The sequence below is a fragment of the Lysobacter sp. Root690 genome, from assembly GCF_001427785.1.
Taxonomy (GTDB): Bacteria; Pseudomonadota; Gammaproteobacteria; order Xanthomonadales; family Xanthomonadaceae; genus Lysobacter.
In genome coordinates this window covers 230,566-287,855 of the sequence record NZ_LMHM01000011.1, presented here as the reverse complement: position 1 = coordinate 287,855, position 57,290 = coordinate 230,566, and the positions used below count along the sequence as shown (strand labels likewise).

The window sequence follows — 57,290 nt, the reverse complement described above, 5'->3', positions numbered from 1 at the left end:
TTGCTGATCCTCGTCGAGATCGATCAGCTCGACCGCGCCGTCGACCCGCGGCACCAAAATCAGCCACGGATGGTTGGCATCGTCCATCAGCCGCAGTTCGCTGAGTTCGAATTGCGCCAGCGGATGGGTGTCGTCGGCGAGTTGCGGGTGCAGGTGCCAGGGGTTCATTTGAGCGCGTCCGCGAGAAAGGCGAGGGTGCGGGTCCAGGCCAGCGCGGCGCTGTCGGGCTCGTAGGCGCCGCCGACCTCGCGATTGAAGCCGTGGCTGGCTTCGTAGACATGGATCGGCGCGAGCGGCAGCGCCTGGCGATGCTGTTCGATCGCTTCGGGCGGGATGCTGCCGTCGTGGCGGCCGAAGTGGAACAGGATCGGCGCGCGCACCGGCGCGCGGAGGGGCTCGTCGAGAAACCGCAGCGTTTGCGCGCCGTAGTAGCTCACCGCCGGCAGGTCGAGCCGGGTATTGGCCAGGAACGCCAGCGATCCGCCCCAACAGAAGCCGACCGCGGCGGTGCGCAATCCTTCGCTTTGCAGCCGATGCGCCGCGGCGCCGACGATCTCGGTCGCGCGATCGAAGCCGACCTGATCGCGCAATTCGCGGCCGCGCGCATAGGCCGATTGTTCGTAGTCCAACTCCACGCCCGCTTCGACCGGATCGAACAGGGCAGGGGCCAGCGCGACGTAACCGGCCTGGGCGAAGCGCTCGGCGACATCGCGGATATGCGCGTTGACGCCGAAGATCTCCTGAATGACCACCACGCCGCCCAGCGGCACTCCGGTCGGGTCGGCGCGCCAGGCCTGGACGGGGCCGGCGGGGGTGTCGAGATCGATCCAGTGAGCCATCGGCTACTCCTCATGTGCGAAAAACCCGCGGCATTCACCCGCAAGGCAGGGTCAGTTTAGCCCCGGAGGCTATAATTCGCGCCCCCGGCCGCTTCGCCGGTCGCCGGCTCGCGTTTCGCGCCCGGATTCCCTTGTTCAGGTCTCTTCCCGCATGTCTTCCGCCAGCAGCGTCTCGCCAGCCAATCCCAAAGTCGGTTTCGTCAGCCTCGGTTGCCCGAAGGCCCTGGTCGATTCCGAGCGCATCCTCACCCAGTTGCGTGTCGAGGGCTACGACATCGTCCAGACCTACGACGATGCCGACGTGGTGGTGGTCAACACCTGCGGCTTCATCGATTCGGCGGTGACCGAATCGCTGGACGCGATCGGCGAGGCGATCGCCGAGAACGGCAAGGTCATCGTCACCGGTTGTCTGGGCAAGCGCTCGGAACTGATCCGCGAAGCGCACCCGGGCGTGCTGTCGATCAGCGGCCCGCAGGACTACGGCAGCGTGATGAGCGCGGTGCATGCGGTGTTGCCGCCCAAGCACGACCCGTTCATCGACCTGGTGCCGCGGCGTCTGGCCGACAACGATATCGGGATCAAGCTCACCCCGAAGCACTATGCGTATCTGAAGATTTCCGAAGGCTGTAACCACCGCTGCAGCTTCTGCATCATTCCGTCGATGCGCGGCGATCTGGTGTCGCGCCCGGTCGACCAAGTGTTGCGCGAAGCCGAAAAGCTCGCGATGGGCGGGGTCAAGGAACTGCTGGTGATCTCGCAGGACACCTCGGCCTACGGTGTCGACGTGAAGTACGCGCAGCACGAATGGCGCGGCAAGCCGTACCAGACCCGGATGAAGGCGTTGTGCGAAGGCTTGAGCGAACTGGGCATCTGGACGCGCCTGCATTACGTGTATCCGTACCCGCATGTCGACGACATCATTCCGTTGATGGCGCAGGGCAAGCTGCTGCCGTACCTGGACATCCCGTTCCAGCACGCCAGCCCGCGCGTGCTCAAGCTGATGAAGCGTCCCGGCGCGGTCGACAAGACCCTGGAACGCATCCAGCGCTGGCGCTCGATCGCCCCGGACATCGCGATCCGCAGCACCTTCATCGTCGGTTTCCCGGGTGAGACCGAGGACGAGTTCGAAGAGCTGCTGGATTTCCTCGACGAAGCCCAACTCGACCGAGTCGGCGCGTTCGCCTATTCGCCGGTCGACGGCGCCAAGGCCAACGATCTGCCCGATCCGATCGACGAGGACGTCAAGCAGGAGCGTCTGGCTCGTTTCATGGAGCGTCAGGCCGAGATCTCGGCGAACAAGCTCGAAGCCAAGATCGGCAGCGTGCAGCGTTGCATCGTCGACGCGCTCGACGGCGACCTGGCGATCGCGCGTTCGATGGCCGACGCGCCGGAGATCGACGGCCTGGTGCAGATCCAGAACGGCCTGGAAGCGCAGTTGCGGGTGGGGCAGTTCGTTGATGTCGAGATCATGGGCAGCGATGAGCATGATCTGTTTGGTGAGGCGGTGTTGGAGGATTGAGTCGGGGTAGGGCGATGTCGTAACGCCGCATGATGCCGGCCCGGTCGCATCAAAGGTGCGTGTACCGGCTGTTGGAGCGCCGCAAGTCGGGACCGCGGCATCTCGATTGCGTCGAGGCTTGCGCAATCGGTGCGAATTCGCGGCCGCAGCTTACGCAGCTCCTACAGAGGCTTCGGGATGGTACGGCGGTGGGGGCGAGGCGTGATCGCGTCATTGCGGCCGCGTCGAAATTTTTGCTAGCTGCAATCTCCCCCCCGATCGTCATTCCCGCGAAGGCGGGAATCCAGGGCCTTTCGTGCGAGAACGTTTGAAGTCGCTGGATTCCCGCCTTCGCGGGAATGACGAGCAAAAGCAAGAAGCACCAGCGGAAGCGTCGTCCTCAAACCCAAACCTCAAACCCGAACCTCAAATCCCTAATCCCTAATCCCTACGTCTCAAACCGCAACCCCAGCCGCATGCCCCGACGCCCAGGCCCACTGGAAGTTGTAGCCACCCAGCCAGCCGGTCACGTCGATCACCTCGCCGATGAAATACAGGCCCAGCACGCGCTTGGACATCATCGTGCTCGACGACACTTCGTCGGTGTCGACCCCGCCCAGAGTCACCTCGGCGGTGCGATAGCCTTCGGTGCCGCTGGCGACCAGCGGCCATGCGCTCAAGGTCGCCGCGAGCTGCTTGAGCTCCGGCGCGTTGTACTGCTTCATCGGCTTGTTGCTCAGCCACAGCTCGCACAGGCGCTGCGCGAAACGCTTCGGCATCGCGTCGCCAAGCACGGTCTTGAGCTCCGCCGCGGGCCGTTCGCGCTGCTGCGTCAGCAGCCAATCGATCGCATCGTGTCCGGGCAGCAGATCCAGGCGCAGATCGTCGCCGGGTTGCCAGTACGAGGAAATCTGCAGGATCGACGGGCCACTCACGCCGCGATGGGTGATCAGCAGCTGATTGCTGAAACTGCGCCCGTTGCAGCTCGCGGTGACCGGCAGCGCCACGCCGCTGAGATCCTGCAAACGTTCTTGATGCTTGCCGCTGAGAGTCAACGGCACCAATCCGGCGCGGGTCGGCAGCACGGTGTGGCCGTAGCTGCGCGCGAGTTCGTAACCGAAGCCGCTCGCGCCCATGCTCGGAATCGACAGGCCGCCGCTGGCGATTACCAGCGAGGCCGTGGACACCGCGCCCTGCGTGGTATGCACGCGAAAACCGCTATCGCCCTCGCCACCCACGATGCGCTCGATCGAACAGCCGGTGTTGATGCGCACGCCGGCCGCCATGCATTCGTCGACCAGCATCTTGACGATCAGCTTGGACGACTCGTCGCAGAACAACTGGCCGAGTTCTTTCTCGTGGTAGGCGATGCGATGGCGTTCGACCATCGCGATGAAATCCCACGGCGTGTAGCGCGCCAGCGCCGACTTGCAGAAATGCGGATTGGCCGACAGATAGTTCGCCGGGGTGGTGCCGGTGTTGGTGAAATTGCAGCGCCCGCCGCCCGACATCAGGATTTTCTTGCCGACCTTGTTGGCGTGCTCGATCACCAGCACGCGCCGGCCGCGCTGGCCGGCGGTCAAGGCGCACATCAGGCCGGCGGCGCCGCCGCCGACGATCACCGCGTCGAACGTTTCGGCCACTTCAGGCCGCCCGCGCGTCCGCGCTCTGACGCACCGTCGGGGTGAAGGTCAGGGCGAATTTGTCGTTGCTGAGCGCGACTTCTTCGTCGGCGATCTGGCAGTCCAGGCGGAAACTGCGCTCGACCATCGCCGCCATCGCCTCGACCGAGGCCGGGTCGATATCGATCACGGTGAGGTTCTTGAGCCGGCGCAGGATCGCGACGTTCTTGTCCCACCAAATGTTCGCCGCGTTGCCGCCGTAATTGACCACCACGACTTGCCGTGCGCGCCCGCAGGCCTTGCGGATCCGCGACTCGTCCGGCTGGCCGACGTCGATCCACAGCTCGATATCGCCGGTGTAATCGCGCAGGGCGATGTCCGGTTCGTCTTCGCTGCTCAGGCCGGGGCCGAATTCCAGGCGTTCGTGCGCGTTCAAGGCGAACGCGAGCATGCGCACCATCAGCCGCTGCGGGGTTTCCGACGGATGCTGGGCCAGGGTCAGCGGGTGCGCGGCGTAGTAATGCCGGTCCATGTCGCTGATTTGCAGTTCGATCTTGACGATGGTGGCATTGGGCGCCATGGGGATGCCTGCAGGAAAACAGCGCGCATTCTAGACTTTGCCGGCGCGCGCTGCCGGTTTGGACCGATTCGCGCCGATTTGCGCCGATTCGAGGCGAGCAGTCGCTAACTCGTTCAGTCCGGCGGGGCGGCCTGCGTTGCGGTTCGCAACGGCAACGACGAACCATCAGCGCCATCGCCGCTCCGGCAGCCGCATCCGCGCCGATCAGCCCTGGATTCACCGTGGCCGCGTTCGAGGCCGGCGCCGATCGGCGAAGATAGCCGCATGTCCGCTGCCGATCCCCAGCCCGCGTCGACCGCCGTGCCGCCGAGCCGCCTGCAATTGCCGCCCGGGCCCTGGACGAGCTTGCTCGACGGGCTGTGCGCGCGGTTTCCGGCGATCGATCGCGCGACCTGGCTCGATCGTTTCGCGCGCGGACGCGTCCACGATGCGCAAGGCCGGTCGCTGACGGCGGATACGGTGTATCGCGCCGGCATGGAGATCCTGTATTTCCGCGAGGTCGCGCGCGAGCCGGCGATCCCGTTCGCCGAGCGCGTGCTGTACCGCGACACGCGCCTGCTGGTGGTCGATAAGCCGCATTTCCTGCCGGTCGCACCGGCCGGCGCGTTCGTCAACGAAACGCTGCTGGGACGTTTGCAGCGGCAGTTCGGCGAGCCCGGGTTGGCGCCGCTGCACCGTCTCGATCGCGGCACCGCCGGCGTGGTGATGTTTTCGCGCGAGCCGGCCACGCGCGACGCCTATCAGGCGCTATTCCGCGAACGCCGCATTTTCAAACGTTACGAAGCGTTGGCCGCGCCGTTGCCCGAGTTGCGATTTCCGTTGCTGCATCGCTCGCGAATCGTGCCGGGCGAGCCGTTCTTCCTGATGCGCGAGGTCGAGGGCGAGGCCAACAGCGAAACCCGGATCGAAGTGATCGCGCGCGACGGGCCGCTGTGGCGGTATGGGCTGGAACCGGTGAGCGGGCGCAAGCACCAGTTGCGGGTGCATATGGCCTCGCTGGGCGCGGCGATCGCCAACGACGGGTTTTATCCGCTGGCGGCGCAGGTCGAGGACGATTTCACCCGGCCGTTGAAGTTGCTGGCGCGGTCGTTGCGGTTCGTCGATCCGCTTGATGGGGTGGAGCGGTGTTTCGTCAGCGGTTTCGAGCTTTGAGATTGAGCGCGATGGCGAAAGTTTCGTCGTGGTCGAGGTGGCACGGTCGGACCTGGAAGACCTCCCAACTGAAGGCTTTGCGGCTGGTATGCGCTATAAAGCATCGCGCTTAGTCCGCGAAGGCCGAGCTGAGCTTCAACCTCGATCGAAGCGCGATGCCATCGCAAGCCCGCGGCGCACGGCGATACCCGACTAAACCCATTCCCGCGAGGGCAGAGTGTAACGGCGCTGCGGCCGCCCGATCAGGTCGAGGAAGTTGTTGAACACCGCATCGGCGCGGGTCTGCATCGCCTGAATATGCTCGGCCGTCTGCGCGCGGATCACCCCCTCGCTGGTGTCGTGGCCGAGTTCGGCCAGTTCTTCGCGGTAGACCGGGTTGGCCAGCCAGCGTTCGATCAGCGGCACGTCCATTTCCAGATGGAACTGGAAACCGTAGGCGTTGTCGCCCCAGCGGAAGGCCTGCTGCTCGCAGCTGTCGGTGCAGGCCAGGTGCTGCGCGCCCTGCGGGATCTCGAAGCTGTAGCGATGCCACTGGAACACCGGCGCGGTTTGCGCGAGCGGCGCGAGCACCGGGTCGTCGCGGCCGGCGTCGGTGGTCCGCAGCGGGTACCAGCCGATCTCGGGGCGATGGTGCTTGCGCACCGGGGCGCCGAGCACGTGCGCGAGCAACTGCGCGCCCAGGCAGATGCCGAGCACCGGTTTGTCTTGCTGCAGCATGCGTTCGATCGCCAGCAGCTCGGTGCGCAGATGCGGTCGCGCGGCCTGATCCTCGACGTTCATCGGCCCGCCGAGCACGATCAGCCCGCGGTAGCGGTCGACATTGGGCTGAGCGTCGGGGTCGCGGTCGAAATTGGTGAAGCGAATGCGATGGCCGCGCCGCCGGATCAACGGATCCAGCGTACCCAGCGGTTCGGCGGCGACGTGTTGGAAGACCAGGATGCGGGACATGAGCGGCGGCGTTGCGGCTTGCGCTCACGACTATGCCAAACCGCGGCCTGTGTGTGGGGGCTGGGGCTTATGAATTTCGGTGTGTGGGCGCCGGTGACGATATAACGCGGCGACTCGACTCCCTCTCCCGCTTGCGGGGTGAGCGGATGCCGCATGCGAGCCATTGGCTCGCGCATCCGCGAACGCCCAAGCGCTGGTCGCTTGGGCCGGGGCGGGCTGGGGTGAGGGTGTACGTGGTGGCCACGAGGTCGCGCGGCCCTCATCCGGTCCTTCGGACCACCTTCTCCCGCGAGCGGGAGAAGGATTCATCATCGATCTCGAATCTCGAATCTCGAATCTCGAATCTCGAATCTCGAATCTCGAACCAGAATCAGCGCGGCTTGAACGGCTTCCTCGGCCCGGTGTGCGGACCGCGCGGGCCACCGGGGCCGCCCGGACGCGGGCCGCCGTGCGGCTTGTGCCCGCCCGGACGCGGCGCCCCCGGACCGGACGGACGGCGCGAGCGGCCGCCTTCGAGGTCGCCCGGCGCGGCACGCTGGATGCGCAGCGGATGGCCGGACACGCGCACCTTCTTGAGGTGCTCCATGAGTTCGCGCGGCATGCCCTCGGGCAGGTCGACCAGGGTGTAGTCGTCGCGGATGTCGATGCGGCCGATGTAGCGGCTTTCCAGGTCGGCTTCGTTGGCGATCGCGCCGACGATGTTGCCCGGTTGCACGCCGTGGCTGTGACCGACTTCGATGCGGAAGGTCTCCATGCCGACGTCGGACTCGCCGCGCGGCGCGCGCTCTTGCGGGCGTTCCTGCGAGCGCTCGTGCGAACGTTCCTGGCGCGGCGCCGGGGCTTCGTCGTCGAAGAATGCTTCGGCGGCGTTGGCCGGACGCGTGGCCGAGGGCGGGGTGTACTGACGTTCCTCATGGCGCGGCGTCGGCGCGGCGCGTTCGTATTCGCGTGGTGGCCGCGGCTCGGCGCGGCGCGCGTCCGGGCGCGGTGCGTCCTGACGGTAGTCCTGGCGATGCGCGCCGGAGTTCGAGGCGTTGTCGCGCTCGTTGAACTTGCGCGTGGCCTGGCCGCGATGTTCGCGCGGGCCGTCTCGTTCTTCGCGTGCGTACTTCGGCGGCGCCGGCGGCGGGGTCAGCAGCAGCGGGTTGTCGCCCTGCACCAGCTTGGCCAGGGCCGCGGCGATCTCGACCGCGGGCACGTTCTTCTCGCGCTCGTAGCGTTCGACCATGTCGCGGAACAGGCTCAGATCGCTGCTTTCCAGCGCGTCGCTGATCTTGCCGAGGAAGCGCGAAACGCGCTGCTCGTTGACCGTCTCCACGCTCGGCAGCTCCATCGGCTCGATCGGCTGACGGGTGGCGCGTTCGATCGCGCGCAGCATGCCGCGCTCGCGCGGAGTGACGAACAAGATCGCCTCGCCCTTGCGCCCGGCGCGACCGGTGCGGCCGATGCGGTGGACGTAGCTTTCGGTGTCGTAGGGAATGTCGTAGTTCAGCACGTGGCTGATGCGGTCCACGTCGAGGCCGCGCGCGGCGACGTCGGTGGCGACCAGCACGTCGATCTTGCCGTCCTTGAGGTTCTGGATGGTCTTCTCGCGCTGCTGCTGCTGCACGTCGCCGTTGATCGCGGCGGCGGAAATGCCCCGGGCCGACAGCTTCTCGGCCAGTTCGTCGGTGCCCAGCTTGGTGCGCGCGAACACGATCATCGCGTCGAAGGATTCGGCTTCCAGGATGCGGGTCAGCGCGTCGAGCTTATGCACGCCGCTGACCGACCAGTAACGCTGGCGGATGTTGGCGGCGGTGGTCGTGGTCGACTTGATCGCGATCTCGACCGGGTCTTTCAGATAAGTCTGGGCGATGCGTTTGATCTGCGACGGCATGGTCGCCGAGAACAACGCGACCTGGCGCGATTCCGGGGTCTTCTTGAGGACGTTCTCGACGTCGTCGATGAAGCCCATGCGCAGCATTTCGTCGGCTTCGTCGAGCACCAGGCAGCGCAGCTCGGACAGGTCCAGGGTGCCGCGGTCGAGGTGATCGATCACCCGGCCCGGGGTGCCGACGACCACATGCACGCCGCGCTTGAGCGCCTGCAGCTGCGGGTAGTAGCTCTGGCCGCCGTAGATCGGCAGCACGTGGAAGCCGGGCAGATGCACGGCGTACTTCTGGAACGCCTCGGCGACCTGGATCGCCAGTTCGCGGGTCGGCGCCAGCACCAGCGCCTGCGGCTTGAACTGCTTGGGATCGATCTGGGCCAAGATCGGCAGCGCGAACGCCGCGGTCTTGCCGGTGCCGGTCTGGGCCTGGCCGAGCACGTCGCGGCCTTCGAGCAGCGGAGGAATCGTCGCGGCCTGGATCGGCGAGGGCGACTCGTAGCCGACGTCGGCCAGCGCGCGCAGCAGCGGCGCGGACAGGGCGAGGTCGGTAAATTTCGGAGTGGCGGGGGAGTCGGTGGGGGTATTGGGCATGTCGGCGCTCATGACGAGGCTCCAGCAGCGCCGGCAGGGCCGGTCGGGAAGACCGACCAGTTTACTCGCATGCGTGTGGAGCGAAGGCTCTTGCAGGCGGGGGAGTTCAGGCAAACAGCGGAATCGGGCGGTGCATGGAGGCGATTTGGCTGGGTTTGGAACGATGGCGGACGCGGCCGCTGGGGCGTTATGCGCGCTCGATGACCGTCGTTGCGGCTGATTTCTTGCGCGCGGCGGGCGTGCCCGATTCGCGATAATCGGCAAAAAAACAGCTTGATTAATGCGACTGGCGCTGCGCTTTTCGGATGCCGCGAGGCCATGCCGGATCGGCCTGCCGCCGCCTGTTCATCACTTCAGGCATGCGCTCCTGCTCATCCCGCCGGCCTTTATGTGCCGGATCAGGCCGTTAAGCCTCGCTCCGTTTTCGTGCTTGCGCTGTTTGCACGATTATGCACAATTGCACTCAATCAAGAACGATTGAGCCCCGCCATGTCCGCCGAAGAACTGCTGCCGCAGCAGCGCCACCGCCTGATCCTTGAGCGATTGCTGGCCCAGGGCCGGGTGATCGCGGTCGATCTGGCGCGCGAACTGGAGGTCTCGCACGACACCATCCGCCGCGACCTGCGCGAAATGGCGGCCGCCGGCCAATGCCGGCGCGTCTACGGCGGCGCCTTGCCGCTGGCGCCGGACAACGGGCCGATCGCGCTGCGTCAAACCCAGGCCCCGGGCCGCAAGGCCGCGCTGGCGCGCGCCGCGGTCGGGCTGATCGAACGCGGGCAGGTGATCTTTCTCGACGCCGGTTCGACCAACATCGCCATCGCCCAGGCCTTGCCGCAGGGCTACGGCCTGACCGTGGCGACCAATGCGCCGGCGATCGCGGCCGTGCTGGCCCTGCGCGAGGACCTGCAGCTGATCGCGATCGGCGGACGGGTCGATGCGCGGATCGGCGCGAGCCTGGGCGCGGTCGCGATCCGCGATGCGCAGGCGATCCGCAGCGACCTGTATTTCGTCGGTGTCTGCGGCGCCGATGCGCAGGCCGGCATCAGCGCGCTCGATTACGAGGACGCGCAGTTCAAGCAGGCGGTCGCGGCGGCCAGCCGCGCGGTGGTGGCGGTGGCGGCTGAGGAAAAGCTCGGCACCGCCGCGCCGTTCGCGGTGGCAGCGGCCGAGGATCTGCATGCGCTGGTGATCGAGCACGGCGCCGATGCGGCGCAGGCGCGCGCGTTCGAGGGCCTGGGCGTGCGGGTGGTGCGGGCGGAGGCGGTGGCGTGAGGTCGCTGCGCGATCCAACCGCGTCGGGGCTGAAGTCGCTCGGCAAAAAATTGCGGCCGAGTCCTCTTCGCAAATTCCGGACTGAAGCCTTCTCCCGATAAACGACGGAACGGCTGAAGCGCTGTCGCAAGGATACGGCTTCGCACTTTCAACACGACGCAATTCGAATCCAGCGATTCGATCCGATATCGCGGCGTAGCAAACAACCGACGGCGCCCGCGGCGCTTCCACCCGATCCACAAATCTCTGCCCCCCGGAGTTCCGACCCCCATGAGCGAATCCGAGCCCCGCGCCGCCGTCCCCACGGCCGCCGCATCCGGCCCCACACCCAGTGACGCATCGCGGCGCGCGCCGATCGGCGCGGTCGAGCGCCTGTCGACCCGCATCGCCTTCTTCATCGCCGGGCTGGCGATGGCCGCGTGGGCGCCGTTGGTGCCTTACGCCAAGGCGCGTACCGGCGTCGACGACGGCACTCTGGGCCTGTTGCTGCTCGCGCTGGGCGCCGGTTCGCTGGTGACCATGCCGCTGACCGGCGCGATCGCCGGCCGCTACGGCTGCCGCCGGGTGATCCTGTTCGCTAGCGCGGTGGTGTGCGCGACCTTGCCGTTGCTCGCGCATTTCTCCGACGTGCAGTCGATGGCGCTGACCTTGTTCGTGTTCGGCGCGGCGATCGGCACCATCGACGTGGCGATCAACATCCAGGCGGTGATCGTCGAAAAAGCCAGCGGCCGCGCGTTGATGTCGGGCTTCCACGGCTTCTTCAGCGTCGGCGGCATCGCCGGCGCGGGCCTGGTCAGCGCGATGCTGTGGTGGCAGGTCACGCCGTTGAACGCGGCGCTGAGCGTGGCGGTGTTGCTCGCATTGTTGATGCTGTTCGGCGGACGCGGCCTGCTGCGCTATGGCGACGACAGCCACGGCGGCGGCTCGATGTTCGTGTTGCCGCACGGCATCGTGATCCTGCTTGGCGCGCTGTGTTTCATCGTGTTCCTGGCCGAGGGCGCGATGCTCGACTGGAGCGCGCTGCTGCTGGTGTCGCAGCGCGCGGTCGACGCCAGCGTGGCCGGCATCGGTTATGCGGTGTTCGCCGCGGCGATGACGATCGGCCGCTTCAACGGCGATCGCATCGTCCAGAGGTTCGGTCCGCGGCCGATTCTCGCAGTGGGCGGCGCTTGCGCGGCGGCCGGTTTTCTTCTTGCCGCGCTGGTGCCCTCCGCAACTGCGACCTTGATCGGCTTCGCCTTGGTGGGCTTTGGCTGTTCCAACATCGTGCCGGTGCTGTTCACCGCCGCCGGCAATCAGAAGGCGATGCCGTCGGGGCCGGCGATCTCGGCGATCAGCACCTTGGGTTATGCCGGCATCCTGACCGGCCCGGCAGGGATCGGCTGGATCGCCAAGATCAGCAGCCTGCCGCTGGCATTCGTGGTGTTGGGCCTGGCCTTGATCGCGGTCGCGGCGAGCGCGCGGATCGTCGCGGCGAAGCGCTGAGCTGGCGAGACGCGGCGCTCAGCGCGGGCGTCGCGCCAGCCAGCGATCGAGCTGCGCGGCGAAGGCTTGCCGGTCGCGCGCATGAAACGCCGGCGGGCCGCCGGTCTGGACGCCGGCGCCGCGCAGTTCGTCCATGAAGTTGCGCACCGACAAACGCTCGGCGATGTTGTCGCGGGTATACAGATCGCCGCGCGGGTTGAGCGCGACCGCGCCTTTTTCCAGCGCCAGCGAAGCCAGCGGAATGTCCTGGGTCACCACCAGATCGCCGGCCGCGAGCCGCTGCACGATTTCGTTGTCGGCCGAATCAAACCCGCCGAGCACCTGGATGGCGCGAATGAAACGCGACGGCGGTGTGCGCAGCCATTGATTCGCGACCAGGGTCAACGGCAGCTGCGCGCGTTCGGCGGCGCGGAACAGGATCTCCTTGATCACGACCGGGCAGGCGTCGGCGTCGACCCAGATCTGCGGTGGGGCGGTGGCGGTCATGAGGTGGCGAAGCCGGTTTTGTGCGGGCGAGGCCGGCAGTGTGAACGCGTTGGCCGGGCGCGTCATCCGCTGAAGTCTCTGGCTTCCCGTCGCGAGTCCAGCGCTGGAAACCTCATCCGATCCAGTCGTCGGCCCCGTGCGCGACCACGCCATGGCGTGCGCGGCGCAGGCGTTCGTTCCGCACTTGCGTCAGACCCGTTGCGGCCGAGGAGCCATCACGGCCGTTGTCGCGAATCCCCGTTACCATGCCGCATCGCCCACGCCGGACGCGTCTCATGATCAAGGTCCATCACCTCAATAATTCCCGCTCGCAGCGCGTGCTGTGGCTGCTGGAGGAACTGGAGCTGCCGTACGAGGTGATCCGCTACCAGCGCGATCCCAAGACCATGCTGGCGCCGAAGGAATTGCGCGCGATCCATCCGCTGGGCAAATCGCCGGTGGTCGAACTCGACGGCCAGGTGCTGGCCGAATCGGCGGCGATCATCGAAACCCTGACCGAACGCTACGACAGCGAGCACCGGGTGTCGCCACCGCTGCAGCCGCTGGAGGGCGAGGAGCGCATGCGTTATCGCTACTGGCTGCATTACGCCGAGGGCTCGGCGATGCCGCCGTTGCTGCTCAGTCTGGTGTTCTCGCGACTCAAGCAGGCGCCGATGCCGTTCTTCGTCAAGCCGGTGGCGCGCGGCATCGCCGACAAGGCGATGTCCTCGTTCGTCGGACCGCAGTTGAAGCTGCATCTGGATTACATCGAAAGCGAACTGGGCCAGCGCGCGTGGTTCGCCGGCGATCGCTTCACCGCGGCCGATATCCAGATGAGCTTTCCGGTCGAGGCGGCGATGGCGCGGGCGAAGGACGGCCAGCGTCCGCGCATGCAGGCCTTCGTCGAACGCATTCAGGCCCGGCCGGCCTACCAACGCGCGCTGGAGAAGGGCGGGCCGTATTCGTTGCTGAGCTGAGTCAGTTCAACTGAGGCCGTTTCGGCAGCGATCCATCCACGCGCGGCGACTTGGATTGCCGGGTTCGCGCACCCATTGAAGCGGTGCCGTCGCTTCGACGGGTTTCGCCATCGGCTTTCAGGTCAGCATGCACGCACTGCGATTCGACAACGCCTTCGTCCGCGAACTGCCCGGCGACCCGGACACCGGGCCGGGCACCCGTCAGGTGCATGGCGCCTTGTACTCGCGGGTCGAACCCACGCCGGTGCAGGCGCCGCGGGTGTTGGCGTACTCGGCCGAGATGGCCGCGACCCTCGACCTCGACGCCGATGACGTCGCCAGCGATACCTTCGCCGCGGTGTTCGGCGGCAATGCGCTGCTGGACGGAATGGAGCCGTACGCGGCCAATTACGGCGGCCACCAGTTCGGCCAATGGGCCGGGCAACTCGGCGACGGCCGCGCGATCTCGCTCGGCGAAACTGTCAACGCGGCCGGCGAGCGCTGGGAACTGCAGCTCAAGGGCGCCGGCCCGACCCCGTATTCGCGCAGCGCCGACGGCCGCGCGGTGCTGCGTTCGTCGGTGCGCGAGTTCCTGTGCAGCGAAGCCATGCATCACCTCGGCGTGCCGACCACGCGCGCGTTGAGCCTGGTCGGCACCGGCGAGTCGGTGGTCCGCGACATGTTCTACGACGGCCATCCGCAGGCCGAACCCGGCGCGATCGTGTGCCGGGTCGCGCCGTCGTTCATCCGCTTCGGCAATTTCGAACTGCCGGCCTCGCGCGGCGAAAACGAGGTGTTGCGGCAATTGCTCGATTTCTGCATCCGTCGCGATTTTCCGCATCTTTCGGGCGAAGGCGAGGCGTTGTACGCGCGCTGGTTCACCGAGGTCTGCGAACGCACCGCGGTATTGATGGCGCATTGGCAGCGGGTCGGCTTCGTGCATGGGGTGATGAACACGGACAACTTGTCCATCCTCGGCCTGACCATCGACTACGGTCCGTATGGCTGGGTAGACAACTACGATCCGGACTGGACGCCTAACACTACCGACGCCGGCCGTCGCCGCTATCGCTTCGGTCAGCAGCCGCAGGTTGCGTACTGGAATTTGAGTCGTCTGGCCGGGGCTTTGTCGCCGTTGATCGCGGTCGAATTGCTGCAGGACGGGCTGCGCCGTTTCGTCGAGGCTTACAACGAGGCCGAGCGCGACAGCATCGCGCGCAAGCTCGGCATGCGCGAATGCAGCGACGCCGATGTCGCGCTGATGCAGGAATTGCGCGAGTGGCTGCAGGCGCATGAGGTCGATATGACGATCTTCTTCCGTGCGTTGGCCGCGGTCGAGGTCGAGCACGTGGCGCCCGATCCGGGCGTGTTCGCCGATGCGTATTACGACCCGGACAAGGCCGGCGCGGGCGAGTCGGCGTTGCGCGCGTGGCTCGCGCGGTACGCCGCGCGTGTACGCGAGGATGCGATGCCGGCGGCGCAGCGGGTCGAACGCATGAACGCGGCGAACCCGCGTTATGTGCTGCGCAATTATCTGGCCCAGCAGGCGATCGACCGGGCCGAGCGGGGCGATTTCGACGGCATCACCGAGTTGCTGGATGTGATGCGCCGGCCTTATCAGGATCAACCCGGGCGCGAGGCGTTCGCGGCGAAGCGGCCGGATTGGGCGCGGGAGAAGGCGGGGTGTTCGATGCTGTCGTGCAGTTCTTGAGTTGGGGGTTTGGGTGTTAGGGGGCGAGTTGTAATGGCTGCGGCGGGTAGCGTCGTGGTTGTGATGTCGTGGTCGCGGCTTGCGCCGCTCCTACAGTCGCCTTCGTGAAGGGACGCCGCGTTTCGTAAACTCTGAGCGACCTCAGCCAATTGCGATCCGCCGCATGAATCCCGCACCGAGCCTGCGCGTGCTCACCCACCGCGATACCGATCTGCATGCCGCGTACTGCGATTACGTCGCGCAGGTCTTCACCCAGGCCGACTTCCGCCGTTGGTGCGAATGGGGGCAGTGGAACGAGGACTATCTCGCGTTCAGCGTGTTCCTGGACGGGCGCGTGGTCGCCAATGCCTCGCCGATGCGCATGCGGTTGGTGATCGAGGGCGCGGACGTCGACGGCTGGCAGCTCGGCGCGGTCGGTTGTTTGCCGGAATTGCGCGGACGCGGTCTGGCCCGCGCGGCGATGCATGCGGCGCTGGCGCATTGCGGCGATCAACCGGTGTTGCTGTTCGCCAACGACAGCGTGCTCGATTTCTATCCGCGCTTCGGTTTCACGCCCGCGCCGCAGAGCCTGTTCGCGCTCGACTGGCAGGCGCGGCCCGAACCCGTGCAGGCGCCGGTGCTCGATCTGGCCGATGCGTCGGTGCGCGCGGCGTTCCTGCGCACCGCCGCGTCGGCGCGGCCGCTCAGCCAGCGCTTCGGCGCGCGCAACTACGGCCGCACCGCGACCTGGTACGCCGCCAATGGCTACGCCAGCCCGCTGCGCCGGCTGGACGAGGACGTCTGGGTATTCGCCCAGACCGAGGACTTGGTGCTGACGATCGAGGACGTGTTCGCCGCGGCGCCGGTCGATTGGCCGGCCGCGATCGGGCGATTGATCGACCAGCCGATTCGCGAATTGCGCTTCGGCTTCACGCCGGAACGCGACTGGACACAGGCGCGGGTGCTCGGCGAGGAGGCCGATGCCGGCCTGTTCGCGCGCAATCTGGTGGTGCCAGCGTCGCCGAATCGATTTCCGCTGCTGGCGCGGACCTGAGTCTGGCCGGCGCGGTCGTTCCCGCAGATGCGGCCCGCGGCCGCGGTCCCGGTGGTTGCGGCCGTCGCGGCAACCGCCGGGCAGAGCGCCGGAGCGATCCTCAGACCGGGGCGAAGCCCTTGGTGGTCTTCTTTTCGTTCTTCTCGGTGCGCTTTTCCTTCATGGTCTTGGCCGGTTTCTTCTTGGTTTCCTTCTTGCGGTCCATGCCCTTGCTCATGACGTTTTCCTCGCTGGATGACGGTGCGGCGCGGCGGATGCCGGACGCCTGAGCGCAGTATGCGCCCGCGCAGGCGTTCGTGTGAGTGGACGACGGTCGCCGACCTTCGCGGCGCGGGCTAATCTGCCGGCTCGGCGGCAAGCCAGGGCGAGGGCATGAGCAAGAACAAGAACACGGTGATCAAGAACAGAGTCGTCGATTTCGAGTCGTTGTCCGCCCGGATCGAGAAAGTCCGGGCCGCGCCGGACGGTCGCAGTTTCGAAATCGATCTGGTCGCAATCACCCGTCCGTCCGGGCAGCGGGACTGTTTCCTGTGCGGCTTTCCGTTGCGGGACAGCAGCGGGCTGGTCGAGGATGCGACGGCGATCTGTGTCCATTGCTCGTACTCGTACGTAACCGCGCCCGATTACGGACCGGCGCTCGCGGAGTTCAGGTTGCGTGTGGAAAACGCCAATCGACAAGCGCAGATGCTGTCGGCCAGGATGAATAACCGGCAAGCCATCGATGCGGCGATGCTTACGGCCCTGGTCGTGGGCTTGCCCTTGTACGAGGTGGAGTTCTACCTCGGGCTGCCGAAGGAGGACCTCACCAGCTTCGACTATGGCCAGGAAGTGGCCCGTTGGCGGGTGGCCGGTGCCGAATTCGAGCTTTGGTTTCAAACCCGGGTCTGCATCTCGGTGAAGTAGTTTCACCGTTCCACCGCCGGGCCGGTGGGCCGCGGCCGCGGCGTCCGCCCTGGAATCGGCCCAACGCCGGAGCGGCAGCGCCTGATACCATGGGCGGATGCCTTTGATCACTGTCCAAAACGTCGACTACAGCGTCGGCGGCCCGCTCCTGCTCGAAAACGTCGAACTGTCGATCGAACCGGGCGAACGCATCGCCCTGATCGGTCGCAACGGCGCGGGCAAGTCCACGCTCATGAAACTGCTCGCCGGCGAAATCCACGCCGACGACGGCGAGATTCGCCGCGAAGGCAACGTCCGCATCGCCCGGCTCGAACAGGAGGTCCCGCCCGGCGCGACCGGCACCGTGTTCGACGTGGTCGCCGACGGTCTGGGCGAACTCGGCCACTGGCTGGCCGAATACCACCACCTCACCCACGCCGACACTTACGACGCCGATGCGGTCGCCGACGTGCAGACCAAGATCGAGGCCGCCAACGGCTGGGGTCTGGACCAGCGCGTCACAGAGACCCTGGAACGTCTGAGCCTGGACGGCGAGGGCCTGTTCTCCGGCCTGTCGGGCGGCATGAAGCGGCGCGTGCTGCTGGCGCGCGCGCTGGTGTCGTCGCCGGACCTGCTGCTGCTCGACGAACCGACCAACCACCTCGATATCGAAGCCATCGACTGGCTCGAACAGTTCCTCAAGTCCTGGCAGGGCGCGCTGCTGTTCGTGACCCACGACCGGCGTTTCCTGCGCGCGCTGGCGACCCGCATCGTCGAAATCGACCGCGGCCAGGTCACCAGCTGGCCCGGCGACTGGAACAACTACGTGCGTCGCCGCGAGGAGCGGCTGCACGCCGAGTCGCAGGAGAACGCGCGTTTCGACAAGCTGCTGGCGCAGGAAGAAGTGTGGATCCGCCAGGGCATCAAGGCCCGCCGCACCCGCGACGAAGGCCGCGTGCGCCGGCTCAAGGCGATGCGCAACGAACGTCAGGCGCGGCGCGACACGGTCGGCAACGTGCGCATGGAATTCGCCCAGTCCGAAGCCTCCGGCCGCAAGGTCGTGGAAGCCAAGGACGTGTCGTTCGATTACGGCGGGCGGATCATGCTCGACGACATCTCGACCACGATCTTCCGCGGCGACCGGATCGGCCTGATCGGCCCCAACGGCAGCGGCAAGACCACCTTGCTCAAAGTCCTGCTCGGCGACCTGCAGCCGACCGCCGGCGAAGTGCGTGAAGGCAGCAAGCTGCAGATCGCGTATTTCGATCAGTACCGCGCGACCTTGCGCGAGGATTGGAACGCGATCGAGAACGTCGCCGAAGGCCGCGAGTACGTCGAGGTCGGCGGCAAGCAGAAGCACATCATCGGCTATCTGCAGGATTTCCTGTTCACGCCCGAACGCGCGCGCGCGCCGATCACCCGATTGTCCGGCGGCGAGCGCAACCGCCTGCTGCTGGCGAAGCTGTTCGCTCAGCCGTCCAACCTGATGGTGATGGACGAACCGACCAACGACCTGGACGTGGAAACGCTGGAACTGCTCGAAGAGTTGCTCGGCGACTATCCGGGCACCTTGCTGCTGGTCAGCCACGACCGCGACTTCCTCGACAACGTGGTCACCTCGACCCTGGTGATGGAGGGCAACGGCCGGGTCGGCGAATACGTCGGCGGCTACAGCGATTGGTTGCGGCAGCGGCCGGTGGCGTCGATCGGCGCCAGCAAGGGCACGCTGGTCGCCAAGGGCGCCGGGGCGAAATCCGAACCCGAACCGCTGGCGCCGACGCCGGTGGTGCCGGCCGCGCCCAAGCGCAAGCTCAGCTACAAGGACGCGCGCGAGCTGGAGCAGTTGCCGTTGAAGATCGAACAACTGGAAACCCGCTTGGCCGAACTGACCGCGCAGATGAATCAGCCGGCGTTCTATCAACGCGATGCGGCGGCGATCAATGCGCATAACGCTACCTTGGCGCAGACGCAGGTCGAACTGGATGCGGCGTTTGCGCGGTGGGCGGAGTTGGATGGGTGAGGGTGGCGGCGCGCCTTGGTGCGCGCTGTGTTGTCATGGATCGTTATTCCTGCGAAGTTGGAAATGACTAAGTCCTGGCTTGCAAGAACGCGCTGATCTTTCAGAACGTCATTCCCGCGAACGCGGAATCCAGTGACTTTGTTCGTCGCTCGCACGTGGCATATAGCGCGGGCGCTTGCCCTAAAGCCACTGGATTCCCGCGTTCGCGGGAACGACGGCAGTGAGAGTTGCGTTGACCTTCGTTGTTTATGGCCTGCGTCCCTCCAAGTCGTCATCCCCGCGAAGGCGGGGATCCAGGGCCTCACCGCGGCATGACTCTGAAGTCTCTGGATCCCCGCCTGCGCGGGGATGACGAGCTGAAGGTTGCCGCGATCTTCGAAGGTCGTCGCGACCTTCGACCGCATTCTGCGTTTGGGGCTGTAAAAGCCCACAGATCTTTCAGAACGTCATTCCCGCGAACACGGGAATGACGGCAGTGACAGTTGCGTTGACCTGCGTTGTTCATGGCCTGCGTCCCTCCAAGCCGTCATCCCCGCGAAGGCGGGGATCCAGGGCTTCACTGCGGCATCACTCTGAAGTCTCTGGATCCCCGCCTGCGCGGGGATGACGGTCGTGGGGATAACAGTGCGCTGGAAGTTACGACCCCGGCCAGGGCTGGCCNCGGACGCGCGAGCCTGTGGCTCGCGAGCGCGTCCGCTCACCCCAACTTCCGTCCCTTGCGGCCCTCGCGGCCTCGGTCCTTAATCCCGTCATGGGCCCCGGACCGGGCCGGCGCGGGGAGAACGGCGATGGCTCGAATCACAACCACTGCAGCCCTCGCGGCCGGCCTGTTCGCGATGTGCACGACCGCGCCGGCCGCGGTCAAGGACGTCGCCGCGAACGGCTTCACCATCGAAAACGAACAGACGGTGCCGGTCGATCCGGCCACCGCGTGGAAAGCGCTGGTCGGCGAGGTCGATCGCTGGTGGCCCAAGGACCACACCTGGTGGGGCGCCGGTTCCACCCTGAGCATCGACCCACGCGCCGGCGGCTGTTTCTGCGAGATCGGTCGCGACGGCAAGCAGCAGGCGCTGCACATGACCGTGTCCTTCGTCGACCCCGGCAAGACCCTGCGCCTGCTCGGCGGGCTCGGCCCGTTGCAGGGCATGGGCCTGAGCGGGGCGATGGAATTCCGGCTCGCGCCGGCCGCGCAAGGCGGCACCCGCATCACCTTGTACTACCGCGCCGGCGGTTACACCCCCGACGATCTGAGCAAGTTCGTGCCGGTGATCGACAAGGTCCAGGGACTGCAACTGGCCGGGCTCGCCGATTACCTGCGCAAGCCGACGGACGCGTCCAAACCGAAGGCGGACGCGACTCCATGAGCGACGGCGCCTACTGCACCCGCCACGAACGCGGCGCGACCCTGGCGACCCATCGCCACCGCGCGCCGTACGCGGCGCTGGTGCTGGACGGCGATTACACCGAATCCAGTCTCGACGGCCCGCTGCCGTGCCGGCCGGGCACGCTGGTGTTGCATCCGGCCTATCACGCCCACGGCGATCGCTTCGGCCGGCTCGGTGCGAGCGCGTTGAACATCGAACTGCCCGAGACCGCATTCGAACTCGCCGCCAGCGCCTGGCAGGTGCACGACCTGCGCGAGGCCAGCGAAGTGTTCGCGCGTTGTCCGCAGCGCCTGCCCGAACTGCTGGCGATCGCCACACCGCAAGCTGCCGCGGAACAGCCCGACTGGCAGCCCGCGCTGCTGCGCGCGATGGCCGACAGCGACGACGACATCGCCGTGCTCGCGCGGCGCCTGGGCGTGTCGGCCGAACACGCCAGCCGCGCGCTCAGCCGCAGCTACGGCATGTCGCCGCGCGCGCTGCGCCGCGAAGCACGCTGGCGCCGCGCCTTGCACCTGCTCGCTGGCGCGCAATCGCTGGCCGAGATCGCGGCCGCGGCCGGTTTCGCCGACCAGAGCCATCTGCACCGCGTCGTCGTCGCCCATGCCGGCTGCACTCCGGTGCAGTTGCGGCGGCAGATCAAGTACGTACAAGACCGGCGCCCCGCGCTCGCCGCCTAATGACTCCAACGCGCCGCCCGGCGCCCACGGAGCCTCCCCCCATGAATCGTCTGTTGCCCGTTGTCACCACATTGCCGGTGCTGATGGCCTGGGTCGTCGGCGGTTCCGCCGCGACCCTGCCGCCGCCGCGCGACAGCGGCCCGGAAGCCGCCAAGGCGGTCAGCGATGCGCTCGGCGCGGTGCTGCGCGCCGACGTGCCCACCGCGCTGACCGTGTTGAAGGCCGCGCCGGCCGAGCAATTCAATCTGAAGGACGCGACTTTCCGCGGCTGCATGCTGGCCCGCCACGACCGTCGCGCGCCGCCGTACTTGGCCGATACCACCACCGATCCGCTGGCGCGGCAGGTGCTCGAGATCTACCAGCGCTATTGGTGGCATGCGGTCCGCGATCCGGCCGCGCGTCCGGCCTTCGATGCGAAATTGAAGGCCGAACTGGCCGCGTTGACCGGCCAGCCGCCGCCGGCCGACGGCGACGATGCCTTCGATGCGATGGTCGAACCGCTCAACGTCGAGCTGCGCAAACGCGGCTTTCATCCGCTGCAGGGCCGCACGCCGCCGTTGTACGACCTGTTCCTGTGGGGCAAGCAGGACGAACGCGATTACACCGTCGACCTGCCCGGCGGCGAGCGACAACCGGTGCGGGTGTTCCTGATGGACGACTGGCTCAGCCGTGGTTGGAGCCATCACACCGCCTGTGGCGCCACCGGCGCGGCCGGATGGGTCAAACCTGAGGGTCTGTATGCGGTGCGTTCGTCCTACGGCGACCTCAAGGGCGAAGATTTCAAGGTCAGCTTTCTCGGCCACGAGGCCCAGCATTTCGCCGACATGAAGCGCTGGCCGGACATGCCGTCGTGGACCTTGGAATACCGCGCCAAACTGGTCGAACTGGCCAAGGCCGACGACACCCGGATCAAGCTGCTGGACAAGTTCTATCGCAGCCAGGACGACGAACCCGATCATCCGCATCCCTATGCCAACAAGCGGGTGATCGCAGTGGTGACGAGCCGGCTCGGCCTGGCGGCCGACGCCGATCTGCGCAAGGCCGATCCTGCCGCGGTGCGCAAGGCGGCGAGCGAGGTGTTGATCGAGGACACGCGCAAGCGCGAAGCGGAAACGCCGGCGGTTGCCGCGCCGAAAGCGGGCAAACCGGCGCAATGAATTTGCGCATGAATCGGTGTCGGGAATGGCGCGATGAGTCGATGTGCTGAGTCGACGTGGTGAACTGGAGTGTGATGAATCGCGCCCGCATCATCGATGCCTTCCGAGATCGCCGGGAGTTTGCGGCTGAAAACTCCCGGGTTTTCGATCTCGCCGACGTCGATCAGCGCTTCGCGCCCGGCAGCGGCAGCGGCATCGCTTCGCTAGTCGAGGTTGAAGCCTTGAGGTCTCGAGGGTGGGGCTTCAGCCCCGACGCTTTCGCTCCGATCGCGCCGAAATCTCCACCCTTCGGCCAAAGATAAGCGCAATGCCTGCGCGGCCCCCACGCCCGCGCAGGTAAACTTCCCCCATGCACCAGGACTCCCTGTTCGGCGCCGCGCCGGCCGCTCCCAGCGACATCCACCGCCTGTTCTTCGCGCTGCTGCCCGACGAGGCAGCGCGCGAGCGCATGGCGAACGCAGCCGCCGATATCCACGCCCGCCACAACGGCGGCGGCCGTCTGATCGGCGCGCATCGCTACCATCTGACCTTGCAGTTCCTCGGCGATGCCCACGAATTCCAGGCCGAGCGCGCGCACGCGGCGCAGGCCGCGGCCGCCGACGTGGTCGCGGACGCGTTCGAGCTGCGGCTGGACCGCGCCGGCAGTTTCCGCAATCGCTCGATCCCGTGGTGGCTCGGCTGCGAACAAACCCCAGTTGGCTTGCAGACCTTGTTCGATCGGCTCGGCGTCGCCCTGGCCAAGCGCGGCGTGCGGGTCGAAGGCGGCCACAGCCTGACCCCGCACGTGACCATCGTGCGCGATGCCGCCGCGGCGCTGCATCCGCCGATCGCGGTCGACGCCATCGACTGGTGGGTCGCCGATTTCGCCCTGATCCACAGCCAACTCGGTACGCGCAATGCCTACACCGTGCTGGGGCAGTGGTCGCTGGCCGAGTGAGCGGAGCAGAATAGGGCGGTATTCGCACCGGAGGCCGCCATGAGCCAGACCGATCCGCGTATCGATGCCTACATCGCCCAGGCCGCGCCGTTCGCGCAGCCGATCCTCGACTACCTGCGCGGCGTCGTCCATGCGGCCTGCCCGCAGGTCGAGGAAACGATCAAGTGGGGCATGCCGAGTTTCGTCTACGGCGGAAAGATCCTGTGCGGCATGCGCGCGTTCAAGCAGCATGCGACCTTCGGTTTCTGGCAGGGCGCGAGCGTGGTCGGCGCGTCGCCCGAACGCAGCCGCGAGGCGATGGGTCAGTTCGGCCGCTTGACCAAGGTCGGCGATCTGCCGGGCAAGCGCGAGCTGTCGAAACTGCTCAAGCGGGCGATGGCCTTGATCGATGCCGGGGGCAAGAAGAGCGCTGGCAAGGGCGCGGCGAACAAGGCTTCGGCAAGCCGGGCCGCGGCGGGTCAGGCTTCGACAGACAATCTCCCGGCGAGCAAGCCACGCGCGCCCAAGCCGCCGGTGGTGATTCCCGACGATTTGGCCGCGGCTTTCAAAAAGAACGCCAAGGCGCGCGCCACCTATGCCGGATTTTCGGCCAGCCAGCAGCGCGAATACGTGGAATGGATCGAAAGCGCCAAACGCGAGCAGACTCGCAGCGGTCGCGTCGCCCAGGCGGTTGAGTGGATGGCCGAGGGCAAGATTCGCAATTGGAAGTATGTGGCGAAGAAGTAGCTTGCTAGGCGTTTGATGAGGTTGTTGCGTGTCGTATGCTTGCGATCGTGTTGGCGCGACGGTCGTGGGTGATTGCGATGAAGCTGTCGCTCATGCGGGGTCGCTGAGAGCCGCATGCCGCCGGTGATGCCGCGCAGAATCGATCCCGATCCCGATCCCGATCCCGAAATTCCGAATGTTCCAAGAGCGCCGTCAATTCGCCCCCTTTGAAAAAGGGGGCTGGCGCCCGGCGTTGCCGGTAGAAGCGAAATGGGTGCGTGCGCCGGGGGATTTGCTTTTGCTTTTGCTTGTTTGGTTGCGCTAGTGGAAGAGCAAAAGCAAATCCCCCCTAACCCCCCTTTTTCAAAGGGGGGAACTGTTGTGTTGGGGCGGGGGAGCACGCCAGAAGGTGAAGTAGACCTATGCGATAGCTATAGGCCTGACCCAAGCGCCTCGACCTCAGCGCCGAAAATCCACCGCGAACGCGATCAACGTGCCCGGAATGCGGCTCATGCCGCTCGGACAATCGCCATCCAACGCCACCTGCGCGCGTTCGCCGCTGCTACGGTTCACGCACACTTCGAACTGCTCGCCGGCGCCGGTCTGGGTCACGCTGTAATCGTTGTCGCTGCCGATCAGCACCAAGTGCTTGCCGTTGCGCAGGCGCGGGCCGATCGCCAGACCTTCCAACTTCTCCGGGATGTCGCGCGCGCCCGCGCCGCGCAGCGCGGCGAGGATGTCGAGCTCGGACGCCTTGGCGACCGGCCGCACGTCGGCGGGCAAGTCGTTGCTGCCGGCCAGCGAACGCTGGGCGACATTGCTCGCGCCGCGCAGCGAGATGCGGTACACGCGCTTGTGCAGCGGCGCGGCGGTGACCTCGACGCCCAGGCCGCGGTTGTCGCGTTCGAGCACCAGGAACTCGCGGTCGCTGAGCGCATGGATCGCGCTCAGGCCGATGCTGCGGCCCTGGTTGGTCGCGGAGAAGTCGTCGTCGCTGGACGGGTCGATCGCGTTCAACGTGGCGATCGGTTCGAGCTGGTACACGTACTGCGCCTGCGATCGGCCGCTGCGCGCATCGAACTCAACGATGCGCACGTTGCGGCTGCGTCGTCCATCGTTGCCCGCGCCGTCCTGGGTCAGCGGGTCCTGCATCACCGCGTACAACTTGTCGCCCGAAGCGTTGAAGGTCAGGCCTTCGAAGCCGCGGTTGTCCTGGCGGCCGCTGACGACCGACTTGCGGTCACCGACATAGTCGAGCGCGCCGGTCGCGGTGCGCGGCAACAGGTTGTCGGGCGTGGCGAACGCGCGAAGGAAACGGCCGTTCGGGGCGAATTCGTACACGCTCGGCCCGTATTCGTCGGCGACGTAGAAATGGCCGTTACGGCCGATCGCGAACCCTTCCGGATCGAAGCTCATGCCGAGCTTGGTGGCATCGCCGTTGAGCAGCAGCGGATTGAGGCCGTTGAAGGTCTCGCCGCGGCCTGCGTTGAACAGAATGGTCTTGTCGACGACGGGCTGGCCGATCCGGCCGCTGCGCCGATCGAACGGAATGCGCAGACGCTGCACGCGGGTGGCGTAGTCGATCACGCCGCCGCCGGGGCCGCGGTCGGACAGCGCATACCAATAGCCGTCGCGCGGGTTGTAGGTCAGGTCGGAGTAGAAGCCGAAACGGTTGAGATTGGCCTGGTCGGGCGTGCCCGGCGACAGGCGCACCGCGTCGCGCGTGGTCGCCGGGGTTTCTTCGATATCGGTCAGGGTCCACTGCGCGGCGGACGCGTGGCCGGCGAACGCGGGCGCGGCGCAGGCGAGCAGCACGGCGGTGAGGGCGGAACGGATCATGCGGGGCTCCAGGCGCAACGGGGGAGCCCGCCACGCTAGGGCGGTGATATGTCAGTTCGGTGACGGCGTGAGCCGAAGCCGGGAATCGGGCGCAGCCGGACGTAAAGTCCGAAATGGTCCGAAGCCCAGATTCCGTCGCGCGCCTGATTCAGTACGATGCGCGCTTCGAGCAGATCGAAACCCACCGGATCATAGAAAATGTGGTCGATGCGCTGCGCGGGCAGATAAGCCGGGTTGAGCGTGGTGCTGCGCGCCGCATCCTTGGCGAGATCGGGGTGCGCCTGTGCGTAGGCATCGCGATAGCGCGCGGCGAGCGCCTTGAGTTCGGGCGAATCGGCATCGCTGTTGAAATCGCCGGCGATGATGACGTCGCTCGGGGGACGGGTGCCGTCGAGGGTATCGTGTGGCGGGCTGGTGCCGTCGATGAAGTCGAGCAGGCTGGCGATCTGGCGCTGGCGGATCGCGCCGCCGTCGCGCTCGTTATGCAGATGAGTGGCGTAGAACGCCACGCCGTTATGCATCGTATCGAATACGAACCGCGCATACGCGGCGGTGCGGTAATCGCTCAAGGGTTCGAGCTTGCGCATGTCGCGCGTCATGGTCGGTTGTTTGGACAGGATCGCATTGCCGTAGCGGCGCTCGGCCTGTGGCGGATCGACCGACACGAAGCGGACTTGGTAACCGATCGCTTCGGCGAGATCCTCGGCCTGATTGCGCAGGCCTGGACGCTGCAGCACTTCCTGCAGCGCGATCAAGTCGGGTTGCAGGCGCTGGATTTCCTCGACGATCAGCGCGCGGCGTTTCGGCCAGTCGCCCTTGTCGTGCCACAGGTTGAGGGTCAGCACGCCGATTTGCGCGCCCGTATCCTCGCTCGGCGACTGAGATTGCGACGGCGGCGCGGCCATCGCGAAAGCGGCGAATGCGAACAACGTCGCGGCCAGCGTGGTGCGGGCCAGCTGTCGCGCGGCGCTGGTTATCGTGCGTCTGGATCCGATCGGGTTCATGGTGAAGGAAACTCCGCGCAGCCCAGGTACTGCTGATCGCCGACCTGCAGGACCACGCTGGCCGGGTAATCGCGATCGCTCATGCCATCGCTGCATTGTTCGCGCTTGTAGGTCAGCGAGACCGCGGTGCCGTCGTGGGTGTCGCCGGCGAAGCCGTTGCTTTCCTCGATCACCGTGGCCTGGGGAACCTCGAGCTTGCGCTGGCCGTAATCGAGCTGCAGCGAGATCTTCGGTTGCGCGCCGGCGCCGACTTCGGCGACCCAGCCAGGCTCGGTGCCGATGGCGCGCAAGGCCAGGCCGGATGAGGCAGGGGCCGCGGCGGCGGGTTTCGGCGCTGCGGTCGCTGGGGTTTTCTCGGCGCAGGCGGCGAGCAGCAGCGCGGGCAGGGCACACAGCAGGATCAGGCGCAAACGCATGCGGTGTCTCTCGGTGGTCGGAACGCTGGGGCAGGATAACGCGTGGGGTGTTTGGGACGTGTAGGCGTGGTTTGCGGGTTGCGCGGTGTTGCGGGGGAGGTTTGTCGTTGGTGCGATTTCGNCTCGCGCCGCTCCTACAGTCGTCTTCGTCCACTGAAACGCTTCCTGTAGGAGCGGCGCAAGCCGCGACCGCGAAACATGGCTTGGCTCGACGGCATGAGGTCGCATTCGCCACTTGGGATCAAAGGAAATCCCCGTGGTGTGCCGCGTCTACCGCAGACGGCCGCTTATTTCGTCGTTCCGCAAAGAAAAACGCGCGAAGCCGAAGCTTCGCGCGTTCAAGGTATGCCGCGTTCGCCGCGCCAGAATCAGCGCGACACCGATCTCAGCGCGGAACCGACTCGGTACGCAGCACCGGATACTGGTTGTAACGCGTATCCCATGCCGAATGCTTGCGATAGAAGAAATCCAGGCGCTGCTGCGGACTCTTGGCGAAGGCCGGATCGCCTTGCAGTTTGGCGTCGAACTCGGCCTTGATCTTCGGGTCCTTGAGCATCTCGCGGGCCACGTCCTCGGCGACGTAGTCCTCCATGTATTCCTTGCGTTCGAAGGCGTTGTTGAACTCGCCCCACGCGGCCAGCGAATCGGGCGCCAGCGGTTCCAGCAGCGCCATCGCCAGCCGCGCCTTGGGCTGGGCGATCGGTACGAACAGCGCGCCGGCGACCAAGTCCTGCGGTTCGGATTTCCACGAGCCGCTCAAGGTCGCGCGCTGGTGGCCTTCGACCGAGGTCGCGGCGAATTCGGCCTTGTCGGCGCGGAAGCTCTGCACCGGCGCTTGCTTGAGCGCGTGATCGAGGCGGCGATAGCTCACCCCGTGTTGATCGAGCTTGCTCGCGACCCAGGCTGCCTGCGCGGCCGGCACCAGATAGCCGCCGCGCGGCGCGTCGACCACGCGGCTGGGCTGGATGTCGTACTTCAGCGGGATGTTCCAGATCTGCGGCTTGGTTTCATCGTAACGGGTCATCAGCGCGCCGGACACGTCCGAGGGCGTGCGCGTGTAGGCGTACCCGCGGAACGCGACGGTGCGGGTCTTGTCGCTGGCCTTGTAGTCCAGCGCGACCGGCTGGCCGCCCAGCGACTGCGCGCGTTTGTCGGCGGCGAGCGCCTGCTCGCGCCATTGCGCGCCGTTGGCGGCGATCAGTTCGAGCAGGTCGACGATGGTGTTGCGGGTGATCCGCACGCGGGTCGGGTAGTCCTTCCACGAATGGGTCTCGACCAGCATGGCCAGGCGATTGCGCAGCAGGAAATAGCCATGCGAGAAACGCGGCGGCGGCACGCTGTCCTCGAAACCGGAGGTCGGGTCGTCGGACTCGACGAACGAGGGGTAGTACGACAGCGGCAGCGAACCCTGGGTCGACAGGCGTTCGATCACGCCGTCGCGCCATGCGGTGCCGGCCGCGCGCAGTGCTTCGTCGCCGGCATGCACCGGCTCGACCTGGATCGAGACGTCGTGTTCGAACTTGGCGCCGTCGGTGACGTGCAGGTCGACGTAGGCCAGCGGGTCCCAGCGCTCGACCAGCTTGAGCATGGCCTGCATCTCGGGCGCATCGGCCTTGAGGTAATCGCGGTTGAGGTTGTAGTTCTGCGCGGTGGTGCGCCAGCCCATTTCCTCCGGACCGCGCTGGTTGGGACGGTTCCAGCGGCCGAAGCGTTCGTGGCCGTCGATGTTGAACACCGGCACGAACAGCAGCACCTGCTTGTCCAGCGCGTCCTTCGCCGCTTCGCCGTCGAGGATCTGGCGCAGGGCCAGGAAGCCCGCGTCCTTGCCGTCGATTTCGCCCGAATGGATGCCGCCCTGGATCAGCGTCACCGGCAATTGCTTGGCCTGCGCCTGTTGCGGGGTGAACGCGCCGCTGCGGGTCGCGATCAGCATCTTCATCGGCCGGCCTTCGGGCGTGGTGCCGAAATCCTCGCAGCGCACCGCGTCGGGATAGCGCTGCGCGAACGCCTTGCACAGCGCGACGACTTCGTCGTAGCGGCCGGTCTTCAGAAAACCGCTGCGCTCGGACACGGTGCTCAGCGCCTGCGGCGCGGCGGCGGTGGCGACGGGCGCGATGAGTGCGGTGGTCAGCGCGAGACACAGCGCGGCGGTGGCGTGCGGCATGGCGAGGGACAGGGGCGAGCGGGTGTGGGTCATTACGGACATCCAGCGAGCGGAAAGGGGATCGATCAATCGAGATTGCAGGTCAGGCCGGCGCAGGTGCGGGTGTTGAAGTCGTAGATCACCGAGTGGCCGAGTTCGCCGGTCGGACGCGGCACACCGCGCGGCACGTAGAACTTGGCCGAATGCGCGCCGTACAGACCGCTCGGGATGCGATAGGGCTTGAGCACCACGTAGGCGTTGTGCATCGCGAACGCGGACGAATCGCCACGCGCGTCACCGGGTTTCTGGGTGACCAGCCATTCGTTCCTGTCGCTGTTGCGCGCCTCGCGCAGATAGCCCTCGCGCACGCCGAGCGCGAGCCCGGCTTCGCCGCCGGGTCGGGTGTCGGGCGGTTCGACCGGGACGATCGGCACCACCGGTTCGGTGCCCTTCGGCTTGGTCGCGTCGCGTGCGTCGACGATCGCTTGCATCGGCACGGATGCGCCGCGGCTGGTCGCACCGGTGTTGCGCGCGTTCGAGTTCTGCTCGGCCGGCGCCGAGCGGTCGGGCGGGGCCATCGTGTCGGCGGGCGGTGGCGGCGCCTGCGTGGACTTGTCGTCGGCGGGGCGCGAGGCGTATTCGAATGCGCGGTTGATCGAATCGCAGCCGGCGATCGCCAGGCTCAGACCGATGATCAGCAGCAGGCGGGGAAGGCGTGGCGACATGGGAGCGGTTCCTGAGCGAGGGCATGCGCGCGGTCGGCGATGGGCGCGTGACGTGGGCTAATTTACGGGATCGCACCGCGATGTGCCTGTGCAGCATTAGCGCTGCTGCCAACAGGTGACAGCAGTCATATCGCGGCACCGCATCGCCTCGCCGCCACGCCGCTGGCGATGGCCTAGACTTGCGCATCGCCTCGCGCTTCGAATCGTCCGGACGGCCCCGCATGTACGCTTTGTATTACTCACCCGGCACCGCCAGCCTCGTGGTGCACTGGCTGCTGATCGAGATGGACTTGGCCCACGAGCTGCGTGAGGTCGACATCGACGCGCGCGCCCACAAGCGCGCCGAGTACCTAGCGCTCAATCCCAACGGCGTGGTGCCGACCCTGATCGTCGACGGCGAGCCGCGCTACGAGGCCGCGGCGCTGGCGATGTATCTGGCCGATCGTCATCCCGAGGCCGGTTTGGCGCCGGGTTTCGACGATCCGCAGCGCGCGCAGTACAACCAGTGGATGTTCAACCTGACCAACACCCTGCAATCGCCGCTGCGGTTGTGGTGGTATCCGTCCGACCTGCAGGCCGACGACGAGGCGGTGCGGCTCGGCGCGCAGGCGCGGATCGAGGCCGCCTGCGAGCGGCTCGACGCGCAACTGGCGCAGCACGGCCCGTACCTGCTCGGCGAGCGCCTGAGCGTCGCCGATTTCTACCTGACCATGCTGATGCGCTGGACCCGCAAGATGCCCCGGCCGGCGCACGACTGGCCGCATCTGGGCGCGTTCGCGCAACGGATGAAGGCGCGTCCGGGTTTCGCCACGCTGTATCAGCGCGAAGGCTTGAGCGAGTGGGCCTGAGCGGCGCGCGGATGTCCGACCGGGTCCGCACAGGCGGGGACGAGAATCGGATGGGCGCGAACACGGCCGATGTGTCGTCGCGCGCGAACGTCGTCGCGCCGCGCGACGGCGGCATCAGACGTCGGGTGGCCGCATTCGCGATCACCGTGGCGGTCGTGTGCGCGGCGAGCCTGCCGATGGCTGTTGCGGCCGGCACGGCTACCGATGCGATGCCCGCGAAGGCCAGCGTGGCCGCAATCGGCACCAAAGTCGGCGGCCTCAGCCCGGACGAATGGACCGTGCGCTGGTGGCGCTGGGCCCACAGCTTCGACGATGGCCAGCGGCCGTATCAGGACCCCGACGGCAGCCGTTGCGCCTTGGGCAAGGACGAAGACGGCCCGGTGTGGTTCCTGGCCGGCACCGACGGCCGCTCCGAGGTCCGGCGTCGCTGCCAGGTACCGGCGGGCAAACACCTTCTGGTGCCGGTCATCAACATGTACTTCCACGCGCCGCGCATCGGCGAGTACGCGCAGCGCTGCGATCAGGTCAAGGCGCAGGTCATGGTCAACAACGACGCCCTGGTCAGCGCGGTGACCGTGCTCGACGGCAAGGCGCTGCCGCGGCCCGCGCGTTTCACCTCGCGCTGTTTCGACCCCTTTCCCGAGGGTGACGAAGAAGACCGCAAGCATCCCGGCCCCTACCACGCCGCCGCCGACGGCTATTGGATGCTGTTGCCGCCGCTGGCGCCGGGCAGGCACCGTCTGGTGATCGGCGCCAACTACGGCAACGACGGCGATGCGGACTTCGGCCGGATGATCCAGAACTTCGAATACGAACTGCAGATCGGCGAGCCGGCGATCTGATCGGCTGAATAGGCGGCTCGCCCTGGCGCCTGCCCGGGCCAAGCCGGGCGCGCGGTCGATCGGTTAGGCTGTCGGGCTGGACCGCCCCGGCCCTGTTGCGTCCGCGCCTTGCGCGGGGCGATGCCGCGATGGCTCCAGGCCCGACCGCCCCGACCGACCGCCGAGGACCGTAGATGAGCCAAGCCGCCACCGCCACCGTCGATTCGCAGGGCCGCATGCCCCGCCAGATCGGTTTCATCATCGGCAACGAGGCGGCCGAGCGCTTCAGTTTCTACGGCATGCGCAACATCCTGACCTCGTTCCTGGTCGGGACCTTGCTGCTGGCGTCCACCTCCGATCTGGCCGAGCGCGAGCACCTGGCCAAGGAGGTGTTCCACAGCTTCATGATCGGCACCTACTTCTTCCCGTTGCTCGGCGGCTGGCTGGCCGACCGCTACTTCGGCAAGTACAACACCGTCATCTGGTTCTCGCTGATCTACTGCGCCGGCCACGCCTGTCTGGCGCTGTTCGAGCACAACCAGACCGGTTTCTACACCGGGCTATTTCTAATCGCGTTCGGCGCCGGCGGGATAAAACCGCTGGTGGTGTCGTTCTGCGGCGACCAGTTCGACCAGAGCAACAAGCACAAGGCCAAGCTGGTCTTCGACGCGTTCTACTGGACGATCAACTTCGGCTCGCTGTTCGCGTCCTTGCTGATGCCGATCTTCCTGCGCGAATACGGCCCCAGCGTCGCGTTCGGCATTCCCGGCGCGCTGATGTTCCTGGCCACCTTCATCTTCTGGCTGGGTCGCAATCGCTACGTGCGGGTGCCGCCGACCCGTTACGCGCCCGATCCGGATTCGTTCTTCAACGTCGCGCGCACCGCGCTGACCACCCAGGCGCCGGGGCAGGGCAATCCGGGCGTGATCGTGGCCGCGCTCGGCGTGGTGCTGGCGGTGGCGGCGCTGTCGCTGACCGTGTTGCCGGCGATGGGCTTCGTCAAGAGCGCCTGCCTGGCGCTGGGCCTGCTGATCGGCTTCGGCGGCTACGGCATCTCGCTGCAACTCGACCGCGCCCGCGGCAAGCACCCCGACAGCGCAGTCGATGGCGTGCGCGCGGTGCTGCGCATCCTGATCGTGTTCGCCTTCGTCACCCCGTTCTGGTCGTTGTTCGACCAGAAGGCGTCGACCTGGGTGCTGCAGGGCCAGAAGATGGTGGTGCCGACCGACCTGTGGTGGTGGCCGACCTGGCTGATCTCCGGCGAAGGCGGCGCGCGCGCGGCGGCCTCGCAGATGCAGGCCATCAACCCGTTGCTGGTGATGCTGCTGATCCCGTTCAACAACCTGCTGCTGTACCCGGCGCTGCGCCGGATCGGCCTGAACCCCACGCCGCTGCGGCGCATGGGCTTCGGCATCGTGATGGCCGGCCTGTCGTGGGTGATCGCCGCGGTGCTGCAGTTGTATATGGACGCCGGCCACCCCATGTCGCTGGCATGGCAGATCCTTCCGTACATCCTGCTGACCCTCGGCGAGGTTCTGGTCTCGGCCACCGCGCTGGAGTTCGCCTACAGCCAGGCGCCGCCGGCGATGAAGGGCGTGATCATGGCCATGTGGTATCTCACCAGCACCTTCGGCAACCTGTGGGTGATGCTGACCAACGCGGCGGTGCGCAACGAGACCGTGATCGGCCATATCGCCGCCACCGGCCTGAGCGAGAACGCGTTCCTGATGTTCTTCTTCGCCGGCTTCGCCTTCGTCGCCGCGGCGGCGTTCGGCCTGTACGCGCGCAATTACCCGATGCAGGACCATTACCGCGCAGTCTGAATACCGCCGTCCACGCTTGATGTCCCGATTCGATAACAAGAGCCCGACCCAACCATGATCACCTATGTCCTGATCGCCGTGACCGTGCTGGTGTCGTGGCAGGCGTTCGAGAAACGCCGCCTGTACGAACGCCTGGTGCTGTGGCCCCCGGGCGTGGAGCGGCTGCGCCAGTACGACCGCCTGCTGACCCACGGTTTCGTGCATGCCGACTGGATGCACCTGCTGTTCAACATGATCACGCTGTATTTCTTCGGCCGCGCGGTCGAGAGCGTGTTCAGCCAGTTGGTCGGGCCGGTGGTGTTCGCGTTCTTCTACCTGTCGGCGATCGTGGTCGCGATCCTGCCCAGCTACCTGCGTCATCGCAAGGACAGCGGCTACGTCAGTCTGGGCGCGTCCGGCGCGGTTTCGGCGGTGTTGTTCGCGTTCGTGCTGGTGTCGCCGTGGAGCTGGATCATCGTGTTCGTGATCCCGGTGCCGGCGGTGGTCTACGCGATCGCCTACGTCGCCTATTCGTACTGGATGGACAAGCGCGGCGGCGACAACATCAACCACAGCGCGCATCTGTCCGGCGCGATCTACGGCCTGCTGTTCATGCTGCTGATGGAGCCGCGCATGGGCCTGTCGTTCCTGGAGAAGCTCGCCAGTCCGAGCCTGCCGCGCTTCTTCGGCTGAGGTCCGCGGCCACGGCCGGGTGAGGTCTTGAATGCGAAAACGGCGGCCATGGGCCGCCGTTTTTCGTCGTGCGCGCGCTGTCGCGGCGCGTCCGCAGTGGTTCGATCAGCCGGCTCAGGCCGCCATCGAGTGCTCGGGGAGCGGCTCGCTTTCGCCGTAGGCGGCGGCGAGGCCGGCCTGGATCTCGGCGTCGAGTTCGCGCAGTTCGCTGCCATCGGTGTCGCCGTTGCGGGCGATGTCGTAAAGACGGGCGATCACCGCCTGGGAATGGACGTTGTCGCTGTATTGGTCGATGTGGCGAGTCATCTGGAATCCCCTTCTCTGTTTCCATGTGGACTTACTCACAGTTCTACGCATCTTTCATGCCAGCCGTTTCGGCGGTTTTCGAGGGGGCGAAGTGACGCGCGGCGTCAACAGCGGTCGGCCAGGATCAGGCGCGTGACGCGATGCGGCGACTCTCACCGTCGCTCACCCGCCATGAAGGTGATGCGTGCTAACACGGCATTGCGTACACACGCAGGCTGATGTGTTGATGGGGGCAGCCGCTATCATTCGCGCATTCGTAAGACTCGATGAGGAGTGAAGTATGGCGACCAAGAAAACCGGCAAGTCAGTAGCCAAATCAGTTGCAAAATCCGCGGCATCCACGAGCAAGCGCGCCGCGGTCGGCAAGACCGCGCGCAGCGCCGCCGGCAAGACCGCGAGCAAGAAGACCGTGGGCAAGAAAGCCGTGACCAAGAAGGCCGTGGCGAAGAAAGCCGCGAGCAAGCCGGCGCTCAAGAAGGCCGTCGCCAAGGCGGCAGGCAAGAAGGCCGCGGCCAAGAAAATCACTGGAAAAAAGGCCGTGGCGAAGAAGTCTCCGGCCAAGAAACCCGTCGTCGGCAAGGCCGCGGCCAAGAAGGTTGCAGGCAAGGTTGCAGGCAAGAAGGTGGCGAGCAAGAAGGTCGTCGCCAAGAAAGCCGCGGCGGGCAAGAAGGGGATCGGCAAGACCGTCGCGTCGAGCAAGGCCGCCGCCAAGAAGGTGGTTGCCAAGAAGCCCGCATCGAAAAAGATCGCGGTGAAGAAGGCCGCGCCGAGCAAGGCGACCGCCAGGAAAGTCGCGCCGCAGAAGGCTGCCGGTGGTAAAGCGGCGTCCAAGAAGGTCGTCAGCAAGCCGGTCGCAAGCAAGAAGCCGCTGAGCAAACAGGCCGCGCCGCAGAAGACTGTGCGTACCGCGACGCCCGTCGTCGCGCGCAAGCCGGCAGCGGCGCCGGTGAGCGCCAGGCAGGCGACTGACAAGCGCGCCTCGGCCCAGCCGGCGGCGGTCAAGAAGTCGACCGCGCCGGTGAGCAAGCCGGTGGTTTCCAAGCCGGCCGCGTTCAAGCCCGCGGTCGCCAAGCAAGCCGCGCCCAAGCAGGCAGCAGTGAAGACTGCGAGCAAGCCGGCGGCAACCCCGCCCGCAGCGAAGCCGCAAACGGCGAGCGCGCCCAAGCCGGCCGCACCGTCCAAACCGCAACGTACGAGTGCGCAGGCCGCCGAGTCCGCGCCGAAAGTCGCGACGCCGGCCGTCGCTGCGCCTAAGTCTGAGTCGACTTCCGAACCGACGTCCAAGCCGAAGGCCGCACCCAAGCGCGCAGCCGCCAAGCCGGCTGCCGCTGCCGTGACCGCGGCGTCGGAGGCTCAAGCGCCGGTCGAGACGAAGGCGCCGGCCGCGGCGAAGCCCAAGGCCGAACGCAAGCCCAAGGCCAAGCCCACGCCCGCGCCGAGCGCGGAAGCGCCGTCGACCGTGCCGGCCGGTTCGCTGGTCGCCGCCGCATCGGTCGGCGAAGCCGCCGCGCCCGCGCTGCAGTCCGAACGTCACCAGGGTCGGGCCAGCCAGTCGACCGGCGCCGCTGGCAGTGTCGCCGCGCAGGGCGCCGCCGAAACCGCGGTCGAGGCCGAGACCGCGGCGTCCGAGCGCGACACCGCCACGCCGCCGCAGCGCGAAGACGAAGCCGCCAGCGACGCCGCCGATGAGGCCGTGCCGGCCGCGTCGAGCGACGACTCCAACGATGAAGATTCCGGCGAAGGCGATGCAGGCCAGGCCGAGGGCGAGGGCCACATCAGCGCCGAGCAGGCGCTGGAAAACACCCGTCGTCTGCTCGAAGCCAAGCAGGAACAGGCGCGCACGCCGCAGCCGTGGCAGCAACTCGATGGCAGCCATGGCGGCCACGTCCCGCAGCCCGGTCCGCAGTCCGAAAGCGCCGCGCAGAAGGCCGGCGAACTGCATGCCGCCGAGAGCCGGATGGACGCGATCCAGGGGTCCAACAGTACCCAGGACCGCCATAACCAGGGCAAGCGCGACAATCGCGGCTAAGCCGTGCCGCCGGGATCGTCGCCTCGCGGCGATCCCAGCGACCGCGGCGTTCGCCATGGCGAAGCCCGATGCCCGCGGGCTTCGCAGCCTCTGGCGCGATGCCCGGTACATGCGGGTTTCGCCGCCTTTGTAGCGATGCCCGATGGCGCGATGCCTCCGGGCTTCGCGGCCTCACGGCGATGCGACACGCATGTGGACTTCGCCGTCCGCAATGAGCCCGACATCCGCGCGTTTCGCCGTTTCCTTACCGCACAGGACCGTCCGATGACCGCTTCCGTACAACACGAATCCCGGCAACAGCGCTTCACCGTCGTCGTCGACGGCGTGCAGGCCCTGCTCGAATACCAGATGCGCGACGACCAACTCGTCATCACCCACACCGGCGTGCCCGAGGCGATCGGCGGACGCGGCATCGCCAGCGACCTGGTCAAGGCCGCGTTCGAATATGCGCGCGGCAACGGCTACAAGGTGCGTCCGGCGTGTTCGTACGCCGCCGCCTGGTCCGAGCGGCATCCGGAGTATTCGCAGCTGTTGGCGTAGAGCCTCGGCTCGGCGGGGCTGTCTTAGAGACGCGTTCTGCGAACGTCGCTGATCCGGTCTCTTCTATCTGAAATTCCGGCACTTGATCTCGCCGCACCCAGGCGCGGTAACCGTCGCCCACTTTGAAAAAGGGGGCGAGCGCCCGGCGGCAATCGAGGTGGCGCAGTGCCTCAGCGCGGGGGATTTGCTCTTGGCGCATTGCGCTGCGATCCGAAGCTAAGAGCAAATCCCCCCCTGGCCCCTTTTTCAAAGGGGGGAATGCTTCGGGGTGGGACGTTGGGAGTGGGTGGCGCAGTGCTCGCCTCCCGGAAATTGCGTTGCTTGATCTCACCGCACCCAAGCGCGCCAACCGTCGCCCACTTTGAAAAAGGGGGCGAGCGCCCGATGGCAATCGAGGCTGCGCAGTCCCTCAGCGCGGGGGATTTGCTCTTGGCTCTTGCTGCGGTTCAAGGCTAAGAGCAAATCCCCCCTGGCCCCCCTTTTTCAAAGGGGGGAATGCTTCGGGGTAGGGCGTCGGGAGCAGTTGGAGCATTGCTTACAGCCACGCCGCTTGCTGAATCGAACGGCGCTCCAGCGCCCCGGCCCGACCCGCCGCGCTCGCCAATCCGCGGCGTCTGTGCCAGCCTACGCGCCCCTCGCCACCCGCCAGCCGGTTTTCCGGCATGCTTGCCTCATGCGTCTGAACAAACACATCAGCGACACCGGTTTCTGCTCGCGCCGCGAGGCCGACGGGCTGATCGCCGAAGGCCGGGTCACCGTCAACGGCATCCGCGGCCGGGTCGGCAGCGAGGTCGGCGAGGGCGACGAGGTCCGCATCGACGGCGAGATCGTGCGCGCCCGCGTCGCGGTCAAGGGCAAGCGCCAGCACGTCTACATCGCCTTGAACAAGCCGGTCGGCGTGGTCTGCACCACCGAGTCCGGGGTCAAGGACAACATCGTCGATTTTGTCGGCCACGACCGCCGCATCTTCCCGATCGGCCGCCTCGACAAGGACTCCGAAGGCCTGATCCTGCTGACGAGCAACGGCGACATCGTCAACGAGATCCTGCGCGCCGAGAACAAGCTGGAAAAGGAATACCTGGTCGCGGTGAACCACGAGGTCACCCCCGAATTCCTGCGCGGCATGGCCCGCGGCGTGCCGATCCACGGCCAGACCACCTTGCCGTGCAAGACCGGCAAGCTCGGCCGTTTCGGCTTCCGGATCGTGCTGGTGCAAGGCCTCAACCGGCAGATCCGGCTGATGGCCTCGCACTTCGGTTTCCGGGTCAAGCAGCTGCTGCGCGCGCGCATCGGCAACGTCAAGCTCGGCCACCTCAAGCCCGGCCAATGGCGCAATCTGACCGATCCGGAACTGCAGGGCCTGCTGCCGCACCGCACCGAGTGGTGAACCGGCACACAACCGGCCGAGCTTGCGCTTGAACTGATCGGATTCGCTTGGCGATCTAGATGTCGGCGTCACGCTTTGCGCGATAATGTCGCGCGAAACATCCATGGACGTCTGTCAAAAGGATTGCTGCATGAAGCGCGTCACCGCCGTCTGTCTGCTTGCCCTGGCCCTGGCGGCCTGCAAGAAGGAAGCCACGCCGCCTCCGGCCGCCAACGCGCCGGCCACCCCCGCGACGACGCTGCCGGCGCCGGTCGCGACCGACGACGGCGCGGTCGAGCTCAAGGAAGTAGTCGAGACCACGCCCAATTACGTGGTCGGCATCACCTACGACACCCAGGCGGCCAAATACCCGGGCCTGGCGCGCGAGCTCAAGCGCTTCGCCGACGGCGCGCGCGCCGAGCTGGTCGAATCGGCCAGCGGGCGCACCGCCAAGGAAAACCCCTCGCCGTACGAACTGTCGCTGACCTTCAACGACGTGCTCGATTCGCCCGAGATGGTCGCGGTGTCCGCCGACGGCAGCAGCTACACCGGCGGCGCCCATGCCGCGCCGCTGATCGCGCGTTTCGTCTGGCTGCCCAAGCAGAACAAGCTGCTCAAGGCCAACGAACTGGTGCCGCAGAAGGCCGGCTGGGACGCTATCTCGCGCTACGTGCGCGAGCAGCTGCATTCGGCGTTGTCGCAGCGCATCGACGCCGACGATCCCGCGCCGGCGGTACGCGCCGAACAGATGGAGACCGGCGCGCGCATGATCGACGACGGCACCGGCGCCGACGCGGCCAACTTCGCCATGTTCGAGCCGATCAAGGCCGCCGACGGCAAGCTCAGCGGCTTGAAGTTCGTGTTCGCGCCGTACGAAGTCGGCCCGTATTCGGACGGCACCCAGATGGTCGAAGTGCCGGCGGCGGTGTTGCTGCCGCATGTGGCGCCGGAGTATCGGGCTTTGTTTGTCGGCGGGGTTTGAGCGGCCCTCACCCCGGCCCTCTCCCGTGAACGGGAGAGGGAGAGGGAGAGGGAGAACGGCCATGGCCTGCCTGTAGGAGCGGTGTCCCACTGGATTTCCTTCGGTCACGAGCCGCGACCGCGACACCTGATCCACCGCGACACCGACATCGGGCTCGAACCGACTCCGGAACCAGCCCCGTACCGACGCTCCGCAACACGCTTTCCACGCAACTCAGCGTTCAGCCCAAACAGCGCGATCCGGCACATCGCGCGCCACGCGGTTTGCTATCGTGCCGGCATGCGCGGTGCACCCGCGCCATCCGGGCGAGCCGCCCGGCAAACCGTCTCAGGATGAGCGCCGGCGCGCCGCGCGGTGTCACTCAAGCCGCTTCACGCGGGCCGCCGCAGAGCGTTGACCGACCGAGCCCACTACGCCGAACGAGGCCGAGATGTCCGTTGCGTCGCTGCGTAAACGAGTCGAAGGCTTGCTGGCGCTGGCCGATGTGCGCATCGGCGGCGACCGGCCGTGGGACATCCAGGTCGAAGACGAGGAGTTCTATGCGCGGGTTATCGCGCAGGGCTCGCTCGGTCTGGGCGAAACCTATATGGACGGCAGCTGGCATGCGGCCTCGCTCGACGGAATGCTGGTGCGGCTGCTGCGCGCCCATGTCGACGAGCAGGTGCACGGCTGGGCCGCGATCCTCGACGGCCTGCGCGCGCACCTGATCAACCTGCAGAGCCATCGCCGCAGCTTCACCGTCGGCGAGCGTCACTACGACCTCGGCAACGATCTCTATCGGGCCATGCTCGGCAAGCGCCTGGTCTACAGCTGCGGCTATTGGCGCGACCGCGACGGCCGGCCGTTACCCGATCTGGACTCGGCTCAGGAAGCCAAGCTCGATCTGGTCTGCCGCAAGCTGGGTCTGAAGCCCGGCATGCGCGTGCTCGATATCGGCAGCGGCTGGGGCGAGGCCTTGAAGTTCGCCGCCGAGCGTTACGGCATCGTCGGCGTCGGCGTGACCGTGTCGCGCGAACAGGCCGAGTTCGCCCGCGAGCTGTGCCAGGGCCTGCCGATCGAATTCCGCCTGCAGGATTATCGCGACCTGACCGGCCACCACGCCGACGAACGCTTCGACCGGATCTTTTCGCTCGGCATGTTCGAGCACGTCGGCTACAAGAACTACGCGACCTATTTCGATGTCGCGCTGCGTTGCCTGGACCGCGACAGCGACGACGGCGGCCTGTTCCTGCTGCACACCATCGGCGGCAACAGATCGGTGACCCACACCGACCCGTGGATCGCCAAGTACATTTTCCCCAATTCGATGCTGCCCTCGGCGCAGCAGATCGCCGAGCAGGTCGAAGGCCGCTTCGTGATCGAGGACTGGCATAACTTCAGCACCGACTACGACCTGACCCTGCGGGCCTGGCGCGACAATGTCGAAGCGGCCTGGAGCCACCTGGATGCGCGTTACGACGAACGCTTCCGGCGCATGTGGCGGTTCTACCTGGCCGCGTCGATGGCGACATTCCGCAGCCGCCATGCGCAGCTGTGGCAGGTGGTGCTGTCGCCCGAGGGCGTGCCTGGGGGCTACGTGGCGCCGCGCTGAGACGCGCGACGGAAAACAAGTGCAGAAAAGTGAGGAACGAGTAAAGGCATGCGTCTTACTCGTTCCTGGCCTTGCGTTTCGGCGGGAGCAAGCGAAGAGGAGTGAGAAACGAGTAAAAGCGCTTTTACTCACTTCTCACTCCTCTCCACTCACTCCTGCTCAATCACTCCTGCGCCAGCTTCGAATGGCGAATGCCATACCCGAAATACACCAGCAGCCCCAGGCATAGCCAGATCAGGAAGATCAGCCAGGTGATCGCCGCGAGCTCGGACAGCAGCCAGATCGAGAAGGCGATGCCGATGATCGGGATCAGCGGCACCAGCGGGGTGCGGAACGAACGGAACAGGTCCGGCTTGCGCACGCGCAGCACCCACACCGAGGCGCAGATGATGATGAAGGCCGACAGCACGCCGATGTTGACGAGCTTGGCGACCTCGCCGATCGGCAGGAAGCCGGCGACCAGCGCGGTGAACACGCCCAGCACGATGGTCGGGCGGTGCGGGGTGCCGTACTTCGGATGGATCTTGGCGAACCAGCCCGGCAGCAGGCCGTCGCGCGACAGCGAGAACCAGATCCGCGCCGCGCCCAGCATGAAGGCGAACAGCACGCTGGCGATGCCGATCACCGCCGAGAACGCGATCGCCTTGGCGATCCACGGCAGGCCGAGCGCGGCGAACGCGTCCGACACCGGCGCGTCGCCGCCGAGGGTGGAGTAGTGGGCGATGCCGGTCAGCACCAGCGACACCGCCAGGTACAGCACCATCGACACGCCCAGCGACAGCAGCACCGCGCGCGGCAGATCGCGTTGCGGGTTCCTGGACTCCTCGGCCGCGGTGGTGAGGGTGTCGTAGCCGAACACCGCGAAGAACACCACCGCCGCGGCGGTGCCGACACCGGCGAAGCCGAAGTGGCCGATGCCGTCCTTGTCGATCACGCGCTCGGGAATGAACGGCGTCCAGTTGGCGGTGTTGATGTAGAACACGCCCACGCCGATCACCAGCAGCACGGCGAGGATCTTGATCGCCACGATGATGGTGTTGAAGCGCGCGCCCCACTCGGTGCGGAACACCAGCAGCGCCGACACGGCCAGTGTCACGCCGGCGGCGATCACATTGAACACGCGGCCGTCGCCGGTGCCGATTGCGCCTTGCGCCCATACCGGCAGATGGATGCCGACGCCCTCGAGCAAGACCTGCACATAGCCCGACCAGCCGATCGCCACCACCGCGACGATCAATGCGTATTCCAGTAACAGATCCCAGCCGATCAGCCAGGCCGCCAGTTCGCCCAGGGTCGCGTAGCTGTAGGTGTAGGCGCTGCCGGTGACCGGGATCATCCCGGCGAACTCGGCGTAGCACAGCGCCGCGGCGGCGCTGGCGATACCGGCGATCAGGAACGCCAGTGCGACCGCCGGACCGGCGTTCTCCGCGGCCTGCTGGCCGGCGAGCACGAACACGCCCACGCCGATGATGCCGCCGATGCCGATCGCGGTGAGCTGCCACAGCCCCAGCACGCGGCGGAAGTCCGAGCGCTTGCCGGCCTCCGCCTGCAATTGTTCAACCGATTTGTGCCGCAGGATCTTCGCGACCAGGCTCATCGAATGCTCTCCCCGAGTGACGCCGCATCATAGCCGCTGCCGGGCCGGACGGTGGCGCATGGTCCGCAGGTCGCGTGGCTCACAGTTTCGCGCTCGGTTCGTTTGTGTAGCTCGCAAGTCCAATCAACATCACAGGAGCGAGTAATGAACGAAAAGTGGAACCGATCTTTTTCCGAACTGATCCGGCGCAGCCGCCCGGCCTATTGGGGTAATTGGGCGCTCAACGCGCAGGTCCAGCCCGGCGCGATCGGCATCGTCGACCCGCACTCGGGCGACTTCCGCCTGGTGGCCGAGAGCTTGCCGAACCTCAAGGTCAAGCGCCTGCCGGTGTCCAACTCCTGGCAGCTGTTGTCGGAAAATGTCTCGCGCACCGAGGCCAAGGCCGACATCAGCGGTGAAGTCACCGATCCCGACACCGGCGTCAAGGGCGAGGCCGGAGTCGAGGTCAGCTGGTCGATGTCGCAGGTCGGTTCGATCGCGTCGGAATTCTCCTTGCGCGAAGAGGCCTATCTGGAAGAGCTGACCCAGGTCGAGAAGAACCAGGCCTGGTTGGCCCAGCAGGCGGCCGGCGTGGGCTTCGGCGGCAACGGCGAGATCGCCCAGGGCTTCGGCGTGATCACCGGCGTGCTGTACGCCAACAGCGGCCTCAACGTGGGTTCGCAGTCGAAGGACTCGGCGTTCGCGATCGCCGGCCGCGCCAGCGCGGTGCATGAAATGCTCGGCGGCGCGACCGCCAAGGGTTCGTTCACGTCGGTGCGCAAGGCCAAGAGCATCGACAAGCACCTGTGGCCGGATCACGCCAACACGGTGGCGTCGGGGCCGGTGCCGATCGCGTACACCTTCGCTTCGTTCGAAGGCAAGCTGCTGATCCCGAACTGGGTCAGCAAGATCGGCGGATTCGAGATCTTCTTCAACAGCAAGGTCGGCACCACCTACATCGTCGCGGTCGACCTGAGCTACAAGGTCGGCGACAAGACCCACAGCGAATCGTTCGAAATCAGCGGCGGCCTGTCGCGCACGGTCGGCAACATTCCGTTGAACGCAACCGACATCAAGGTCAGGGCGCGTTTCAAGGCCTTCAACAGCGACATCTACGAACGCAGCTGGGCGCGTCCGCTGGGCCAGTGGCTGACCGGACAACGCCACATCGACCTGTCCGGCGTGTGGCCGGGCGCGACGCATTTCTCGGTGCGCGAAGAGCCGCAGGGCGGCGGCTGATACCGCATCAGCCATAACGCCCCCGGCGCGCGACGCGCCGGATCAACAACGGATGGTCCCGGCGCGGCGCGCCGGGTCAACAATGGATGGCCCCGGCGCGATGCGCCGGGGCTGCGGGAGTCGAAGCTCATGCCGTACGAATACGTAACCAGTTTCAACCCGAAGAAGCTGCAGAAAATGCAGGACCCCGAGGCCACCGCGGCGGTGCTGCAGGAGATCGAGACGCTGGCCGGCCAGACCGTGCCGGTGAAGGGCGATCAGGTCAACCAATGGCTGGGCCTGCTCGCGCAAAGCGAGATCATGGCGCAGAAGTGGAAGGGCAGCGTCGACCTGATCGAGGTCTATCCCAGCGGCAAGAAGAACGAAGACCGGATCATGATGTCGGTATCCAACGGCGTGGTGAACATCCAGGACGTCGGCATCAGCCGGCACTGATCGGTTCGAGTCAGGAGCGACGCCGTGTGCTTGCGTTGGGTGCGCCGCCAAGCGGCTCCCCTGTACGTCCAAGCGGAGCGACGCTCCTTCCCGATCGCCAAGATGGGCTCCCCTCTTTGTAAAAGAGGGGTTGGGGGAGATTCGCTTTTCGGCTGAGGTCGGTCTTCCGGCAACCTGCGCGCGCCCATGAACCCGCACCGAAACCATCGCAGCGAAGCCGCATCCGGCTGAGCCAGCGACGCACCGATTGTCATCCAACGCGCCCAGACTGGACGCGCGGCGCTGTCGCCGCGCGTCCTTCGCCTGTCCGAGTTAGGATTCCCGCATGCCGCTTTCCCATGCACCGCGCCGCGCCCTGGCCGCGTTGGCGCTGTTGACCGCCAGCCTGGCCGCCGGCGCCCTCGACCGGACTCCCGCCATGACCGACGCCTCGTCGTCCGCCGCCGCGCTCGGCGAGCACGGATTGATCGTGATCGCCCACCGCGGCGCCAGCGGCTATCGGCCCGAACACACGCTGGAGGCCTATCGTCTCGCGATCCAGATGGGCGCCGACTTCATCGAGCCCGACCTGGTCGCCACCCGCGACGGCGAACTGGTGGTGCGGCACGAGAACGAAATCTCCGGCACCACCGACGTCGCCGATCATCCCGAATTCGCCGCGCGCAAGACCACCAAGATCATCGACGGCGAAGCCCTGACCGGCTGGTTCACCGAGGACTTCACCCTCGCCGAACTCAAGATCCTGCGCGCCAAGGAACGCATCGCGCAGATACGTCCCGGCAATACCCGCTTCGACGGGCAGTTCCAGATCGCCACGTTCAAGGAAGTGATCGCGCTGGCCAAGCAGGAAAGCCGCGATGGCCGGACGATCGGCATTTACCCGGAAACCAAGCATCCGACCTGGTTCGCCAGCGAAGGCAAGCACCTCGACGGCACGCCGATCGGCATTTCGCTCGGCGAGAAGCTGGTGGCGACGCTGGTCAGCGAAGGATTCACCGATCCGCGGCGCGTGTACATCCAGAGTTTCGAAATCGCCAACCTGATCGAACTCAAGCAACGCATCCTGCCCAAAGCCGGCATCGACCTGCCGCTGGTGCAGTTGTACGGCGATTTTCAGCGCGATCGGCCGTACGACTTCGTCTACAACGCAGGCCGGCATGCTGATCTGAAGGCGATCTACGGCGGTTTGATCCAGGCGATTCCGGGCGGCATCGACGACAAGACGCCGTTCGCGGCATTGACCGAAGCCGATGCGCTGGCGTGGATGAAGCAGCATTACGTGTCGGGCCTGGGCCCGTCGACCGCGAGCCTGATTCCGCGCGTGGCGCTGCCGGCCAAGCGCGACGCCGACGGCGACGGCCGCGCGCTGCTGAGCACGCGCAACACCGGTTTCATCCATCCCGTGCTCGGCCGCGCGCTGGCGCTGGGATTGCAGGTCCACCCCTACACCGTGCGCGCCGAAGAGCCGTTCCTGACCCAGACCGCGAACGGCGTCGACCAGAGCGCGCTGGCGCAGGCTTTGCAGCTGTACGGCCTGGGCGTGCAGGGGTTCTTCATCGATCAGCCCGATATCGGCGTCGAGGCGCGCAAGTTGTTTCTGCAGCAGAACCGGATCGTCGCGCCCGCATCGCATTGATCGCGTCGCGATAGTCACGTCGTAGCGAAAGCCGCATTCGCCCCCTGTAGGAGCGGCGCAAGCCGCGACCGCGCATCCAACAGGCGCCGCGAAGGTGTGGGTACGCGGCTCGCGGCTCGCGCCGCTTCAACAGTCGGCTGACGTGGCTATGCGACTCAACCCAGCGCTGCTTCCAAAGTCGCGCCGCAATCGGCCTGCAGCTTCAACGTGGCGATATCGTCGGCGCGGGTGACGCCGCGGTTGAGCAGGGCCAGCGGCAGGCCGGCTTCGCGCGCGGCGCGGGCGAAGCGGAAGCCCGAATAGACCATCAGCGAGGAACCGACCACCAGCATCGCATCGGCCTGGGCCAGGGCCTGTTGCGCCGCGGCGACACGCGCGCGCGGTACGTTTTCGCCGAAGAACACCACATCGGGTTTGATCAGGCCGCCGCAGTGTTCGCATGCAGGCGTGGCGAAGCGTTCGAACTCCAGGCCTTCCAGATCGGCGTCGCCGTCGGGCAGCGCGGCGGCGCCCAGATCGCGCCAGTCGGGATTGCGCTGCGCCAGTTCCGCCTGCAAGGACTCGCGCGCGCGGCGCGTGCCGCAGTCCAGGCAGACGACTTCATCCAGCCGGCCGTGCAGGTCGACCACATCGCGGCTGCCGGCGCGCGCATGCAGGCCGTCAACGTTCTGGGTCACCAGGGTGTGGGCATCGTCGCGTTGCTGCCAGCGCGCGAGCGCGGTGTGTCCGCTGTTGGGCTGGGCGCTTGCGAATCCAGGCCAGCCGACAAAGCTGCGCGCCCAATAGCGGGCACGGGCGCGCGCATCGCCGACGAAGGCGCGAAAATCGATCGGTGGCTTGCGCTGCCAGGCGCCGCTTTCGTCGCGGTAATGCGGAATGCCCGAATCGGTGCTGATGCCCGCGCCGGTCAGCACGAACACCCGTCGATGCGGACGCAGCCACTCGCGCAGCGCCTGCGCCGCGGCATGCGCATCGGTGGCGGGATCGGCGGGTGCGGCGGAAGGATCGATCGGGCTCATGCGTGCGCGGCCGGTGGGGTTCGACTGGGACTGCCGACGATATGGTGGCTTGAACGGGACGAGCCAAGGGGGCACCTCGTTAGCGCTGCGCAAGCCGACTCAAAGCCGCGCGCCTCAAATATCGATCGGCCGAACCCGCTTGACCGGCCCCCACGCCCGCATTTCCTCCTGCGAACAGCCTTCGTAGTACTCGGCGAACAGGCTCTCGCAATCGTCGCCCAGAAACGCCGCGCCCTCGGTCCACACGACGCACCAGAACGGCGCCCGGGTCGGCCCATGGCGGGTGCCGTCGCAGATCGTCGAGCAGGCCAGCGCGATCGACAGGTCGCGCGCGATCAGCAGGCCCAGTTCGTAGGCATCGCAGTCCTTGAGGATGATGGTGTCGATGATGAACGCGAATTCGCTGGGGTGGGTTCGTACTTCGATCACGATATCGCCCGCGCGCGATTGCTCGCTGAGCTCGCTGTCCCAACACAGCCGCGCCCACGGCGCATGCCGCGCGAACACGGTTTCCATCGTTATCCGGTCGGGCGGTCGGGTCGATCCGATCCACATGGCGCTGACTCGCGGCGATGTCGCTGCATGCGACGAACCGCAAGATTACTGCACACGCGCCGGGCCGCGCCGTCGCGGTCGGCGCAAACAAGAAGGCCGCCCGGATCGCTCCGGGCGGCCTGGCGACCGCAAAGGGGTGTTCGCGGATCGCCGGGGGAAGGTCGAGCACCGGACACGCGCGCGAGGCGCGCGCGCCGGGCTCACCGGACTGCATCGCTCACTGCACCACGTCGCTCATCGCGCCACATCGCTCACCACACCACGCCCGCGCCGACCGTCACGCCGACATCGCCGCGCGAATTGCTGTTGCCCGACAGCTTGTACACATAGCGACCGTCCTCGGTGATGGTCGAGATGCCGATCGCGAAGCCGCTTTCGCCGCGGAACGAACTGGCCGCGATCGCCGCCATGCTCTTGCCGGGCATGTACGACTGCGGCAAGCCTGCGACCGCCATCGCCGACGCCACGCCGGCGCTGGCGTTGTCGTCGAGCTGACCGATCTCGCGACGCAGGGTGTTGCCCCAGTTGTCGGTGTACTGGTTGGAGGTGTTGATCGCCCGGTTCACGCCCTCGTTGAGCTGCTGCACGTTGACCGCGTCGGTGTTGGCGGTGCCGGCGCGGACGTTGCGGATATTGACCGCCGCGCCGCCGTTGTTGAGCGTGATCTGAGTGTTGTTGACGCTACCGTCGACGTTGGTGTCGTAGCGCACGGTGCCGGTCTGCGACGCCTTGAGCTGGGCGACGTTGACCGCATCGTTGTCCTGCGCGCCGGCGGCGACGTTGACGATCTGCCGTTGCTGCCCGGCATTGCCGACCGAGACGGTGTTGGCGCGATCGGCGACCGCGCCCTGACCGAGCGCGACCGCGCCCGATGCGGTGACGCTGGCGCTTTCGCCGATCGCGACCGCGTTGGTCGCGCTGGCGGCGATGTTGCTGTTGGCGCCGACCGCGGTGCTGCCGTCGGCTTCGACCCGTGCATTGCCGCCGATCGCGGTGTCGTTGGCGCCGGCGGCGTAGCTGTCGCCGCCGATCGCGGTGGCGTGGGTGCCGCCGGCGTTGGCGCTGGCGCCGACCGCGACGCCGCGCGAACCGGCCGCGACCGAGGCATTGCCGGTGCCGTCGATGGCGATGCGCGGATCGGGTCCGGGATTGCCCGGCGGCAGATTGTCGATGCGGTTGTTGATGTTGGTCAGGCTGGCATCGACCGCGGCGAAGGCGGCGCCGACGTTGCTGTAGTTGCCGCCCTGGACGGTGAAGTTCGGCGCGCCGAACACGCCGCCGTTGAACAGCGAACCGCCGCCGAAGATCGAGGCGACGGCCGCGCCGATGTCGTGGATCTGGCCGCCGTTGACCGCCTGCAGGCTGCCGGCCGCGATCTGGCCGTTGGCGAGGTTGTCGAGCGTGGTGCCGGTGCCGGCCGGCCCGCGCAGGGTGATGTTGCCGTAGTCGGGATTGCCGGCGCCGTCGTCGTCGTACTGCACGGCGAAGGCGTTGCCGGCGTTGATGTTGCCGTCCAGCGCGGTCAGCGCCGAACCCACGTCGTTGTAAGTGTTGCCGCCGATCAGATAGTTCGGCGCGGTGAAGATGCCGCCGGCGTTGAACACCGAGCCGCCGCCGAACAGATTGGCGATCGAGGTGCCCAGGCCGAAGATCTGGCCGCCGTTGACGCCCTGCAGACTGCCGGCGGCGATCTGACCGTTGGCGAGGTTGTCGAGCACGGTGCCGGTGCCGGCCGGGCCGGCGAGGGTGATGTTGCCGTAATCGGGGTTGCCGGTGCCGTCGTCGTCGTAACGCACGGCGAAGGCGTTGGCGCCGCTGACGCCGCCGTCGAGCGCGGCCAGCGCGGCGCCGACGTTGTTGTAGCCGGTGCCGTCGATGATGTAGTTCGGCGCGGTGAAGGTACCGCCGGCGTTGAACGCCGCGCCGCCGCCGAACACCGCCGCGGTGGCGCTGCCGACCGCGAAGATCTGCCCGCCGTTGACCGCTTCCAGGCTGCCGGCCGCGATCTGGCCCGCGGCAAGGTTGCCGATCAAGGTGCCGGTGCCGGCCGGTCCGCGCAGGGTGATCGCGCCGTAGTTCGGATTGCCGGCGCCGTCGTCGTTGTACTGCACCGAGAACGCGTCCGCCGTGGCCAGGCCGGTGTTGATCGCCGCCAACGCCGAACCGACGTTGTTGTAGCCGTTGCCGTCGATGACGTAGTTCGGCGCGGTCACGGTGCCGTCCGCGGCGACGCCCGCGCCGCCACCGAGGCGTTGCGCGTTGGACTGGCTGATCGCGAACACCTGGGCGCCGTTGATCGCCTGGGTGCTGCCTGCATTGACCAGACCGGCGCGCACGTTCGAAATCGTGGTGCCGCCCGCGCCTTGCAGGGTGACGTTGCCGAAATCGGGCACGCCCCCGGCGTCGTTGTACTTGACCGCGAACGGATCGGCCGCGGCGGTCGACAGCGCGCCCTGCAACTGGGCGAGATTGACCGCGTCGGTGCCGTTGCTGCCGGCGGCGACGTTGGTGAGCTTGCGGGTCGCGCCGGCGGCGCCGATCGAGACTTCGCCCGAGGACGTCTGCGGCGCGACCAGGCCGAACGCGGTGTAGCCGGTCTGTGCGCCGACCGCGGTGCTCGAACCCGCGCCGAGCGCGACGCTGTTGGCGTGAGTGGAGGTCGCGCCGAAGCCGAGGATGGTCTGGCGGTTGGCGTTGCCGAAGCTGTTGTCGCCGATCACCACCGAATTGCCCAGGCGCGCGGCGTAGTTGGTGTCGGGGCCGCCGGTGAAGCCGGCCGCGGCGGCGGTGATGGTGGGCAGTTGATGGCGCGCGTTGGTGCCCATCACGATGGTGTTGGAACCGTTGGCGTAGCTGCCGTCGCCGATGATGGTCTGGTTGTTCTGCGCGGCGTTGGTGCGCCAGGTGCAGGCCAGGCCGATGATGATGCACGAGGCGCTGTTGTTGTTGCCGGTGTAGTTGCTGTCCTGGAACTGGATGTAGCTGTCGGACTGCACCGCGCCGATCAGGGTCAGGTGATTGGCCGGCTGGTTGCCGTCCAGGTCGAGCACGTTCGGCGCCTGCACCAGGTTGAGGATCAGCGACAGGTACGAATAGTTGAAGTTCGCGCGATCGATGGTCAGGCAGCCGCTGCCGAGCAGGCCGCAGGCTTGATAGTCGTTACCCAGCAGCCAGTTGCTCAGGTAGGCGCTGATGCCGGGCAGGGTGTTGTTCAACGCGGGCGGAGGCTGGATCACGCTCATCGGCGAAACCATGCCGCCGTCGTCGAAGGCGCTGGCCGAACTCCAGGTGGAGCGGTTCGGCATGCCGTCGAAGACCAAGGGCAGCAGCGGCGCTTCGCTGTCGAGGACCGCATCGCTGGTGCTCGCTTCGGACGTGGCGGTGTCGTCGCTCACGATCTTCGACGCCGCGGTTTCGATCTCGGTCTTGACCGTGGATTCGAGCTCGGCCGCGGTCGCGGCGATGGGCAGCAACCCCATCAACCCCACGGCGATGCATCCGCTCAACAGGGAGATGCGCACGCGTCGTGCGCGGTCCGGCGCTTGGTAGGCGAGGGGCGCTTGCTTGCCGTGGTTCGGGTTGCGTCTGGTCATGACAGCCTCCGTCATTCGATAGCGGTAGGCCGATCGACATCCGGGGCGGAACGGGTGGTGGTTGAAGCGCTGCAAGCAGGCCGCGAGGCCGCGATCGAATTCCCCTTTCCCCCTGATGCCGTGACTGCCGTGTTCGCTGGCACGGTCAGTACGTCGGCGAATTCAGGCTAGGCGCGGCTTGGGGTGCAACACACTCACCTCCGCTCACGCTTCAGCTTGATACTCAGACAACGAAAAACGGCGGCCGTAATGGCCGCCGTTCCGCGTTGCACGCGTCGCGATCGACGCGATGGGATCGAAGTCAGCTGTTCGATCGCACGATCGTGCACAGATAACCCATGCCGCGCACCGCGCGCAGCGGCAACGGCAACGGGCTCATCAACGCGACTTTCTTGCGCAGGCGATAGATCAGCATTTCCAATCTATGCGGATCGAAGTCGTAGACATCGCTGGTCAGCGAACCGATCAGGCTGTCGTGCGAGACCGGATGCCCGCCCGCGCCGGTGTTGACCAATCGCAGCAGCACGTTGCGCTCGGGCGCGCTCAGGTCGATCGACGCGCCCTCGGGCGTGCGCAGGGTCCAGCCGTCCAGCGCCAGTTCCCATTCGGGCTGTCCGGCGCCGGCGCGCGCCGGCATCGCGCGCATGTGGTGCTGCAGGCTGTGCATGGCGGTGACGACGGCGGCGAGGCCGTCCAGGTCCACGGGTTTGGCGAAACAGGCATCGGCGATCTCGTGGTACGAATCGGCCTCGCCATGGCAACCGGACTGCGCGTCGAGCACGATGATGCCGATGTCGGAGTGCTGGCGCAGATGCAGCGCGACCGAGCGTGGGTTGTCGTCGGGCAGGTCGCTGGCGATCACCGCGATGTCGCACGGCGCGGTCAACAGGTTTCGGTACAGCGCGGTCGCGTTGGCGCATTCGACGATGGCGAACTGGCGCGTCTGCAGCGAATGCAGGATCTGCTGGCGAAGGTCGGGATCGCGCTCGACCACGGCGATGCGCCGGGCGTTGCGGTTGTCGGCGCTGGCGGCGCCTGAGCTGCTGGAACTGCTGGCCTGAAATGCGCTGATTGCGGCCATCCTGGTGTCCCCTGTTTTGATCGAACTACCAACTGTTTCTTATGTAGAAACAGTGCCGGTCGATGTCCAATATCAGGTTACGGGCTCCCTCGAAATCTAATGTGACATAGATCGGGGTTTATACAAAGTATTGAATTGACGGGGAAATAAGTCCCGATAATTAGATCGAGATAACAAAAATAATGTGCCTCGATGAGCCCTGAAACGCAGAAAAGGCCGCCCACCGGACAGGTGGACGGCCTTTTTTGTTACTGCTTCGAGGGCGGGGCTGAATTATTTATTCTTTCGAGCCCTTGGCCGGAGCGGCCGGCGCGGTCAGGCCGCGGCGTTCGAGCAGCGGCTGGATCTTCGGATCGTGGCCGGAGAAGTCGCGGAACAGCTGCAGCGCGTCCTTGCTGCCGCCGCGCGAGAGCAGGGTGGAGCGGAAGCGGTCGCCGTTTTCGCGGGTCAGGCCGCCGTGCTGCTTGATCCATTCCACGGTGTTGGCGTCGAGCACTTCGGACCAGATATAGGCGTAATAACCGGCCGCGTAGCCGCCCATGATGTGGCTGAAGTACGGGGTGCGGTAACGCGGCGGGACCGGCGGGTAGAAAATGCCGTCCTTCTTCAACGACGCGGTTTCGAACGCCATCACGTCCTTGGGTGCCGGCACCTTGGAGATATCGCCGATCTGGTGGTAGTTCTGGTCCAGCATCGCCGCGCCGAGGTACTCGGTGGTGGTGAAGCCCTGGTTGAACTTGGACGCGGCCAGGACCTTGTCCAGCAGTTCCTTCGGCATCGCCTCGCCGGTCTGGTAGTGCTTGGCGTAGTTGGCCAGCACCGACGGCCAGTCGGCCCACATCTCGTTGACCTGCGAGGGGAACTCGACGAAGTCGCGCGGCACGCTGGTGCCGGAGAAGTACGGGTACTTCACGTTCGAGAACATGCCGTGCAGGGCATGGCCGAACTCATGGAACATGGTGGTGACCTCGTCCCAGGTCATCAGGGTCGGCTTGCCGGCCGGCGGCTTGGGGATGTTGAGGTGGTTGGCCACGACCGGCAGGGTGCCGAACAGTTCGGACTGGTCGACGTAGGAGTTCATCCACGCGCCGCCACGCTTGGAATCGCGCGCGTACATGTCGGCGATGAAGATCGCCAACTGCTTGCCGTTGGCGTCGAACACGTCGTAGGCGGTGACGTCGTCGCGGTACAGCGGCAGGTCGGTGCGCTGCTTGAACTTCAGGCCGTACAGCTGGCCGGCGGCGTAGAACACGCCGTTCTCGAGCACGTTCTTCATTTCGAAGTAGGGCTTGAGCTGGGCTTCGTCGAACGCGAACTTTTCCTTGCGCACCTTCTCGGCGTAGAACGCCCAGTCCCACGGCTCGAGCTGGAAACTCTTCTCGCCCTTGGCGGCCTGTTCCTTGTCGATCATCGCCTGCAGGTCGGCCGCTTCGCGCTTGGCGTTGGCGACCGCGGCCGGGGCGAGCTGGCCGAGCATGTTGTTGACCGCTTCGGGGGTCTTGGCGGTTTCGTCGTCGAGCACGAACGCGGCGTAGTTGGCGAAGCCCATCATCTTGGCGCGCTCGGCGCGCAGGGCGACGACCTTGGACACGATCGCGGTGTTGTCGTACGCGTTGCCGCGGCTGCCGCGCGCGACCGAGGTCTTGTGCAGCTTCTCGCGCAGGGCGCGGTTGGTCAGGTCGGTTTCCGGCGGCTGGCCGGTGGTGTTGAGCAGGGTCAGCAGATACTTGCCTTCGAGCTTGCGCGCCTTGGCCGCTTCGGCAGCGGCGGCGATGCGCTCGTCGGACAGGCCGGCCAGCTCTTCCTTGGTGTCGACCACGATCGCCGAATCCTTGACCTCGGCGAGCACGTTCTTGCTGAACTTCGCGCCCAGTTCGGCCAGTTCGGAGTTGATCGCCTTGACCCGGGTCTTCTGCGCTTCGGTCAGGTTGGCGCCGGCGCGGACGAAGTCGGCGTGGTAGCGCTCGATCAGGCGAACGCCTTCGGCGTCCAGGCCCAGCGTGTCGCGCTTTTCGTACAGCGCCTTGATCCGGGCGAACAGCTTCGGGTTCAGCGAGATCGCATCGCGGTGCGCCGACAGCTTGGGCGCGTATTCCTGCTGCAGGTTCTCGCGGGTCGGGTTGGTGTCGGTGCCGGTCAGGTTGAAGAAGGTCGAGACCGAACGGCTGAGGATCTGGCCCGAACGCTCCATCGCGACGATGGTGTTGTCGAAGGTCGGCGCCTCGGGGTTATTCGCGATCGCGTCGATTTCCTTGATCTGGTCGGCCATGCCGCGATCGAAGGCCGGGGCGAAGTCGCTGTCCTTGATCTTGTCGAACTGCGGGAACTGCAGCGGCAGCGGGCTTTGCTGGAAGAACGGGTTCGAAGTCGATTGGGCGTTGGTCACGGCTTTATCGGTCTTGGCGGCTTGGGGAGCCTGGGCCTGGGCATTGTGGGCCAGGCCGGGAACGGTGGCGATCAGGGCCACGGCCAGCGCCAGCGCGAGCGGATGCTTCATCGGTACGAACCTCGTCAAAAGGAATCCCGAAGCCTACCCGATGGGGCCGTGGCCAGCCCATGACGAAAGGCATGGGCCGGCGAACCCGGATTTCGCGAGGACTCGCGGCCCGATGTGCGCGGACCGGCATGCCTGGATCGAGCATGACCATTCACCCACGGATACGCCGCCGCGAGCGGTTTACACTCCGGCGACCTTCACCCGGGGAGCGGGCGATGCGAACCCTTCACGGTCTATCAGGGAAGTGCTCATGACCACGCCGACCGCGCGCGCCTTCGTGCCGATGCTGCATGTCGCCAGCCTGCCGCGGGCGATCGCGTTCTATGCGGCGCTGGACTTCCACGCCACCGAACTGCATCAGCAGCCCGACCGCGACGACCCGACCTGGGCCTGGATGCAAAGCTCCGGCGGCGCCGAATTCATGCTGGTCCAGGCCGACGCGCCGATCGACGACGGCGTCCAGGGCGTGCTGTTCTACGTCTACTGCGACGACGTGGTGGCGATGCGCGAGCGCGTGCTCGCCGCCGGCCTGGCCGCCGGCGAACTGACCTATCCGTTCTACCGACCCAACGGCGAATTCCGCCTCAGCGATCCGGACGGCTACGTCCTGATGGTCACACACGCCGGCGATTGACCGTCCCCTTTCCCACTCATTCCTCTATCCGACACCGGAGCCGCACCCGATGAAATCCCCGCGTCCGCAGTCCGTTACCCGTTTCGCGCTCGCGCTGTGCCTGGTCCCCGGCCTGTCGGTGGCCTTCGCCGCGACCGCGCTGGCGGCGCAGACCACGCGTTACCTGGCCCTGGTCGACGGCGGCAAGCAGGCCGGCCAGCAGGTCGTGACCCGCGCCGACGACGGCACCACCACGGTCGAGTTCGTGTTCAAGGACAACGGCCGCGGACCCGAGCTCAAGGAAACCTACACCCTGGCCGACGACGGCACCTACCGCACCTACGCGGTGCAGGGCACCTCGACCTTCGGCGCCAAGGTCGACGAAAGCTTCCAGCGCAACGGCGAACAGGTCAGCTGGAAATCCAAGTCCGACGCCGGCCAGGCGACGGTGCCGGGCGTGGGTCTGTACGCGCCGCTGGGCGGCACGCCGGCCGGGATCTCGGTCGCGCTCGGCGCGCTGGCCAAGCACAACGGCAAGCTGCCGCTGCTGCCCAACGGCACCTTGAGTTCGAGCAAGCTCGGCGAAGCGCAGGTCACGCGCGACGGCAAGACCCAGACCGTGCAGTTGCTGGCCTTGACCGGGCAGGGCTTCACCCCGAATTTCGTCTGGGCCACCAGCGATGCGCAGCCGCGCCTGTTCGCCTTCATCTTTCCGGGTTATCTGCAGTTGATCGAAGAAGGCTGGCAGGCCAACGCCGCGGCCCTGGAAACCCAGCAGAAAGCCGCCGAAGGCAAGTTGCTGGTCGATCTGCGCAAGAAGCTCGGCCATCGTTTCGCCGGCACCACGGTGCTGCGCGACGTGCGCGTGTTCGACAGCGAACACGCGACCCTCGGCGCGGCCACCGACGTGGTGATCGCCGACGGCAAGATCGTCTCGGTCGGCAAGGCCGATCCCAAGCTCAAGGCCGATCGCGTCGTCGACGGCGGCGGCAAGGTGCTGATGCCGGGCCTGTTCGACATGCACGGGCATGTCTCGCGCTGGGACGGCGGCCTCAACATCGCCGCGGGCGTCACCACCGTGCGCGACATGGGCAACGACAACGCGACCCTGCAGCAGATGATCGGCGAGATCGAAGCCGGCACGCTGATGTCGCCCGGCGTGGTGCCGGCCGGTTTCATCGAGGGCGAGAGCCAGTTCTCGGCGCGCAATGGCTTTGTGATCAAGAACCTCGACGAAGCCAAGAAGGCGGTCGACTGGTATTCCGAGCACGGTTATCCGCAGATCAAGATCTACAACTCGTTCCCGAAGGCGGTGCTGCGCGACACCGTCGCCTACGCGCACAGCAAGGGCATGCGGGTGAGCGGTCACGTGCCGGCGTTCCTGCGCGCGCAGGACGTGGTCGATCAGGGCTTCGACGAGATCCAGCACATCAATCAGCTGATGCTAAATTTCTTCGTCGACGACAAGACCGATACGCGCACCTTGCAGCGCTTCTATCTTGTCGCCGACAAGACCGCCGACCTGGATTTCGATTCCAAGCCGGTGCAGGACTTCATCGCGACCCTGGCCAAGAAGCAGATCGCGATCGATCCGACCCTGGCGACGTTCGAGTTCCTGCATCAGCGCGACGGCGAGTTGTCGCCGATCGTGGCCGGCATCGAGGACCATCTGCCGCCGGACGTGCAGCGCGGTCGCCGTTCGGCCGAAATGAACATCCCCGACGACGCCACCGCGGCGCGTTACACCAAGTCCTACGACAAGCTGGTCGAATTCGTCGGCCGCGCCTACAAGGCCGGCGTGCCGCTGCTCGCGGGCACCGACGAAATCCCCGGTTTCACCCTGCAGCACGAACTGGCCTTGTACGTGCGCGCCGGCCTGACCCCGGCGCAGGCCTTGCAGGTCGCGACCTGGAACGCGGCGAAGGTGGCGCGCGTGCTCGACAACCGCGGCTCGGTGACGGTCGGCAAGCGTTCGGACTTGATCCTGATCGACGGCGATCCGACCAAGGACATCGGCGATATCCGCAAGGTCTCTCTGGTGTTGCGCGGCGACACCGCGTACTACCCGAGCGAGGTACATGAAGCGCTCGGAGTGAAGCCGTTCGCGGCGGCGGCGAAGGTGACGGCGGCCAAGTGAGCGATGCAATAGCCCCTCT

General features: G+C 66.8%; 48 protein-coding genes (1 of these 48 running past the window's edge). 29 read left to right on the top strand and 19 right to left on the bottom strand.

Features of this window, described 5'->3' with window-relative positions; all coding sequences use genetic code 11:
• Together ASD86_RS06480 and ASD86_RS06475 are read right to left on the bottom strand one after the other, a co-directional pair.
• Positions 1–168: the 5' end (the start) of an HIT family protein gene (locus ASD86_RS06480; RefSeq protein WP_056108422.1), read on the bottom strand. The gene continues 243 nt to the left of window position 1, outside the view; only the first 168 of its 411 coding nucleotides appear in the window; its start codon is at positions 166–168; its stop codon lies off the left edge, out of view.
• Entirely contained in the window at positions 165–839 is a 675-nt protein-coding gene (locus ASD86_RS06475) for a dienelactone hydrolase family protein (RefSeq protein ID WP_056108419.1), read from the bottom strand. Before ASD86_RS06475 ends, ASD86_RS06480 begins: the two co-directional genes overlap by 4 nt.
• A 151-nt stretch (positions 840–990) precedes the next feature.
• Between ASD86_RS06475 and rimO the strand changes: the two genes are divergently transcribed.
• Positions 991–2,358, top strand: coding sequence for a 30S ribosomal protein S12 methylthiotransferase RimO (gene rimO / locus ASD86_RS06470; protein WP_056108416.1), 1,368 nt, complete (start codon positions 991–993; stop codon positions 2,356–2,358).
• Positions 2,359–2,792: 434 nt separating this feature from the next.
• Here rimO and ASD86_RS06460 read toward each other — a convergent pair whose 3' ends face one another.
• Both ASD86_RS06460 and ASD86_RS06455 read right to left on the bottom strand, forming a co-directional pair.
• Positions 2,793–3,980, bottom strand: a complete 1,188-nt coding sequence (locus ASD86_RS06460) for an NAD(P)/FAD-dependent oxidoreductase (protein ID WP_056108409.1) — start codon at positions 3,978–3,980, stop codon at positions 2,793–2,795.
• Position 3,981: 1 nt separating this feature from the next.
• The gene (locus ASD86_RS06455) at positions 3,982–4,539 is read right to left on the bottom strand and encodes a YaeQ family protein (RefSeq protein ID WP_056108405.1); all 558 of its coding nucleotides are present in this window, start codon (positions 4,537–4,539) and stop codon (positions 3,982–3,984) included.
• Positions 4,540–4,803: 264 nt separating this feature from the next.
• Between ASD86_RS06455 and ASD86_RS06450 the strand changes: the two genes are divergently transcribed.
• Positions 4,804–5,691, top strand: coding sequence for a pseudouridine synthase (locus ASD86_RS06450; RefSeq protein ID WP_056108403.1), 888 nt, complete (start codon positions 4,804–4,806; stop codon positions 5,689–5,691).
• A gap of 192 nt (positions 5,692–5,883) precedes the next feature.
• Here ASD86_RS06450 and ASD86_RS06445 read toward each other — a convergent pair whose 3' ends face one another.
• The gene (locus tag ASD86_RS06445; RefSeq protein WP_056108400.1) at positions 5,884–6,639 is read right to left on the bottom strand and encodes a gamma-glutamyl-gamma-aminobutyrate hydrolase family protein; all 756 of its coding nucleotides are present in this window, start codon (positions 6,637–6,639) and stop codon (positions 5,884–5,886) included.
• Positions 6,640–7,009: 370 nt separating this feature from the next.
• Positions 7,010–9,112: a DEAD/DEAH box helicase gene (locus tag ASD86_RS06440; protein WP_082578114.1), complete on the bottom strand. Its 2,103-nt coding sequence runs from the start codon at positions 9,110–9,112 to the stop codon at positions 7,010–7,012.
• 477 nt (positions 9,113–9,589) lie between these two features.
• Here ASD86_RS06440 and ASD86_RS06435 point away from each other — a divergent pair, with 477 nt between their 5' ends.
• Together ASD86_RS06435 and ASD86_RS06430 are read left to right on the top strand one after the other, a co-directional pair.
• On the top strand, positions 9,590–10,372 hold the full coding sequence (locus ASD86_RS06435) for a DeoR/GlpR family DNA-binding transcription regulator (protein ID WP_056108398.1): 783 nt from the start codon (positions 9,590–9,592) through the stop codon (positions 10,370–10,372).
• A 270-nt stretch (positions 10,373–10,642) separates the two neighbouring features.
• The gene (locus ASD86_RS06430) at positions 10,643–11,857 is read left to right on the top strand and encodes an MFS transporter (RefSeq protein WP_082578113.1); all 1,215 of its coding nucleotides are present in this window, start codon (positions 10,643–10,645) and stop codon (positions 11,855–11,857) included.
• Positions 11,858–11,875: 18 nt separating this feature from the next.
• Here the strand turns inward: ASD86_RS06430 and ASD86_RS06425 are convergent, their stop codons facing one another.
• The gene (locus ASD86_RS06425; RefSeq protein WP_056108395.1) at positions 11,876–12,343 is read right to left on the bottom strand and encodes a YaiI/YqxD family protein; all 468 of its coding nucleotides are present in this window, start codon (positions 12,341–12,343) and stop codon (positions 11,876–11,878) included.
• 275 nt (positions 12,344–12,618) lie between these two features.
• Between ASD86_RS06425 and ASD86_RS06420 the strand changes: the two genes are divergently transcribed.
• From ASD86_RS06420 to ASD86_RS06370, 11 genes are all read left to right on the top strand, one after another.
• Positions 12,619–13,299 (top strand): glutathione S-transferase, encoded by a 681-nt coding sequence (locus ASD86_RS06420; protein ID WP_056108393.1) that lies wholly within the window; start codon positions 12,619–12,621, stop codon positions 13,297–13,299.
• A gap of 127 nt (positions 13,300–13,426) precedes the next feature.
• Positions 13,427–14,989 carry a YdiU family protein gene (locus tag ASD86_RS06415; protein WP_056108390.1) on the top strand — a complete coding sequence of 521 codons (1,563 nt, stop codon included), beginning with the start codon at positions 13,427–13,429 and terminating at the stop codon, positions 14,987–14,989.
• 163 nt (positions 14,990–15,152) lie between these two features.
• Complete coding sequence (locus tag ASD86_RS06410; RefSeq protein ID WP_157476248.1) at positions 15,153–16,022, top strand: GNAT family N-acetyltransferase; 870 nt, start codon at positions 15,153–15,155, stop codon at positions 16,020–16,022.
• 372 nt (positions 16,023–16,394) lie between these two features.
• Positions 16,395–16,925, top strand: coding sequence for a hypothetical protein (locus tag ASD86_RS06405; RefSeq protein ID WP_056108387.1), 531 nt, complete (start codon positions 16,395–16,397; stop codon positions 16,923–16,925).
• A gap of 97 nt (positions 16,926–17,022) precedes the next feature.
• On the top strand, positions 17,023–18,924 hold the full coding sequence (locus tag ASD86_RS06400) for an ATP-binding cassette domain-containing protein (protein WP_056108384.1): 1,902 nt from the start codon (positions 17,023–17,025) through the stop codon (positions 18,922–18,924).
• Positions 18,925–19,712: 788 nt separating this feature from the next.
• Positions 19,713–20,288, top strand: coding sequence for a polyketide cyclase/dehydrase (locus ASD86_RS06395; protein WP_056108381.1), 576 nt, complete (start codon positions 19,713–19,715; stop codon positions 20,286–20,288).
• Positions 20,285–20,986: a helix-turn-helix domain-containing protein gene (locus ASD86_RS06390; RefSeq protein ID WP_056108378.1), complete on the top strand. Its 702-nt coding sequence runs from the start codon at positions 20,285–20,287 to the stop codon at positions 20,984–20,986. Before ASD86_RS06395 ends, ASD86_RS06390 begins: the two co-directional genes overlap by 4 nt.
• A 41-nt stretch (positions 20,987–21,027) precedes the next feature.
• Entirely contained in the window at positions 21,028–22,143 is a 1,116-nt protein-coding gene (locus tag ASD86_RS06385; RefSeq protein WP_056108375.1) for a hypothetical protein, read from the top strand.
• Positions 22,144–22,217: 74 nt separating this feature from the next.
• Complete coding sequence (locus tag ASD86_RS06380) at positions 22,218–22,445, top strand: hypothetical protein (protein WP_157476246.1); 228 nt, start codon at positions 22,218–22,220, stop codon at positions 22,443–22,445.
• Positions 22,446–22,492: 47 nt separating this feature from the next.
• Positions 22,493–23,080: an RNA 2',3'-cyclic phosphodiesterase gene (thpR, locus tag ASD86_RS06375; protein WP_056108369.1), complete on the top strand. Its 588-nt coding sequence runs from the start codon at positions 22,493–22,495 to the stop codon at positions 23,078–23,080.
• A 39-nt stretch (positions 23,081–23,119) separates the two neighbouring features.
• Positions 23,120–23,806 carry a YdeI/OmpD-associated family protein gene (locus ASD86_RS06370; protein WP_056108367.1) on the top strand — a complete coding sequence of 229 codons (687 nt, stop codon included), beginning with the start codon at positions 23,120–23,122 and terminating at the stop codon, positions 23,804–23,806.
• Positions 23,807–24,244: 438 nt separating this feature from the next.
• Here the strand turns inward: ASD86_RS06370 and ASD86_RS06365 are convergent, their stop codons facing one another.
• From ASD86_RS06365 to ASD86_RS06345, 5 genes are all read right to left on the bottom strand, one after another.
• Positions 24,245–25,624 (bottom strand): esterase-like activity of phytase family protein, encoded by a 1,380-nt coding sequence (locus ASD86_RS06365; RefSeq protein WP_157476244.1) that lies wholly within the window; start codon positions 25,622–25,624, stop codon positions 24,245–24,247.
• A 35-nt stretch (positions 25,625–25,659) separates the two neighbouring features.
• Complete coding sequence (locus tag ASD86_RS06360; protein ID WP_056108360.1) at positions 25,660–26,628, bottom strand: endonuclease/exonuclease/phosphatase family protein; 969 nt, start codon at positions 26,626–26,628, stop codon at positions 25,660–25,662.
• Positions 26,625–27,044, bottom strand: a complete 420-nt coding sequence (locus ASD86_RS06355; RefSeq protein WP_056108358.1) for a hypothetical protein — start codon at positions 27,042–27,044, stop codon at positions 26,625–26,627. Before ASD86_RS06355 ends, ASD86_RS06360 begins: the two co-directional genes overlap by 4 nt.
• A 385-nt stretch (positions 27,045–27,429) precedes the next feature.
• Positions 27,430–29,208 carry a M14 family metallopeptidase gene (locus ASD86_RS06350; RefSeq protein ID WP_056109131.1) on the bottom strand — a complete coding sequence of 593 codons (1,779 nt, stop codon included), beginning with the start codon at positions 29,206–29,208 and terminating at the stop codon, positions 27,430–27,432.
• A gap of 65 nt (positions 29,209–29,273) precedes the next feature.
• A complete protein-coding gene (locus ASD86_RS06345; RefSeq protein ID WP_056108355.1) occupies positions 29,274–29,912 on the bottom strand; it encodes a hypothetical protein in 639 nt (212 codons plus the stop codon).
• 221 nt (positions 29,913–30,133) lie between these two features.
• On the opposite strand from ASD86_RS06345, the gene ASD86_RS06340 reads away from it, so the two are divergent.
• From ASD86_RS06340 to ASD86_RS06325, 4 genes are all read left to right on the top strand, one after another.
• Positions 30,134–30,760, top strand: a complete 627-nt coding sequence (locus ASD86_RS06340; protein ID WP_056109126.1) for a glutathione S-transferase family protein — start codon at positions 30,134–30,136, stop codon at positions 30,758–30,760.
• A 50-nt stretch (positions 30,761–30,810) separates the two neighbouring features.
• A complete protein-coding gene (locus ASD86_RS06335; protein ID WP_082578111.1) occupies positions 30,811–31,602 on the top strand; it encodes a hypothetical protein in 792 nt (263 codons plus the stop codon).
• Between the two features lie 173 nt (positions 31,603–31,775).
• Complete coding sequence (locus ASD86_RS06330) at positions 31,776–33,404, top strand: oligopeptide:H+ symporter (RefSeq protein WP_056108352.1); 1,629 nt, start codon at positions 31,776–31,778, stop codon at positions 33,402–33,404.
• Between the two features lie 54 nt (positions 33,405–33,458).
• Positions 33,459–34,076: a rhomboid family intramembrane serine protease gene (locus ASD86_RS06325; RefSeq protein ID WP_056108349.1), complete on the top strand. Its 618-nt coding sequence runs from the start codon at positions 33,459–33,461 to the stop codon at positions 34,074–34,076.
• A gap of 114 nt (positions 34,077–34,190) precedes the next feature.
• Here ASD86_RS06325 and ASD86_RS06320 read toward each other — a convergent pair whose 3' ends face one another.
• Positions 34,191–34,382 (bottom strand): hypothetical protein, encoded by a 192-nt coding sequence (locus ASD86_RS06320; RefSeq protein ID WP_056108346.1) that lies wholly within the window; start codon positions 34,380–34,382, stop codon positions 34,191–34,193.
• 280 nt (positions 34,383–34,662) lie between these two features.
• On the opposite strand from ASD86_RS06320, the gene ASD86_RS26490 reads away from it, so the two are divergent.
• The 5 genes from ASD86_RS26490 (at position 34,663) to cfa (ending at position 40,890) form a co-directional block, all read left to right on the top strand.
• Entirely contained in the window at positions 34,663–36,411 is a 1,749-nt protein-coding gene (locus ASD86_RS26490) for a hypothetical protein (RefSeq protein ID WP_157476242.1), read from the top strand.
• Positions 36,412–36,675: 264 nt separating this feature from the next.
• The gene (locus tag ASD86_RS06310; protein ID WP_056109120.1) at positions 36,676–36,951 is read left to right on the top strand and encodes a GNAT family N-acetyltransferase; all 276 of its coding nucleotides are present in this window, start codon (positions 36,676–36,678) and stop codon (positions 36,949–36,951) included.
• Positions 36,952–37,624: 673 nt separating this feature from the next.
• Complete coding sequence (locus tag ASD86_RS06305) at positions 37,625–38,338, top strand: pseudouridine synthase (RefSeq protein ID WP_036112674.1); 714 nt, start codon at positions 37,625–37,627, stop codon at positions 38,336–38,338.
• A gap of 130 nt (positions 38,339–38,468) precedes the next feature.
• The gene (locus tag ASD86_RS06300) at positions 38,469–39,299 is read left to right on the top strand and encodes a DUF3298 and DUF4163 domain-containing protein (protein WP_056108344.1); all 831 of its coding nucleotides are present in this window, start codon (positions 38,469–38,471) and stop codon (positions 39,297–39,299) included.
• Positions 39,300–39,729: 430 nt separating this feature from the next.
• Positions 39,730–40,890 (top strand): cyclopropane fatty acyl phospholipid synthase, encoded by a 1,161-nt coding sequence (cfa, locus tag ASD86_RS06295; RefSeq protein ID WP_056108341.1) that lies wholly within the window; start codon positions 39,730–39,732, stop codon positions 40,888–40,890.
• Between the two features lie 163 nt (positions 40,891–41,053).
• Here cfa and ASD86_RS06290 read toward each other — a convergent pair whose 3' ends face one another.
• Positions 41,054–42,487: an amino acid permease gene (locus ASD86_RS06290; RefSeq protein ID WP_056108338.1), complete on the bottom strand. Its 1,434-nt coding sequence runs from the start codon at positions 42,485–42,487 to the stop codon at positions 41,054–41,056.
• 144 nt (positions 42,488–42,631) lie between these two features.
• Here ASD86_RS06290 and ASD86_RS06285 point away from each other — a divergent pair, with 144 nt between their 5' ends.
• From ASD86_RS06285 to ASD86_RS25815, 3 genes are all read left to right on the top strand, one after another.
• Positions 42,632–43,705, top strand: a complete 1,074-nt coding sequence (locus tag ASD86_RS06285; protein ID WP_056108336.1) for a hypothetical protein — start codon at positions 42,632–42,634, stop codon at positions 43,703–43,705.
• A 129-nt stretch (positions 43,706–43,834) separates the two neighbouring features.
• Complete coding sequence (locus ASD86_RS06280) at positions 43,835–44,140, top strand: hypothetical protein (RefSeq protein WP_056108332.1); 306 nt, start codon at positions 43,835–43,837, stop codon at positions 44,138–44,140.
• A 325-nt stretch (positions 44,141–44,465) separates the two neighbouring features.
• Complete coding sequence (locus ASD86_RS25815; protein WP_082578108.1) at positions 44,466–45,776, top strand: glycerophosphodiester phosphodiesterase family protein; 1,311 nt, start codon at positions 44,466–44,468, stop codon at positions 45,774–45,776.
• Positions 45,777–45,931: 155 nt separating this feature from the next.
• Here ASD86_RS25815 and ASD86_RS06270 read toward each other — a convergent pair whose 3' ends face one another.
• The 5 genes from ASD86_RS06270 to ASD86_RS06250 all read right to left on the bottom strand — a co-directional run bounded on the left by ASD86_RS06270 (position 45,932) and on the right by ASD86_RS06250 (position 54,521).
• On the bottom strand, positions 45,932–46,795 hold the full coding sequence (locus ASD86_RS06270) for an NAD-dependent protein deacetylase (protein WP_056108329.1): 864 nt from the start codon (positions 46,793–46,795) through the stop codon (positions 45,932–45,934).
• A gap of 114 nt (positions 46,796–46,909) precedes the next feature.
• Positions 46,910–47,311, bottom strand: a complete 402-nt coding sequence (locus ASD86_RS06265) for a hypothetical protein (protein WP_056108327.1) — start codon at positions 47,309–47,311, stop codon at positions 46,910–46,912.
• 290 nt (positions 47,312–47,601) lie between these two features.
• On the bottom strand, positions 47,602–50,943 hold the full coding sequence (locus ASD86_RS06260) for a YadA-like family protein (protein WP_056108323.1): 3,342 nt from the start codon (positions 50,941–50,943) through the stop codon (positions 47,602–47,604).
• A gap of 301 nt (positions 50,944–51,244) precedes the next feature.
• Entirely contained in the window at positions 51,245–52,024 is a 780-nt protein-coding gene (locus ASD86_RS06255) for a winged helix-turn-helix domain-containing protein (protein WP_056108319.1), read from the bottom strand.
• 277 nt (positions 52,025–52,301) lie between these two features.
• Positions 52,302–54,521, bottom strand: a complete 2,220-nt coding sequence (locus ASD86_RS06250; protein ID WP_056108317.1) for a M3 family metallopeptidase — start codon at positions 54,519–54,521, stop codon at positions 52,302–52,304.
• Positions 54,522–54,771: 250 nt separating this feature from the next.
• Between ASD86_RS06250 and ASD86_RS06245 the strand changes: the two genes are divergently transcribed.
• On the top strand, positions 54,772–55,155 hold the full coding sequence (locus tag ASD86_RS06245) for a VOC family protein (RefSeq protein WP_056108315.1): 384 nt from the start codon (positions 54,772–54,774) through the stop codon (positions 55,153–55,155).
• Between the two features lie 49 nt (positions 55,156–55,204).
• Positions 55,205–57,271, top strand: coding sequence for an amidohydrolase family protein (locus tag ASD86_RS06240; protein ID WP_082578106.1), 2,067 nt, complete (start codon positions 55,205–55,207; stop codon positions 57,269–57,271).
• Positions 57,272–57,290 lie beyond the last annotated feature (19 nt).

Coding starts and splice junctions, on each gene's coding strand:
- rimO (WP_056108416.1), top strand. CDS start 991: ATGTCTTCCGCCAGCAGCGTCTCGCCAGCCAATCCCAAAGTCGGTTTC.
- ASD86_RS06280 (WP_056108332.1), top strand. CDS start 43,835: ATGCCGTACGAATACGTAACCAGTTTCAACCCGAAGAAGCTGCAGAAA.
- ASD86_RS06325 (WP_056108349.1), top strand. CDS start 33,459: ATGATCACCTATGTCCTGATCGCCGTGACCGTGCTGGTGTCGTGGCAG.
- ASD86_RS06445 (WP_056108400.1), bottom strand. CDS start 6,639: ATGTCCCGCATCCTGGTCTTCCAACACGTCGCCGCCGAACCGCTGGGT.
- ASD86_RS06360 (WP_056108360.1), bottom strand. CDS start 26,628: ATGAACCCGATCGGATCCAGACGCACGATAACCAGCGCCGCGCGACAG.
- ASD86_RS06300 (WP_056108344.1), top strand. CDS start 38,469: ATGAAGCGCGTCACCGCCGTCTGTCTGCTTGCCCTGGCCCTGGCGGCC.
- ASD86_RS06440 (WP_082578114.1), bottom strand. CDS start 9,112: ATGAGCGCCGACATGCCCAATACCCCCACCGACTCCCCCGCCACTCCG.
- ASD86_RS26490 (WP_157476242.1), top strand. CDS start 34,663: ATGGCGACCAAGAAAACCGGCAAGTCAGTAGCCAAATCAGTTGCAAAA.
- ASD86_RS06265 (WP_056108327.1), bottom strand. CDS start 47,311: ATGGAAACCGTGTTCGCGCGGCATGCGCCGTGGGCGCGGCTGTGTTGG.
- ASD86_RS06320 (WP_056108346.1), bottom strand. CDS start 34,382: ATGACTCGCCACATCGACCAATACAGCGACAACGTCCATTCCCAGGCG.
- ASD86_RS06290 (WP_056108338.1), bottom strand. CDS start 42,487: ATGAGCCTGGTCGCGAAGATCCTGCGGCACAAATCGGTTGAACAATTG.
- ASD86_RS06405 (WP_056108387.1), top strand. CDS start 16,395: ATGAGCAAGAACAAGAACACGGTGATCAAGAACAGAGTCGTCGATTTC.
- ASD86_RS06425 (WP_056108395.1), bottom strand. CDS start 12,343: ATGACCGCCACCGCCCCACCGCAGATCTGGGTCGACGCCGACGCCTGC.
- ASD86_RS06310 (WP_056109120.1), top strand. CDS start 36,676: ATGACCGCTTCCGTACAACACGAATCCCGGCAACAGCGCTTCACCGTC.
- ASD86_RS06450 (WP_056108403.1), top strand. CDS start 4,804: ATGTCCGCTGCCGATCCCCAGCCCGCGTCGACCGCCGTGCCGCCGAGC.
- ASD86_RS06475 (WP_056108419.1), bottom strand. CDS start 839: ATGGCTCACTGGATCGATCTCGACACCCCCGCCGGCCCCGTCCAGGCC.
- ASD86_RS06335 (WP_082578111.1), top strand. CDS start 30,811: ATGGGCGCGAACACGGCCGATGTGTCGTCGCGCGCGAACGTCGTCGCG.
- ASD86_RS06355 (WP_056108358.1), bottom strand. CDS start 27,044: ATGCGTTTGCGCCTGATCCTGCTGTGTGCCCTGCCCGCGCTGCTGCTC.
- ASD86_RS06420 (WP_056108393.1), top strand. CDS start 12,619: ATGATCAAGGTCCATCACCTCAATAATTCCCGCTCGCAGCGCGTGCTG.
- ASD86_RS06400 (WP_056108384.1), top strand. CDS start 17,023: ATGCCTTTGATCACTGTCCAAAACGTCGACTACAGCGTCGGCGGCCCG.
- ASD86_RS06260 (WP_056108323.1), bottom strand. CDS start 50,943: ATGACCAGACGCAACCCGAACCACGGCAAGCAAGCGCCCCTCGCCTAC.
- ASD86_RS06380 (WP_157476246.1), top strand. CDS start 22,218: ATGAATCGCGCCCGCATCATCGATGCCTTCCGAGATCGCCGGGAGTTT.
- ASD86_RS06245 (WP_056108315.1), top strand. CDS start 54,772: ATGACCACGCCGACCGCGCGCGCCTTCGTGCCGATGCTGCATGTCGCC.
- ASD86_RS06435 (WP_056108398.1), top strand. CDS start 9,590: ATGTCCGCCGAAGAACTGCTGCCGCAGCAGCGCCACCGCCTGATCCTT.
- ASD86_RS06410 (WP_157476248.1), top strand. CDS start 15,153: ATGAATCCCGCACCGAGCCTGCGCGTGCTCACCCACCGCGATACCGAT.
- ASD86_RS06270 (WP_056108329.1), bottom strand. CDS start 46,795: ATGAGCCCGATCGATCCTTCCGCCGCACCCGCCGATCCCGCCACCGAT.
- ASD86_RS06250 (WP_056108317.1), bottom strand. CDS start 54,521: ATGAAGCATCCGCTCGCGCTGGCGCTGGCCGTGGCCCTGATCGCCACC.
- ASD86_RS25815 (WP_082578108.1), top strand. CDS start 44,466: ATGCCGCTTTCCCATGCACCGCGCCGCGCCCTGGCCGCGTTGGCGCTG.
- ASD86_RS06305 (WP_036112674.1), top strand. CDS start 37,625: ATGCGTCTGAACAAACACATCAGCGACACCGGTTTCTGCTCGCGCCGC.
- ASD86_RS06255 (WP_056108319.1), bottom strand. CDS start 52,024: ATGGCCGCAATCAGCGCATTTCAGGCCAGCAGTTCCAGCAGCTCAGGC.
- ASD86_RS06345 (WP_056108355.1), bottom strand. CDS start 29,912: ATGTCGCCACGCCTTCCCCGCCTGCTGCTGATCATCGGTCTGAGCCTG.
- ASD86_RS06455 (WP_056108405.1), bottom strand. CDS start 4,539: ATGGCGCCCAATGCCACCATCGTCAAGATCGAACTGCAAATCAGCGAC.
- ASD86_RS06385 (WP_056108375.1), top strand. CDS start 21,028: ATGAATCGTCTGTTGCCCGTTGTCACCACATTGCCGGTGCTGATGGCC.
- ASD86_RS06350 (WP_056109131.1), bottom strand. CDS start 29,208: ATGCCGCACGCCACCGCCGCGCTGTGTCTCGCGCTGACCACCGCACTC.
- ASD86_RS06370 (WP_056108367.1), top strand. CDS start 23,120: ATGAGCCAGACCGATCCGCGTATCGATGCCTACATCGCCCAGGCCGCG.
- ASD86_RS06285 (WP_056108336.1), top strand. CDS start 42,632: ATGAACGAAAAGTGGAACCGATCTTTTTCCGAACTGATCCGGCGCAGC.
- ASD86_RS06365 (WP_157476244.1), bottom strand. CDS start 25,624: ATGATCCGTTCCGCCCTCACCGCCGTGCTGCTCGCCTGCGCCGCGCCC.
- ASD86_RS06390 (WP_056108378.1), top strand. CDS start 20,285: ATGAGCGACGGCGCCTACTGCACCCGCCACGAACGCGGCGCGACCCTG.
- thpR (WP_056108369.1), top strand. CDS start 22,493: ATGCACCAGGACTCCCTGTTCGGCGCCGCGCCGGCCGCTCCCAGCGAC.
- ASD86_RS06340 (WP_056109126.1), top strand. CDS start 30,134: ATGTACGCTTTGTATTACTCACCCGGCACCGCCAGCCTCGTGGTGCAC.
- ASD86_RS06415 (WP_056108390.1), top strand. CDS start 13,427: ATGCACGCACTGCGATTCGACAACGCCTTCGTCCGCGAACTGCCCGGC.
- ASD86_RS06395 (WP_056108381.1), top strand. CDS start 19,713: ATGGCTCGAATCACAACCACTGCAGCCCTCGCGGCCGGCCTGTTCGCG.
- ASD86_RS06240 (WP_082578106.1), top strand. CDS start 55,205: ATGAAATCCCCGCGTCCGCAGTCCGTTACCCGTTTCGCGCTCGCGCTG.
- cfa (WP_056108341.1), top strand. CDS start 39,730: ATGTCCGTTGCGTCGCTGCGTAAACGAGTCGAAGGCTTGCTGGCGCTG.
- ASD86_RS06430 (WP_082578113.1), top strand. CDS start 10,643: ATGAGCGAATCCGAGCCCCGCGCCGCCGTCCCCACGGCCGCCGCATCC.
- ASD86_RS06330 (WP_056108352.1), top strand. CDS start 31,776: ATGAGCCAAGCCGCCACCGCCACCGTCGATTCGCAGGGCCGCATGCCC.